This is a genomic window from Hymenobacter rigui (genome assembly GCF_003944715.1).
GTDB lineage: Bacteria > Bacteroidota > Bacteroidia > Cytophagales > Hymenobacteraceae > Hymenobacter > Hymenobacter rigui.
On record NZ_RWIT01000023.1, the window covers coordinates 1 to 54452 of the forward strand.

At 60.4% G+C, this 54452-nt stretch carries 57 protein-coding genes (1 of these 57 running past the window's edge); 31 read left to right on the forward strand and 26 right to left on the reverse strand.

Annotated features, from left to right (window positions below; translation table 11 throughout):
• Positions 1-427 precede the first annotated feature (427 nt).
• Positions 428-1270 (reverse strand): DUF4382 domain-containing protein, encoded by an 843-nt coding sequence (locus tag EI291_RS21510; RefSeq protein ID WP_170172757.1) that lies wholly within the window; start codon positions 1268-1270, stop codon positions 428-430.
• Positions 1271-1383: 113 nt separating this feature from the next.
• On the reverse strand, positions 1384-4473 hold the full coding sequence (locus tag EI291_RS21515) for an AsmA family protein (RefSeq protein WP_125424351.1): 3090 nt from the start codon (positions 4471-4473) through the stop codon (positions 1384-1386).
• A gap of 262 nt (positions 4474-4735) precedes the next feature.
• On the opposite strand from EI291_RS21515, the gene EI291_RS21520 reads away from it, so the two are divergent.
• Positions 4736-5794 carry a PorP/SprF family type IX secretion system membrane protein gene (locus tag EI291_RS21520; protein ID WP_125424352.1) on the forward strand — a complete coding sequence of 353 codons (1059 nt, stop codon included), beginning with the start codon at positions 4736-4738 and terminating at the stop codon, positions 5792-5794.
• A gap of 68 nt (positions 5795-5862) precedes the next feature.
• Positions 5863-7122 carry an SUMF1/EgtB/PvdO family nonheme iron enzyme gene (locus EI291_RS21525; RefSeq protein ID WP_205701650.1) on the forward strand — a complete coding sequence of 420 codons (1260 nt, stop codon included), beginning with the start codon at positions 5863-5865 and terminating at the stop codon, positions 7120-7122.
• A 141-nt stretch (positions 7123-7263) separates the two neighbouring features.
• Here EI291_RS21525 and EI291_RS21530 read toward each other — a convergent pair whose 3' ends face one another.
• On the reverse strand, positions 7264-7968 hold the full coding sequence (locus tag EI291_RS21530) for a ComF family protein (protein ID WP_125424353.1): 705 nt from the start codon (positions 7966-7968) through the stop codon (positions 7264-7266).
• Between the two features lie 135 nt (positions 7969-8103).
• Between EI291_RS21530 and EI291_RS21535 the strand changes: the two genes are divergently transcribed.
• The 3 genes from EI291_RS21535 to EI291_RS21545 are packed head-to-tail and all read left to right on the forward strand — an operon-like array spanning position 8104 to position 9605.
• Positions 8104-8481 (forward strand): carboxymuconolactone decarboxylase family protein, encoded by a 378-nt coding sequence (locus tag EI291_RS21535; protein ID WP_125424354.1) that lies wholly within the window; start codon positions 8104-8106, stop codon positions 8479-8481.
• Positions 8481-8834, forward strand: a complete 354-nt coding sequence (locus EI291_RS21540) for a hypothetical protein (protein WP_125424355.1) — start codon at positions 8481-8483, stop codon at positions 8832-8834. Before EI291_RS21535 ends, EI291_RS21540 begins: the two co-directional genes overlap by 1 nt.
• Complete coding sequence (locus tag EI291_RS21545) at positions 8835-9605, forward strand: exodeoxyribonuclease III (RefSeq protein WP_125424356.1); 771 nt, start codon at positions 8835-8837, stop codon at positions 9603-9605.
• 131 nt (positions 9606-9736) lie between these two features.
• On the opposite strand, the gene EI291_RS21550 is transcribed toward EI291_RS21545, so the two are convergent.
• From EI291_RS21550 to thrA, 6 genes are all read right to left on the reverse strand, one after another.
• Positions 9737-11026: a protoporphyrinogen/coproporphyrinogen oxidase gene (locus EI291_RS21550; RefSeq protein ID WP_125424357.1), complete on the reverse strand. Its 1290-nt coding sequence runs from the start codon at positions 11024-11026 to the stop codon at positions 9737-9739.
• 36 nt (positions 11027-11062) lie between these two features.
• Entirely contained in the window at positions 11063-11629 is a 567-nt protein-coding gene (locus tag EI291_RS21555; protein ID WP_125424358.1) for a hypothetical protein, read from the reverse strand.
• 6 nt (positions 11630-11635) lie between these two features.
• Complete coding sequence (locus EI291_RS21560) at positions 11636-12313, reverse strand: c-type heme family protein (protein ID WP_125424359.1); 678 nt, start codon at positions 12311-12313, stop codon at positions 11636-11638.
• 148 nt (positions 12314-12461) lie between these two features.
• On the reverse strand, positions 12462-13754 hold the full coding sequence (gene thrC, locus EI291_RS21565) for a threonine synthase (protein WP_125424360.1): 1293 nt from the start codon (positions 13752-13754) through the stop codon (positions 12462-12464).
• 135 nt (positions 13755-13889) lie between these two features.
• On the reverse strand, positions 13890-14828 hold the full coding sequence (locus EI291_RS21570) for a homoserine kinase (RefSeq protein ID WP_125424361.1): 939 nt from the start codon (positions 14826-14828) through the stop codon (positions 13890-13892).
• Between the two features lie 167 nt (positions 14829-14995).
• Positions 14996-17434, reverse strand: a complete 2439-nt coding sequence (gene thrA / locus EI291_RS21575; RefSeq protein ID WP_125424362.1) for a bifunctional aspartate kinase/homoserine dehydrogenase I — start codon at positions 17432-17434, stop codon at positions 14996-14998.
• A gap of 528 nt (positions 17435-17962) precedes the next feature.
• On the opposite strand from thrA, the gene prfA reads away from it, so the two are divergent.
• From prfA to EI291_RS21595, 4 genes are all read left to right on the forward strand, one after another.
• Positions 17963-19033: a peptide chain release factor 1 gene (prfA, locus tag EI291_RS21580; RefSeq protein WP_125424363.1), complete on the forward strand. Its 1071-nt coding sequence runs from the start codon at positions 17963-17965 to the stop codon at positions 19031-19033.
• A 130-nt stretch (positions 19034-19163) separates the two neighbouring features.
• Positions 19164-20693, forward strand: a complete 1530-nt coding sequence (locus tag EI291_RS21585) for a hypothetical protein (RefSeq protein ID WP_125424364.1) — start codon at positions 19164-19166, stop codon at positions 20691-20693.
• Positions 20694-20809: 116 nt separating this feature from the next.
• Positions 20810-21232 (forward strand): secondary thiamine-phosphate synthase enzyme YjbQ, encoded by a 423-nt coding sequence (locus EI291_RS21590; protein ID WP_125424365.1) that lies wholly within the window; start codon positions 20810-20812, stop codon positions 21230-21232.
• Between the two features lie 98 nt (positions 21233-21330).
• A complete protein-coding gene (locus EI291_RS21595; RefSeq protein WP_125424366.1) occupies positions 21331-21909 on the forward strand; it encodes a PDDEXK family nuclease in 579 nt (192 codons plus the stop codon).
• Positions 21910-21913: 4 nt separating this feature from the next.
• Here EI291_RS21595 and EI291_RS21600 read toward each other — a convergent pair whose 3' ends face one another.
• Both EI291_RS21600 and gpmI read right to left on the reverse strand, forming a co-directional pair.
• A complete protein-coding gene (locus EI291_RS21600; protein WP_125424367.1) occupies positions 21914-22495 on the reverse strand; it encodes a hypothetical protein in 582 nt (193 codons plus the stop codon).
• A complete protein-coding gene (gpmI, locus tag EI291_RS21605; protein WP_125424368.1) occupies positions 22488-24035 on the reverse strand; it encodes a 2,3-bisphosphoglycerate-independent phosphoglycerate mutase in 1548 nt (515 codons plus the stop codon). The genes EI291_RS21600 and gpmI overlap by 8 nt, the downstream gene beginning before the upstream one ends.
• 145 nt (positions 24036-24180) lie before the next feature.
• On the opposite strand from gpmI, the gene EI291_RS21610 reads away from it, so the two are divergent.
• From EI291_RS21610 to EI291_RS21640, 7 genes are all read left to right on the forward strand, one after another.
• Complete coding sequence (locus EI291_RS21610; protein ID WP_125424369.1) at positions 24181-24579, forward strand: DUF4783 domain-containing protein; 399 nt, start codon at positions 24181-24183, stop codon at positions 24577-24579.
• Between the two features lie 140 nt (positions 24580-24719).
• Entirely contained in the window at positions 24720-25580 is an 861-nt protein-coding gene (nadC, locus tag EI291_RS21615; protein ID WP_125424370.1) for a carboxylating nicotinate-nucleotide diphosphorylase, read from the forward strand.
• A gap of 109 nt (positions 25581-25689) precedes the next feature.
• Positions 25690-26295 (forward strand): hypothetical protein, encoded by a 606-nt coding sequence (locus EI291_RS21620; RefSeq protein ID WP_125424371.1) that lies wholly within the window; start codon positions 25690-25692, stop codon positions 26293-26295.
• Between the two features lie 55 nt (positions 26296-26350).
• On the forward strand, positions 26351-26707 hold the full coding sequence (locus EI291_RS21625) for a hypothetical protein (protein WP_125424372.1): 357 nt from the start codon (positions 26351-26353) through the stop codon (positions 26705-26707).
• 8 nt (positions 26708-26715) lie between these two features.
• Positions 26716-26988 (forward strand): heavy metal-binding domain-containing protein, encoded by a 273-nt coding sequence (locus tag EI291_RS21630; RefSeq protein ID WP_125424373.1) that lies wholly within the window; start codon positions 26716-26718, stop codon positions 26986-26988.
• Positions 26989-27109: 121 nt separating this feature from the next.
• Positions 27110-27850: a class I SAM-dependent methyltransferase gene (locus EI291_RS21635; protein WP_125424374.1), complete on the forward strand. Its 741-nt coding sequence runs from the start codon at positions 27110-27112 to the stop codon at positions 27848-27850.
• A gap of 116 nt (positions 27851-27966) precedes the next feature.
• Positions 27967-28698 (forward strand): ZIP family metal transporter, encoded by a 732-nt coding sequence (locus EI291_RS21640; RefSeq protein ID WP_125424375.1) that lies wholly within the window; start codon positions 27967-27969, stop codon positions 28696-28698.
• Between the two features lie 3 nt (positions 28699-28701).
• On the opposite strand, the gene EI291_RS21645 is transcribed toward EI291_RS21640, so the two are convergent.
• From EI291_RS21645 to EI291_RS21660, 4 genes are all read right to left on the reverse strand, one after another.
• The gene (locus EI291_RS21645; protein ID WP_125424376.1) at positions 28702-29778 is read right to left on the reverse strand and encodes a TlpA disulfide reductase family protein; all 1077 of its coding nucleotides are present in this window, start codon (positions 29776-29778) and stop codon (positions 28702-28704) included.
• Positions 29779-29914: 136 nt separating this feature from the next.
• The gene (locus EI291_RS23455; RefSeq protein WP_125424377.1) at positions 29915-31498 is read right to left on the reverse strand and encodes an OmpA family protein; all 1584 of its coding nucleotides are present in this window, start codon (positions 31496-31498) and stop codon (positions 29915-29917) included.
• Between the two features lie 146 nt (positions 31499-31644).
• Positions 31645-31977, reverse strand: a complete 333-nt coding sequence (locus EI291_RS21655) for a chaperone modulator CbpM (protein WP_125424378.1) — start codon at positions 31975-31977, stop codon at positions 31645-31647.
• A 129-nt stretch (positions 31978-32106) separates the two neighbouring features.
• On the reverse strand, positions 32107-33030 hold the full coding sequence (locus EI291_RS21660) for a DnaJ C-terminal domain-containing protein (RefSeq protein WP_125424379.1): 924 nt from the start codon (positions 33028-33030) through the stop codon (positions 32107-32109).
• Between the two features lie 209 nt (positions 33031-33239).
• On the opposite strand from EI291_RS21660, the gene EI291_RS21665 reads away from it, so the two are divergent.
• Positions 33240-33653 carry a DUF6799 domain-containing protein gene (locus EI291_RS21665; protein ID WP_125424380.1) on the forward strand — a complete coding sequence of 138 codons (414 nt, stop codon included), beginning with the start codon at positions 33240-33242 and terminating at the stop codon, positions 33651-33653.
• Between the two features lie 69 nt (positions 33654-33722).
• Here the strand turns inward: EI291_RS21665 and EI291_RS21670 are convergent, their stop codons facing one another.
• Genes EI291_RS21670 through EI291_RS21680 form a run of 3 tightly spaced genes read right to left on the reverse strand, consistent with a single transcriptional unit; the run spans position 33723 to position 35176 of the window.
• Entirely contained in the window at positions 33723-33920 is a 198-nt protein-coding gene (locus tag EI291_RS21670) for a hypothetical protein (protein WP_125424381.1), read from the reverse strand.
• A gap of 20 nt (positions 33921-33940) precedes the next feature.
• Positions 33941-34330: a septal ring lytic transglycosylase RlpA family protein gene (locus tag EI291_RS21675; RefSeq protein ID WP_125424382.1), complete on the reverse strand. Its 390-nt coding sequence runs from the start codon at positions 34328-34330 to the stop codon at positions 33941-33943.
• Between the two features lie 9 nt (positions 34331-34339).
• On the reverse strand, positions 34340-35176 hold the full coding sequence (locus tag EI291_RS21680; protein WP_170172758.1) for a glycoside hydrolase family 25 protein: 837 nt from the start codon (positions 35174-35176) through the stop codon (positions 34340-34342).
• Positions 35177-35309: 133 nt separating this feature from the next.
• Between EI291_RS21680 and EI291_RS21685 the strand changes: the two genes are divergently transcribed.
• Complete coding sequence (locus tag EI291_RS21685) at positions 35310-35585, forward strand: VF530 family protein (protein ID WP_125424384.1); 276 nt, start codon at positions 35310-35312, stop codon at positions 35583-35585.
• Between the two features lie 56 nt (positions 35586-35641).
• Complete coding sequence (locus tag EI291_RS21690; RefSeq protein ID WP_125424385.1) at positions 35642-35968, forward strand: hypothetical protein; 327 nt, start codon at positions 35642-35644, stop codon at positions 35966-35968.
• A gap of 86 nt (positions 35969-36054) precedes the next feature.
• Here the strand turns inward: EI291_RS21690 and EI291_RS21695 are convergent, their stop codons facing one another.
• From EI291_RS21695 to EI291_RS21705, 3 genes are all read right to left on the reverse strand, one after another.
• On the reverse strand, positions 36055-36399 hold the full coding sequence (locus tag EI291_RS21695; protein WP_170172759.1) for an Hsp20/alpha crystallin family protein: 345 nt from the start codon (positions 36397-36399) through the stop codon (positions 36055-36057).
• Between the two features lie 206 nt (positions 36400-36605).
• Positions 36606-37676: an acyltransferase family protein gene (locus EI291_RS21700; protein ID WP_125424387.1), complete on the reverse strand. Its 1071-nt coding sequence runs from the start codon at positions 37674-37676 to the stop codon at positions 36606-36608.
• A gap of 79 nt (positions 37677-37755) precedes the next feature.
• Entirely contained in the window at positions 37756-38124 is a 369-nt protein-coding gene (locus EI291_RS21705; RefSeq protein WP_125424388.1) for a VOC family protein, read from the reverse strand.
• 86 nt (positions 38125-38210) lie between these two features.
• On the opposite strand from EI291_RS21705, the gene EI291_RS21710 reads away from it, so the two are divergent.
• Positions 38211-38969 (forward strand): PPK2 family polyphosphate kinase, encoded by a 759-nt coding sequence (locus EI291_RS21710; protein ID WP_125424389.1) that lies wholly within the window; start codon positions 38211-38213, stop codon positions 38967-38969.
• Positions 38970-39073: 104 nt separating this feature from the next.
• Here the strand turns inward: EI291_RS21710 and EI291_RS21715 are convergent, their stop codons facing one another.
• Entirely contained in the window at positions 39074-39640 is a 567-nt protein-coding gene (locus EI291_RS21715; protein ID WP_125424390.1) for a GNAT family N-acetyltransferase, read from the reverse strand.
• Positions 39641-39766: 126 nt separating this feature from the next.
• Between EI291_RS21715 and EI291_RS21720 the strand changes: the two genes are divergently transcribed.
• Positions 39767-40177, forward strand: coding sequence for a hypothetical protein (locus tag EI291_RS21720; protein ID WP_125424391.1), 411 nt, complete (start codon positions 39767-39769; stop codon positions 40175-40177).
• Positions 40178-40340: 163 nt separating this feature from the next.
• Here EI291_RS21720 and EI291_RS21725 read toward each other — a convergent pair whose 3' ends face one another.
• The 3 genes from EI291_RS21725 to EI291_RS21735 all read right to left on the reverse strand — a co-directional run bounded on the left by EI291_RS21725 (position 40341) and on the right by EI291_RS21735 (position 41837).
• Entirely contained in the window at positions 40341-40595 is a 255-nt protein-coding gene (locus EI291_RS21725) for a phosphopantetheine-binding protein (RefSeq protein ID WP_125424392.1), read from the reverse strand.
• 60 nt (positions 40596-40655) lie between these two features.
• A complete protein-coding gene (locus EI291_RS21730; protein ID WP_170172760.1) occupies positions 40656-41234 on the reverse strand; it encodes an efflux RND transporter periplasmic adaptor subunit in 579 nt (192 codons plus the stop codon).
• A 153-nt stretch (positions 41235-41387) separates the two neighbouring features.
• Positions 41388-41837 (reverse strand): Rrf2 family transcriptional regulator, encoded by a 450-nt coding sequence (locus EI291_RS21735; protein WP_125424394.1) that lies wholly within the window; start codon positions 41835-41837, stop codon positions 41388-41390.
• Positions 41838-42150: 313 nt separating this feature from the next.
• Here EI291_RS21735 and EI291_RS21740 point away from each other — a divergent pair, with 313 nt between their 5' ends.
• From EI291_RS21740 to EI291_RS21785, 10 genes are all read left to right on the forward strand, one after another.
• The gene (locus EI291_RS21740; RefSeq protein WP_125424395.1) at positions 42151-43221 is read left to right on the forward strand and encodes an NADH:flavin oxidoreductase/NADH oxidase; all 1071 of its coding nucleotides are present in this window, start codon (positions 42151-42153) and stop codon (positions 43219-43221) included.
• A 67-nt stretch (positions 43222-43288) separates the two neighbouring features.
• Positions 43289-43717 carry a hypothetical protein gene (locus EI291_RS21745; RefSeq protein ID WP_125424396.1) on the forward strand — a complete coding sequence of 143 codons (429 nt, stop codon included), beginning with the start codon at positions 43289-43291 and terminating at the stop codon, positions 43715-43717.
• 133 nt (positions 43718-43850) lie between these two features.
• Positions 43851-45947: a M13 family metallopeptidase gene (locus tag EI291_RS21750; protein ID WP_125424397.1), complete on the forward strand. Its 2097-nt coding sequence runs from the start codon at positions 43851-43853 to the stop codon at positions 45945-45947.
• Positions 45948-46144: 197 nt separating this feature from the next.
• The gene (locus EI291_RS21755) at positions 46145-48274 is read left to right on the forward strand and encodes a M13 family metallopeptidase (RefSeq protein WP_125424398.1); all 2130 of its coding nucleotides are present in this window, start codon (positions 46145-46147) and stop codon (positions 48272-48274) included.
• Positions 48275-48584: 310 nt separating this feature from the next.
• Complete coding sequence (locus tag EI291_RS21760) at positions 48585-48953, forward strand: BlaI/MecI/CopY family transcriptional regulator (RefSeq protein ID WP_125424399.1); 369 nt, start codon at positions 48585-48587, stop codon at positions 48951-48953.
• Positions 48953-50356 carry a M56 family metallopeptidase gene (locus EI291_RS21765; RefSeq protein WP_125424400.1) on the forward strand — a complete coding sequence of 468 codons (1404 nt, stop codon included), beginning with the start codon at positions 48953-48955 and terminating at the stop codon, positions 50354-50356. The genes EI291_RS21760 and EI291_RS21765 overlap by 1 nt, the downstream gene beginning before the upstream one ends.
• Positions 50357-50467: 111 nt before the next feature.
• Positions 50468-50839: a TonB-dependent receptor plug domain-containing protein gene (locus EI291_RS21770; protein WP_125424401.1), complete on the forward strand. Its 372-nt coding sequence runs from the start codon at positions 50468-50470 to the stop codon at positions 50837-50839.
• A gap of 96 nt (positions 50840-50935) precedes the next feature.
• Positions 50936-51352, forward strand: a complete 417-nt coding sequence (locus EI291_RS21775; protein WP_125424402.1) for a hypothetical protein — start codon at positions 50936-50938, stop codon at positions 51350-51352.
• Positions 51353-51670: 318 nt separating this feature from the next.
• A complete protein-coding gene (locus EI291_RS21780) occupies positions 51671-51985 on the forward strand; it encodes a hypothetical protein (protein WP_125424403.1) in 315 nt (104 codons plus the stop codon).
• Between the two features lie 150 nt (positions 51986-52135).
• Positions 52136-53791: an MFS transporter gene (locus EI291_RS21785; RefSeq protein ID WP_125424404.1), complete on the forward strand. Its 1656-nt coding sequence runs from the start codon at positions 52136-52138 to the stop codon at positions 53789-53791.
• Positions 53792-53932: 141 nt separating this feature from the next.
• Here EI291_RS21785 and EI291_RS21790 read toward each other — a convergent pair whose 3' ends face one another.
• A protein-coding gene (locus EI291_RS21790; RefSeq protein ID WP_170172761.1) for a TPM domain-containing protein crosses the window boundary here: on the reverse strand, positions 53933-54452 show its 3' end. It continues 710 nt past the right edge of the window; the window shows 520 of its 1230 coding nt (coding positions 711-1230); its start codon lies beyond the right edge, outside the window; its stop codon occupies positions 53933-53935.

The window sequence follows — 54452 nt, forward strand, 5'->3', positions numbered from 1 at the left end:
ACGCCCCGCGGCGTTCCCCTCATCCGGGAATGCGCGGGGCGTGTTGCGTTTGGGGCTCTTCCCTTACCCCCCCGGTGGTACGGTCGCCGCGCGCCTGGCCGCTTGCTGTCTACGACCACCCGCGTAGTTCTTGGGGCTCTTACGCTTGAGTTGAAGGTAGCTGCAATCATTATATTTGCCACATTGCGCGGTCTTCTAACTGGTATAGGGAATGCCGGGTTAATGGGCTCATTATTGGTTAGTAGATCGAAGACAGCGCGAGAAGTACTATCCGAGGAAGTGGGAATAGCTTTAGGTAGTACCACCACAAAGCCAGTTACCAAGTGGTACCACGAAAAAGGTCCGCACTACCTAAATGTAGTGCGGACCTTTTTCGTGGTGCTGTTTTCAATACAGTCAAAGAAATACTGCTACAGCCAATACTTTTCTAATTCAATGATACCTGACCTATGTTAGTGCTTTGATCATTCACCACGGTAATTCCTGTGAGGATTTTGGGTTTGTAGACCGGCTGGCCGGTTGGGGCGGCGGTTGTAGGATAGAATTCTACGCGGTAAGTGCCGGAGGGTAGGGCATAGAGCTGAAATGCGCCGGATGCATCGGCGGTGGTACTGAATGTATCGGGTGTAGTAATGGATGAGCGAATGGCCAGCACCTGCGGTAGCGCGGCGGCCGGTGCTACTGTGCCACGTAGACCTCCTTTAATATCCTGAGCAACTACTCGTACCACGGGTTTGAGCAGATACCGCTCTTTCTTGTCATTGATGGGGTTCCAGTTGCCGCGCTCCACAATGGACTTGGCTACGTCGAAGTCCAGCAGGAGCTGATAGGTTTCCCGGTCGCGGAGCGTGGCTTTATCCAGCTTGAGCTTCACCCCTGAAGTCTGGCCACTGGGTGTTTTCAGATCATAGCGCTGACCGTCGCGGCCGATGACGTAGCTGCCGGGGCCGAGTATCAAGCGAATCTCCTTCAGGTCGCCGGCTGCGAAGTCGGTATTAACTAGCAGCGCCGACCGGCCATTGACGTACTCCATTACATTGATGGCTTGAGCCTGGAAGGGAAGCGTCTGCCAGCCGTCGGGGTTGCCCTCATCCAGCTTGTGCACTTCAATCTGACGCACGTCCAGTACCACGGACCGGAAATCACCGGGAGCATCCATCAGGCGTACTTCCAGTTTGGCGTTACCAGCAGAGTCATTGTCGTTACTACAGGCGGCCAGCCACAGTGGAGCAGATAGAAGCGCGTAAGCCAAGGGGCGAAAGACAGTCATGAGAAGAACGGTTTGGGGAAAAAAAGAACAGCTGACACCTATATGAGGCATCAGCTGTCTGGGGTAGCAAGAAGCTGGCCAAGTAGAACCACTTCAACGCGTATGCTAAAATCCTATTGCCCTGTTCCCGTACTATCGGCTTTGGTAGGTACTTTGGGCTCTTCGGTGGGTACAGGAGCCGATTTCGGGGTTTCGGCAGGTTTTGCAGCAGGCTTGGGCTTACCGAAGATGAGATTATTGAGGCCCTGCTTGGCTTTATCCTGCAGCTTGGCTTGCGCTTCGAGACGCTTCTTTTCCAGTTCCTGCTGGGCTTTGAGGGTTAACTCCTGTTGCTTGCGCTGCAGCTCCCGCTGGAGGCTGTCCTGGGCCACTTTGGCCTGGGCCTGTAGCTTAAGCTTGGCGTCATCTACCTTGGCCTGCACGATGTTCTGCACGAGGTCTTTAGCCTGGGCCTTCACGCTGCCGGTGGTGAGCTTAACCACTGGGTTTTTCATGCTGCCGCCGATGTTGAGGCCCAGCGTCACACGGTCGGTTCCTTTCAGGTTCTGCACGCCGGTTAGCTGGGTGAGCTTGCTGTTAAGCTGGTTGCCGACCTGGCCGGTGGGCACGTTTAGGGCCGTAACGTACTCGAGGTTCCCGTTCACGTTACTGGAGCCGCCCACGGTCATCTTAATCTGGCCCACAGTGAAATCAAAAGGCTTTACAATGAAGTTGCCGTTGAGCATCTCGGCGGCCACATCCTTATTTTCCACCACCAGCCGTTTCAACTCCTGAAACTGGGTGAGGCTGCTGATCTGGTTGAGGGCGGTAGAGTTGCCCACGGCGGCTCGCACCACCTCAAACAGCCCTTTACCGGTAAGGGTGCTGTACACGGGCATCATATCAGGGCCCATTTCGCCGCTCACGTTGAAGTTGGTGGAGAAGATGCCATCAACCTGCGAGGCCAGCGGCACCAGCGTCCGGATGGAGTTGAAGGCCTTAAAGGCGTTCTGGAAGTTGAGGTTTTTGATATTGAGTCCGAAGTTAAATTTCGGGTGTGCTAGGTTTTTGCTGCTGTAGCTGCCGTTGGTGGCAAACGCGCCGCCGAGGGTGTTGAAGGTCAGGTTGGAGAGCGTGGCCGTTTCGTCACGGACCGTGACGGTGCCTTTCACGTTATCCAGCTTCAGGTTATCGTACACCACCTGGCCCACGGTAGAGTTGAGGGTCAGATCCACGAACTTGGGAATCTGCAGAACGCCCTGGGCGGTGGTGGGGGCAGTGCCGCCGGTAGCAGTGGTCTGGCCGCTTACTTCATCTACCATCCACTCGTTTACATTGAAGCGGGAGCTGTTCACGGTGAGGGCGCCGCGCAACGGCTGTCCGGGTGTGAACAGGTAGCCCATGTAGTTGGACAGGGTGCCGGAGGCCGCAATATCCGACGAGCCCACCGAGCCGGTCATGTTCTGGAGGGCAATCTGGTTATTGTTGAAGGTGGCCGTAGCCTGGGTCACCTTCATGCCCTGGGGCAGGTCGGTGCTTTTGTAGGTAACGTTGCGGGCATTTACCGTGCCCGAGGCTACTACCGATTGATAGCGGCCGGCTTCGATGTCGGCCATGTTTCCCTTGGCAGCCACGTTGCCGGTGAGGCGGCCCGTTACGGTCATGCCCTGCAGCGGGAAGATGCGGGTGAGCTTGGTCAGGTCCACGGTGCCGTGCACGTCGGTATCGAAGGCCAGCTTATCCACGCCCTGGGTGGCCACGCGGCCTTCCAGCGGCTCGCCATCCAGCAGCATCCGGAACTGCGGAATGCTCACACGGGTGTCGTTCAGCTGGCCGGTGGGGTTCGTGACGGTGCCGTTGAGGGTCAGGTTCTCGATAGGGGCGGGGAACTGCTTGCTCTTCACGTAGCCGTTAGTCAGGTTCAGGCGAGCCTGCACCACGGGCATCTGGGTTTTCGAGTACACGCCCTTCGCCGTGCCATCCACGAACAGCTTACCGCGCAGCAATAGGTCCTGTACGGGATACACCTTCATCATCTCGGCCAGGTCCACGTTGGCTTTCACGCGGCCGTCCACCTTCATCGGCTCCAGTCCGTCGATGGCCACGTTACCGTCGATGGGGTTGGTGCCCAGGTCGAGGTGAAATTGCTTCACGTTCACCTTCACGTTGTTGGTAAAGCCCGAGGGGTTATCCACCACCATGTCCACGTTGATGTTGCGGGCCTGCTGGGGCAGTTGCGGGTACTTGAAGCTGCCGTTCTTCACCTGCAGGTTCACGCCGTAGCCGGGCATCTTCACGTCGTTCTGCAACCCCTTAAAGTAACCATCAAAGGCTACCTTGCCGCTGGCGTTCAGGTCTTTGAACTGCGCATTGTAGGCCCCGGGCACCAGGCTCAGCAGGGTTTTGAAGTCGGTTTCGAGGGCTTTGAAGGTGAGGTCGTAGGTGATGTCGGTGTCATTGGGCAGCCCGATGGTGCCCTGGAAGGTGGCCGGAAAGTCGTTCAGCTTCACCTTGTTGTCCTTGAACGTGAACAACATCTTGTCCAGGTTCATGGCCAGGGTCACGTCGGCGTCGAGGCGCTTGTTGGTTACGTATTCGGTGCCGTCGTACTGCATCGAGAAGCTCTCGGCGGTGGTCTGGCTGACCATATCGAAGATGTTCTGCTCGAAGTCGCCAGAGCCCGAGTGGTTCACGCCCCGCAGCTGCATGCCGAAGGGAATGCTCAGGTCCTCGTAGCGCAGGCGGCCGTTGTTGATCTGCCAGCCCTGAATAGCCAGGCTCACGGCCGTGGTATCCTGCCCCTTGGCTGCCGCCGCCGAGTCCGATACGTACACGTCCCAGTTGGCCCGGCCGCTTTTCAACACCTTAATATGCAGGTCGGGCTGCTCCAGCGTGATGTTCTTGATTTTGATCTGGCTGCCACGCACCACGCTCATCAAGTCCAGGCCCACCCGCACTTCGGGCAGGTAAGCCAGCGTATCGCGGGAAAAGGAATCCTGGCCGATGACGCGGAGCTGGTTCAGACGCAGAGCCAAGTCGGGAAAGGTGCTGAGCAGGGTCACGTCCACGTTGGCCGGATCGTACTCCACCTTGGCCCGCACCCGCTGGGCCAGCTGCTGGTCGAAAGCAGCTTTAATCTTATCCTTGAACAGTACCGGGGCCAGGGCCAGGCCTGCTACCAGCAGAACCAGGAAAATCAGCAATCCGACAAAGAATTTGCGCATAGTGGTAGGAGGAAGGGAGAAGCAGAAACCGGCGTGACGGCGGAAAAAGGTGGCAGTCAGCCGGGTAAGGTAGTTGGCAAAAGTAGAACGAAACCAGCCGGAAGCCCGGCAGGAAGAGTAAAAAACCGGGCCAGAAGTTGCTATAAACGCGGCAGCCACAGTGCTTGGTGCCGAAAATCAGGAAAGAAAATCCCACTTTAGATGCGTAGCGGCAAACCAGCGCGTACCAAAGCCTGCGGTTCACCCGTTATAGTGGCAGCTTATGAGAGGTTTACGTCAGGTTCAGCATGCTCAGCGTCAGCGCCTGCGCTTCCGGAAACGGGGGCTGCTGCTAGCTGCCTGCGTAGCCGGAGCCACCAGTGCGTCGGCCCAAGATCTCTACTTTGCCCAGCCCTACGCCAACCGCATGCAGCAAAATCCGGCGTATGCCGGCCTGCTCGATGATTACAGCATCACGCTGAGCTACCGCAATCAGTTTCCGACCCTGGCCGGCACCTTTCAAACCAGCCAACTAGCCGCCGACTACCGATTTCGGGACCAGCACAGCGCCGCTGGATTACTGGTAAACTATGACCGGACCGGCGGCGTGGGCTATACTCGTTTTCAGGCCGGAGGTGTGTACGCCTACCATCTGCGGCTGAACGAGCAGTTGAGTCTGAGTGGTGGGGCTTCGGTGAGCTATGGCCTGCAACGGGTGAGTTACGGCAACCTGGTTTTCGGCGACCAGCTTTCGGATGACGGAGTAACGCGTGACTACAGTCTGGAAGTAGCCGATTACAAGCCGGTACATTATGTCACGGCGGGCGTAGGCAGCCTGCTGTACACCGACCGATTCTGGGTGGGCGCAGCCGCGCATCATTTGAATCAGCCCGATTTAGGTTTCATTACGCAGTCCACATTACCATTGCGGCTCAACCTGCAGGGGGGCTACAAGGTGTATTTCGTACGGACTACGATAAAGCAGGAACATCGGGAAATAAGTCTGGCGCCAGTGGTGAACTATACCCGGCAGGGGGGCTCCCAACGGGCCGAGGCTGGTTTGTACTTTACGGCTACACCCCTCACCTTAGGGGCTGTGTATCGGGGAGTTCCACTGCCGGGTTCGTTGCAACCGCAGCAGCTTCTGACGGCTATTGCCGGAGTCAGCGTAGGAAGCTTTCGGTTGGGCTACAGCTATGATATGAGCCTCAGCCAGTTCAGCTCAGATTTGGGCGGCGCACACGAAATTTCCCTGGCACTCCGGGAGTTCGATTCGCTGGAAGCGGCCTGGCGCCGGCTAAAACGCCGGAATTACCCGACAATTCCTTGCCCAGCCTTCTAAAATTTTGTATTATTGCAGCCGACTTGCCTTGTCTAAACGCTTTTCTAACAGGTAGTTTCAACTTGATCATGAATTTTTCCAAGTACCTGCGCTTTGCTGTAGTGGGAGCCTGCGCACTGGCCGCTTGTAAGGGCGGACCGCCCACGGCTACCAAACCCGGTAAGTACAGCTCCACCACGGGCATTGAGTACAATACCGAGGAAGGCATGAAGGTGTCTGACTACAAAGGCATTCCGGATGGTCCCGGTCTGGTGTTTATCGAAGGTGGCCGCACGGTGTTGGGGTCAGCTGAAGAGGACATTGCCATGACCCACGACAACCTGGAGCGTACCGTAACGCTGGCATCCTTCTACATGGACGAGGCCGAGGTGGCCAACATTCACTGGCTGGAATACCTGCACTACGTGCGGAAGGACTCCTCCGAGGAGTTCTATCAGTCGGCGCTGCCCGATACGACGGTGTGGGCACGTGAGCTGTCGTTCAACGACCCTTATGTAGATTACTACCTGCGTTATCCCGGTTTCCGTTATTTCCCGGTAGTTGGCGTAAGCTGGCTGCAGGCCAACGACTATTGCACCTGGCGCACCGCCAAGGTGAACGAGCGTCTGGCTGGCGAAAGTGACGAAGGAGACAGTGGCAGCAGCAAAGGCGGTGGCCTGTTCGGCAAGAAGAAGAACAAAGGCGGCGATGCTGCTGAAGGCACTTCGGAAGGCGGCGGCGGAACCAAAATTGCCATCGAAAACGGCAATACGCTGCCGAACTACCGTCTGCCCACGGAGGCTGAGTGGGAGTATGCTGCTCAGGCCCTCATTGGTACGCAGGAAACCGGCAACGAAAACCAGGAAAATAAGCGGATCTATCCTTGGGATGGTCGTCAGGTGCGGAACCCCTATGGCAAAAACATGGGCCAGTTCCTTGCTAACTTCAAGCGTGGCCGTGGTGACTATGCCGGTATTGCCGGTTCGTTGAACGACGGTGCCATGATTACGGAGTATATCTACAACTATCCGCCCAACGACTACGGCCTGTACAACATGTCGGGCAACGTGAACGAGTGGGTGCAGGATATCTACCGTCCGCTGTCGTACGAAGATGTGGAAGACCTGAACCCCTTCCGTCGGAACGGTTTCCTGGACCCCTCGGAGAAATACGACAAGAAGGGCTACCAGTCGCTCATCGATGACCACGTGCGCGTGTACAAAGGTGGCTCGTGGCGCGATGTAGCCTACTGGCTCTCGCCCGGTACGCGTCGTTTCATGGCCGAAGACTCGGCCACGGCTACCATCGGTTTCCGGTGCGCCATGATCAACGCCGGTTCCAACAAATAAGGACCACTGATTACACGGATATTCCGCGGATTTCGCGGACGATTCTGATAAACGAAACAGGCCGCCCAATCTGGGCGGCCTGTTTCGTTTTGCTGTTTTCGGTACGGTCAATAAAGTGGAATGCATCTGTCTAGGCAATGCCTAGCGGTCGGCAGTAGCAATGGTAGCGATGCTGACCTCCAAGGCTCCGGCGGCCAGTAGCACGGCCGCACAGGCTTCAAGTGTGGCTCCGGTGGTCAATACATCATCAACCACCAGAATGCGCTGGCCGCGCACCAGTTCCGGTTTAGCCACTTCAAACACCGTTTCTACGTTTTCCCAGCGTTGCATGCGGTTTTTGCGAGTTTGGGAATTGGTGTAGGTAGTGCGCCGCAATGCCTCGGCCTTCCACACCACGCCTAGGCCGGCAGCCAAGCCCTCCGCAAAGCTGTCGGCCTGGTTGTAGCCGCGCTGGGCCAGTTTCCGGGTGTGTAGCGGTACGGGCACTATCAGGTCGAAGCTGGCGCGCAGCCCGGCCTCCGTCAGTTCCTGCCCATACCAGCGGCCCAAAATGCGGCCAACTTCCTGCTGACCCCGATATTTAAGTTGATGCAGCAGATGTTGGACCCGACCGTGCTTCTGGAAGCGCAGGTAACTGAGCGTATGTTGAACAGGGAGTTTCCCCCAGAAGCGGCGCGCCAACGGATTCTGTTCGGTGGGCAGGCGGTGGTAGTCGGTGTAAGGCAATTGCGCGCGGCAACTGGTGCAGATGTGGTCTTCGCCGCGAGCCAAGGGCTCCTGACAAGCGAGGCACACGCGCGGGAAAAGCAGTCCAACAAAATCGGATAAAACGGCGGGTAATAACATGGACGTAGGCAGAATACCGTAGGAATAGCAGGCAGGCCGTGGGGACCGGGAAACTTCTCCCTAATTTTAAGGTTTAAAGCCGACTTCCGGAATAGCCCGGAGCGTTGCCTGCCTTATACATAACCGGTTTTTCAGATGAGCCTCGTTTCAGAATTTAATGACTACCGCCAGCGGATGAATGAAAAAATCCTGGCGGCCGATAATAAGGTCATCAAGCGTTTTTTCAACCTCGATACCAACACCTACCAGGAGGGGGCCCTCAACGTCAAAACCAAGGAAATTGTGGGCCTGGCCTGCTCCATGGTGCTGCGCTGCGACGACTGCATCAAATACCATCTGGGCAAGTGCTTCGAGGAGAAGCTCACCGACGAGGAAGTGTACGAGGTGTTTGCCATTGCCAACCTCATTGGGGGCAGCATTGTAATTCCGCACTTCCGCCGGGCGGTGGAGTACTGGGAGGCTTTGAAAGAAGAGGCGGCCACGCCGGCTCCCGAGCATCTGCACGAGGCATAATGCTGGATCCGCAGGAAACCGAGGCGCAGTTTGAGCAGCGCTGGTGGGAGCTGATGAACGACATGCGAATCCGCTTCGGCAAGAAGCCCGACCTAAACGCGCTGTTGCTGCTGATTGGGGTGCAGGAGCTGGGCCAGGGGGCTGGTCCCTTCACTAAGGAGCAGAAGCAGGACCTGATGCACATTGCCACGTGCCGGCTGTTCAGCATTTCGGGCTACTACGAGCTGGAGCGCGTGGACGAGGAAGGCTGGCCCCACTACCGGCTGTTGCAGCAGCTGCCATTCAGCAACCTGAAGGAGCAGGAGCGCATGCTCAAGTGGCACATTCTGGAATACTTCGACGAGCAGGACTAAGTGAAGATCATTTCCTATAACCTCAACGGCTTCCGCTCGGCCATGGGCAAGGGACTAGCCGATTGGGTAGCCGAAACCCGGCCTGACGTGCTGTGCGTGCAGGAAATCAAAGCCGGCCGGGAACCGCTCGACGTGTCGGCGCTGACCGGGCTGGGCTACCACGCCTACCTGCACCCGGCTCAGAAGCCCGGATATAGCGGGGTGGCCACTTTCAGCCTGCAAAAACCGCTGGCGGTGGTGGAAGGCTGCGGCCAGAGCTGCTACGATGATGAAGGCCGGGTGCTGCGGCTGAATTTCGAGCACTGCTCGGTGCTGAATACCTACATGCCCTCGGGCACCAGCGGCCCCGAGCGGCAGGCGTTTAAGGTGGAGTGGCTGCACTTTTTCCGGCGCTACGTGCGTGAGCTGCAGGGGGCCGGGGTGCCCCCGTTGGTTATTGCCGGCGACTACAACTGCTGTCAGGAGGAAATTGATATTCGCAATGCCAAGACCAACCTGAACAGCCCCGGCTTCACGCCCGAGGAGCGGCAGTGGTTTCGGGACTTCCTGGCCGACGGCTTCACCGACTCGTTCCGCCACCACCACGGCCCCGTGCCCGACCGGTACTCGTGGTGGACGTTTCGGGCCGGGGCCCGCGCCCGCAACGTGGGCTGGCGCCTCGACCACCTGCTGGTGGACAACGCCCTGGTACCCCACATTCGCCACGCCGACCTGCTGCACGACGTGGTGCACTCCGACCACTGCCCAGCGGTGGTGGAGTTGGCATTTTAGCCTAGAGCCAACAAGTACGAGTACCCCGGAGCTGTGCTTCGTCCCGCGTAAGAGGAAATCTGCCTTTTACCGCGGGACGAAGCACAACTCCGGGGTACTCGTACTTACGGCATCTGGGCCGGGGTACAGGATTACCCGGCCAGAATCATCTCGGCTACTTCGCGGCCCGAGGCTAAGGCGGCATTGAGGGAGGGGTAAGCGGCGTAGTCGCCGCAGCGGAACAGGCGGTCCTCCACGCGCAGCGACTGGCGGGCAGCCTGGCCAGCTGGGTACTCGGGTAAGGCGTGCGGAATGTGGTAGGTACGCAGGTGCCGCCATTGGGCCGCTTCGGCTCCGAACCATTGCGGCAACTCGTGCTGTAGCCGGGCCGTCAGTTCTTCTTCCGGGAGGCCATGCTCGCCGTGGGTGCTCACCGATACCAGCCGCTGGCCGGCTGGAGCGTAGGCGGGGGCCACATCCGAGGGGAAAGCCACGTTGTGGGCCAGGCCCGTGGAAGCAGCATTCAGCCGCAGTAGTTTATCGGGGCGGCCCTTGGCGGCGGGGGCGGCAAAGTACGTGCAGGTGGTATGCCGCCAACGGGTAGTAGGTTGGTCGGTGGGAAGCTGGTCAGTAGCGGGGAGCAGGTGGCGGGCGGCTTCGCCATCCACGGCTACTACTACGGCCGCGCCGGTCAGGGTTTCGCCGCTTGCCAGCTGCACGCTGGTACCCTGGATGGATTGCACCCGGGTATTCAGGCGGAGGCTGCCGGTGGGCAGGCGGGCGGCCAGCTGCTCGGGAAGCTGCTGCATACCCAGGGCGGGCAGGGTAGCTTCGCCTTCCACAAACTGCTTGAACACGAACTCAAAGAAGTTGGCCGCCGTGCTCAGGGTGCGGTCTAGGAACACCCCCCCGAAGAACGGGCGGAAGAAGTTATTGATCATCTGCTCGCTCCAGCCATACTGCCGCAGAAATTCCAGCGTGGAAAGGGCGGTGGTGGAGTTGCGGCTCAAGAGCTGTTGACTGGTGAAGCGCCGCACGTGCTGCACCATGCTCACAATGCGGAGCTTATCGGGCAGGGTGCCAATGCGGGATGTAAGGGCCGAAAAGGCGGCGGTGGGCTGCTGCAACGGGTTCACCAAGGTGGTTTCCTGACCATCGGGCAACCTGATAACGGCTCCGGACCGGAATGCCTGCAGGTTGAGGGCACCGTAGTCGATGAGACGCTCGACCTCGGGGTAACGGGTGAGCAGCACCTGAAAGCCCCGGTCGAGGCGGAAGCCGTCGGGCGTTACGTCGGTGCGCACGCGCCCGCCCACGGCGTCGGCTGCTTCGAGCAGCAGTACGGGCCGGCCGGCGCGGTGCAGGTAACAAGCGCACGACAAGCCCGCTAGGCCCGCGCCGATAATAATAACTGGAAGTTGAGTAGCGTCGGCAGTGTTCATACCACAGCAAACTGCAAAACCACCGGCAAGGTTGGGCTAGCCGTACAGCGTAACGCCGTAGCGCTGCTTAAATGCCTGGATTTCTTCGTAGCTCATAGTCGGGTTGAGCAGGAAGGTGCGCTGGCCCTCATATGATTCCTTCAGCGGAATGCGCTGCTCATACCAGCAGTGCAGCAGTTGAATCAGGCGCTGTTGCTCCCGCTGGTGGCGCAGCCGAAAGGAATACGTATGCCAGGAACCAGCCTGGATATAGTTACTGGCTTGTATGCGGCTCGGAAATAGGCTGGTGTCAAGTGGGGTAACCTCCGGCTCGGCAATGGTAAGCCGAAGCGGCGTATAGCCATCCACTATCAACTGTTCAGCCTGCTCGCCTAGCTTCAGGTAAAGAGCTTCCGGCGTCAACAGCAAGCTACCTATAGCGGGCTGCTCCTGAGGGAATACGCTTTTGATACTCGATATTGAAAAGAAAGAGGTATCAGCGAGGGTAGCAAACGGCTCCAGTATGGGCAAGCCCAGCAGCAGCGTTTCGTCGGTATGAAAATACTCGCCGCGCTGAACGGCCCGATGAGCCTGGGCAAGTGTTTCGGTAGAGAGCAGCGTCATGAAGCGTTAAAACAGCGGCTTACGCTTCTTCATCACCTTGCGGGTTTTCATCGTCCAGAACTCGGCCACGCCGGGACGCTGCAGGCTCACGCGCCACACGCCCATGGCTTGGCCCAGCTGGTAGCCGGTGGCCTGATCCTGCAGAAACTGCTGTTTAATAAGTGGGTAATCGGCGGCGGCAATATCCTGGCCCACGGTGCCGTGGCAGCGCAGACACAGCTGGTCGTTCAGCACTAGAGGGCGCTGGTAGGTAAACTCCTCAGCCCCGGGGCGGGCCACTCGGCGGGTTGTGTCGGCGGGGTTCAGCTCGGCCGCAGATAGCGTGGCCTGGTTGGCAGGGTTACGGGGGCGGCTCGAGACACGGCGGAGCGTTGCCTGTAGCACCTTAGCCAGCGAATCGGTAACGGGTAACCGTTCGGGGTGACAATAGGGCAGGGCCGCGGCTACGCCACCTTCCTGCAGCTTCTGGGCCAGCACCGTGCGCAATTCCCGCTCGGCAGTGCGTGTGAGCGAGTCGCCGGCCCAGCGGGTAGCCCGCAGCAAGTCGGCGGGCATGATGCGCTTTACCTCCCAGTTCGCTGCCTCCACGGCCAGCTCCTTGGTGTTGCTGAGGTGTTCCACCTGATCGGGCCGGCAGGCCGCCAGCAGGGGTAGAAGCAGAAAGGAGCAAAGAAGTGGGCGCATGGGAGGGGGGAATAGAGAAATTACCTGTCATCCTGAGCGGCCCGAAGGACCTTATCACGTTTGGTTGACTCTCAAACAGGGCGTTCCAACGTGATAAGGTCCTTCGGGCCGCTCAGGATGACGGATATAGTAACAGCCAACAACGCATTTACTCCCACAAATATGTCCGTAAGGCGTCGTATTCTGGCTCCAGTAGGATACTTTGTTTAGGCCGGCGCATGAGGTCTGCCAGTTCGGCGGGCAGCGGCACCGGATGGCCGGTGGCGGCTTCCACTGCTTCAGGGAACTTCACCGGGTGAGCGGTTTCGAGGAACAGACCGCGCTGCGCCGGGTGGTGGCGCAGATACTCCTCCAGCGCAAAGTAAGCCACGGCCCCATGCGGATCGAGCACGTAGCCGGTTTCTTGGAACACCCGGGCAATGGTGGCCGTGGTGTCGGCGTCCGAAACGGTGTAGCCGCTCAGCAACTCACGCAGCACCGGGTACTGGTGCCCGAACAGCTCCAGAATGCGGCCGAAGTTGCTCGGGTCGCCCACGTCCATGGCGTTGGAAAGGGTAGCCACGGCCGGCTGGGCCGCGTACTGGCCCGACTGCAGGTAGCGGGGCACGGCGTCGTTCTGGTTGCAGGCGGCCACGAAGTGGGCCACCGGCAGCCCCGAGGCGTAGGCCAGCAGCCCGGCGCACAGGTTGCCGAAGTTGCCGCTGGGCACGGCCACCACCGGTGGGTGCGCGTGGGGCCACTGGGCCAGTGCCGCCACGTAGTAGACCTGCTGGGGCAGCCAGCGGGCCACGTTGATGGAGTTGGCCGAGGTGAGCTGCCGCCGCTGCCGCAACGCGTCGTCGCGGAAGGCCTGCTTCACCAGCCGCTGGCAGTCGTCGAAGTTGCCGCGCACCTCCAGGGCCCGGATGTTCTGGCCCAGCGCCGTGAGCTGCTGCTCCTGCACCGGACTCACTCGGCCCTGCGGATACAGAATCACCACCTCTACGCCCGGCACGCCCAGAAACCCGCTGGCCACGGCCCCGCCGGTGTCGCCGGAGGTAGCCACCAGCACCGTAACGGGCCGGGTTTCGTGGCGGGAGAAGTAGCCCAGGCAGCGGCTCATGAACCGCGCCCCCACGTCCTTAAACGCCAGCGTGGGCCCGTGAAACAGCTCCAGCGCGCTGATGCGGTCCGTCACGGGCACCACGGGCAGCGGGAAATCCACAGTTTCGGCGCAGATGCGGGCCAGCTCCGGCTCCGGAATGGCGCTGCCCACGTAGGGCCGCAGGACAGTCAGGGCCAGCTCGGCCGGCGTCAGGTGGGGCAGCTGAGCTAGGAAGTCGGCCGGGAAGCGCGGAATGGTTTCGGGGAAGTACAGGCCCCCGTCCGGGGCCTGTCCCGCCACGGCCGCCGTCCGAAAATCAACGGGCTCCGATTGGCGGTTGAGGCTATAGTAATGCATGGCGGTTGAGTGGTGAAGGCCGATGTAGAGACGCAACGCTTCGCGTCTGCTCGTTGCTGATGTTGTTTGGTTGGCGCAAGTTCGGGTCGTTCAATGACGAGACGCGAAGTGTCGCGTCTCTACATCAGGCAGGCATCAGGCGGGCAGAATCCGGCAGCCGGTTGTGTTGATTGTCGTTTGGTACACGTAGTAATCCAGGCCCAGCTGCTCGTAGGTCGTGCGCATCACCTCGGCCACGGCCTGGGCGGTGGCTTCGTGCTGACTGAGCATGAACAGGGAGGGGCCCGAGCCGGAAATGCCGCCGCCCAGCGCCCCGGCGGCGCGGCTGCCGCTCTTTACCTGCTCAAACCCCGGAATCAAAATGCTGCGCACGGGCTCCACAATCACGTCTTCCAGGGCCCGGCCGATGAGGGCGTAATCGTGTTTGAGCAGGCCGGCCACCAGCGCGCCCACGTTGCCCCACTGCCGCACGGCGTCGCGCAAAGGCACCTGCTGCTTCAGAATCTGGCGGGCGTCGGAGGTTTTTACTTCAATCTGGGGGTGCACCACCGTCACGAACAACGGCGGGGCATCCAGCGGCACCACGTCGGGGGCGGGCGTGGTGGAGCGGATGAGCGTGACGCCGCCGTAGATGGCTGGGGCAATGTTGTCGGCGTGGCGCACGCCGGAGGCCACTTCCTCGCCGTACATGGCAAACTCCACCAGCTCGGCCCGGGTGAATCGGTTGCCCAGCAGGTGGTTCAGCCCCACCACGGCCCCCGCCGCGCTGGCCGCGCTGCTCCCGATGCCGCTGCCCGGCCTGATGTGCTTGCGAATGCGCACCTCCACGCCTGTTACCTCGGGCACGGCCCGCAGCATGGCCAGCAGCGCTGCCCCCGCTACGTTGCGGGCGGGTTCAGTAGGCAGGCCAAAGTCATCCTCATTCAGAATGCGCACCCCCGGCTCGTCGGTCAGGCGCAGGTGCATTTCGTCGTTGGGCTCGTGCAGGGCAAACCCCAGCACGTCAAATCCGCACACCACGTTGGCCACGGTAGCCGGGGCAAGGAGAGAGACGGTGTTAGTGGAAAGCGGCATGTTGATAGGTAAGAACTAATGGAAGGAAGCAGTGTCAACGAGGACCCCATCCTCGGCCTACTCTGCTTGATGCGCAGAATCCTCCTGGAGAGGGGTGCCAGACGCGAGTTAAACTCCTGATTTGTTGCACGCACCCCTCTCCCGGAGGGGAGGGGCCGGGGGTGGGGTCAATGTGCGGCCCGCAACACATCGGCAAATACCCCGGAGGCAGTTACTTCGGCCCCGGCGCCGGCGCCTTTAATGACCAGGGGTTGCTCTACGTAGCGGTTGGTGAAGAACAGCACGGCGTTGTCCTTGCCCTGCAGGCTGTATAGGTCGTGGCCGGGGGCTACCTGCTGAAGGCCCACCCGGGCCCGGCCTTCTTCAAAGCTCGCCACGAAGCGGAGCTTGCAGCCTTGGGCGGCGGCTTCGTCGTAGAGGCGGCGGAAGTGCGACTCGTGGGCGGCCAGCTGCTCGTAGAAGGCCGGCACGTCGCCTTCCAGGCAGGCGGCGGGCAGGAAGGAGTCGTTCTGCACGTCGGGCATTTCCAGCGGGTGGCCGGCTTCCCGGGCCAGAATCAGGATTTTGCGGGCCACGTCCACGCCGGTCAGGTCGAGGCGGGGGTCGGGCTCGGTGTAGCCTTCCTGCTGGGCCTGGCGCACCACCTCAGCAAAGGGCCGGGTGCCGTCGTAGTTATTGAACACAAAGTTGAGCGTGCCCGACAGTACCGCCTGCATGCGCTGCACCTCGTCGCCGCTGCGCAGCAGGTCGCCCAGCGTACCGATGATGGGCAGGCCCGCGCCCACGTTGGTTTCAAACAGAAACTGGGTGTTGAACTCCTGGGCCAGGCTTTTGAGGCGGGCGTACCGCGCGTATTCGGCCGAGGCCGCTACCTTGTTGCAGGCCACCACCGCCACCGAGCGGGCCAGCAGCTGCTCGTACACCTGGGCCACGTCGGCGCTGGCCGTCACGTCCACGAACACCGTGTTGCGCAGGTTCAGGGCCAGCAGCTCGTCGGTAAGGCGGGGCAGGTCCAGGGTCGGGCCGGCGGCCAGGGCCGCTTCCCAGTTGGCCAGGTCGAGGCCGTCCTCATCCAGCACAAACTGCCGGCTGTTGGCCAAGCCCACCACCCGCAGGTGCAGGCGCAGCTTCTCGCGCAGCCAGGGCTGCTGGCGCTGCAGCTGCTCCAGCAGCTTGCGGCCCACGTTGCCCACGCCCGCCACCACCACGTTCACCTGCCGGGTAGTGGCCTCGAAGAAGGTTTCGTGCAGCACGTTGATGGCCTTGCGCACGTCCTGCTGGCGGATAACGGTAGAAATATTCTTCTCTGATGAGCCCTGGGCAATGGCCCGGATGTTCACCCCGTTCTGGCCCAGCGCCCCAAACAGCCGTCCGCTGATGCCGGGGTGGTTTTTCATCTGCTCGCCCACCAGCGCCACCACGGCCAGCTCATCCTCCCGGTCGAGCGGGTCGAGCAGGCCGCGGCCGATTTCGGCGGCAAACTCCTGGTCGGCAGCCTGCTGGGCCCGGTCGGCATCGGGGGTGCTCACGGCTACGCAGATGGAGTGCTCGGAGGAGCTTTGGGTGATGAGCACCACGTTGACCTGCTCCTGGGCCAGGGCCGCAAACAACCGCCTGGAAAAGCCCGGCACGCCCACCATGCCGCTGCCTTCCAGCCGCAGCAAGGAAATGGGCCCGATGCTGGAAATACCCCGCACAAATTCCTGGTTGGCCGGCGGGGCAACTTCCACCAGCGTACCCGCGTCGGTGGGGGCGAAGGTGTTCTTGATCCAGAGCGGAATACCGGCCCGCATGACCGGCTGAATGGTGGGCGGGTACAGCACCTTGGCCCCGAAGTGCGAGAGTTCCATGGCCTCCTGGTAGCTGATGCGCGGGATGGGCCGGGCCGCGCGCACTAGGCGCGGGTCGGCCGTCATCATGCCGCTCACGTCGGTCCAGATTTCCAGCGTGGACGCGCCCAGCGCCCCGGCAAAGATGGCCGCCGTGTAGTCGGAGCCGCCGCGGCCCAGGGTGGTGGTGCTGCCGTCGGGGGCGGCGGCCACAAAACCGGGGGCCACGTACAGCGGCACCTCGCCCGTCGCGGCCGCCTGAATGAGCGGGTTGGTGCGGGCAAAATCTACGGCGGCGTGACCGTAGCGGGCATCGGTGCGGATGAGCTGGCGGCTGTCCAGCCACTGGTGGGCCGCTCCCCGGGCCGCCAGCCCTGCCGCCACCAGCCGCGACGACAGCAGCTCGCCGTAGCTCACCAGCTTATCCAGGGTGCGGGCCGACAGCTCGCCCAGGGCAAAAATTCCGTCGCAGAGGCTTTCCAGCTCGTTGCAGCTGGTTTTTACCTGGCTCAGCACGGCGCTCTGGCCGGCAATGGGCAGCAGGCCGCGGGCTGCCTCCAGGTGGCGCTGCTCCAGCTCGCGCAGCAGGGGGCGGTAGGAGTCGTCGTGGGCGGCGGCGCGGCGGCCGGCCGCAATCAGCTGGTCGGTAACGCCGCCCAGGGCCGATACCACCACCACGGTGGGAGCCTGGCGGGCGGCGGCCTGGGCCAGGTCGAGTACCCGCTGCATGTTGTCGGCCGTGGCGACGGAGGAGCCGCCGAATTTCAGTATCTGCATAGTAGGTCGTTGCGTGATGGGCGTAAAAAAACCCGCTTTCGGCCCGGGGCCTCCTGGGCGGGAGGCGTACCGGCGAAGCGGGCGGCGAATCAGAAGGGTAAGGAGTTCCGCAGCCCGCTCTAGCGGGTTGTGGTAATAGTTGTGCCGGTACCCATCAGAGTGAGGGGCGAAGCGGGGTAAAAAGCAGGAGCAGCACCGGGCCGGACCATATACCTGAGGAGATTAACGCTGGCCAAAGTAGGAATTATTCCAAACGGCCCGCATTTCCGGAACAGAATTATTTACGATTTCTACCGAATGATACGAACCGCAGAATTGGTGTAGAGACGCGACACTTCGCGTCTCAGGATTGCCAATGTTGTTTGATAGGTATGGGGTTGGTCGTTCACCGAGAAGACGCGAAGTGTCGCGTCTCTACACCAGTTCTAGCGGTTCCGCCCGCATCGGCGCCGTCGGATACTTCCTGCTTATTTACCAACGACTTCGTTTCCGTACCTTTGCACTCCCCATACATTTTCTGAAGGCAAGATGCTAGATAAACTGGAGGCCATCCAACAGCGCTTTGAGGACGTGAGCGAGCAGCTCACCCAACCCGAAGCCATGAGCGACATGAAACGCTTCAAGGCCCTCAATAAGGAATACAAGGACCTCGGCAAAATCGTGACCGAGTACAAGGCCTACCAGAACGTGCTGGCCAACATCGAAGGCGCCAAGGAGGTCATTGCCAACGAAAAGGACGAGGACTTCCGCCAGATGGCCAAGGACGAGCTGGAAACGCTCTACCCCGAGCAGGAGCGCCTGGAAGCCGTTATCAAAGAGCTGCTTATCCCCAAAGACCCCAACGACAGCAAGGACATCATCATGGAAATCCGGGCCGGGGCCGGGGGGGATGAGGCGGCTATTTTTGCCGGCGACCTGCAGCGTATGTACATGCGCTTCGCCGAAAAGCAGAACTGGAAAATGGAATTGGTAGACGCCACCGAGGGCACGTCGGGCGGCTACAAGGAAATTATCCTGGCCGTGAAGGGCGAGGACGTGTACGGCAAGCTCAAGTTCGAATCGGGGGTGCACCGCGTGCAGCGCGTGCCAGCCACCGAAACCCAGGGTCGCATTCACACCTCGGTAGCTTCTATTGTAGTAATGCCCGAGGCCGAGGAGCTGGACGTGCAGATTGATATGAACGAGGTGCGCAAAGACCTGTTCATGTCGTCGGGCCCCGGCGGGCAGTCGGTAAACACCACCTACTCGGCCGTGCGCCTCACCCACTTGCCCACCGGCATCGTGGCTCAGTGCCAGGATCAGAAGTCGCAGCTCAAGAACTTTGATAAGGCCCTGCAGGTACTTCGCTCGCGCCTCTACGAAATTGAGCTGGCCAAAAAGAACGAAGCCGAAGGTGCGGCCCGCAAGAGCATGATTGGCGGCGGCGACCGGTCGGACAAAATCCGCACCTACAACTACCCCCAAGGTCGCGTAACCGACCACCGCATCGGCCTCACGGTGTACAACCTGTCGTCGGTAATGGACGGCAACATCGACGAGTTTGTGGAGCAGCTGCGTATTGCCGAAAGCGCCGAGCGCCTGCAGGAAGGCGTAGGATAAGCGTAGAACTGTAGAACAAGCTGTAGCTTGTTTCCGGAACTGCCCCGCCTGATGCAATCCGGGTGGGGCAGTTTGCGTTTGAAGTTGTTGTATTCACCGCCGTAGCTACCCAATCGGCGCAAGCTAAAGCATGCGTTACTACCTACTTCCGCTTGTCCTGCTGCTCTCGTTCCTGGTGGTGCTGCTGCCCGGCTGCGAGCCCAAGGAGGACATCATCACCACCGACAGCAGCGCCCGGCTGGAGTTTACCCAGGACACGGTGAAGTTTGACACGGTATTCACCTCGGTGGGCACTGTGAGCAAGCGGCTGTGGGTGTACAACCGCAACGCCCGTGCCGTGCGGGTGTCGGAAATCAGCCTGCAGAATCGGCCCGGCGTAACGTACAGCCTGCTGGTGAACGGGGAGCCCACGCTCACAGCCCGCGACGTAGAAATCCGGGGCAAGGACAGCCTGCTGGTACTGGTGCGCGCCACCATCGACCCCACGCCCTCCGACCTCAAGCCGTTTCTGGTGGTGGATGACCTGAAATTCCGCACCAATGGCAACGAGCAGGTGGTAAAAGTGCTCAGCTACGGCCAGAACGCCTACTTCCACAATCAGGAAGAAATCCGCCGCAATACCATCTGGAAGGCCGATAAGCCCCACGTCATTTTCGACTACGCCTTCGTGGATTCGCTCGTGACGCTGACCATTGAGCCGGGCACCCGCATCTATAGCCACGCCGGCGCGGCCCTGCTGGTGGGTGGCACCCTGCGCTGCAATGCCGACTTCCGGCCCACCGCCGAGCTGAAACCCACGGACCGCAACTTCGTGCGTTTCCAAGCCGACCGGCGCGAGGAGCAGTACCAGGATACGCCGGGCCAGTGGGGCGGCATCTGGTTCCTGTCGAGCAGCCGCGACAACGTGGTTCGCTTTACTGAAATCAAGAACAGTGCCTTTGGGCTGCTGGTGCTCAACCCCAAAATATTGCGCCCGTTTCCGAGCGTGACGGTAGAAAACTCAGTCATTCAGAACATCAGCAGCGCCAAACAGGCCTTCACCAACGCCGGCGTACAAATTGCGCTGGACGGAGCGGCACTACTGGCCCTATCGGGTAACTTCACGGCCCGTAACGTACTGATGGCCAATTGTGAGCAATATGCCGTGGAAGGGCTGTTGGGAAGCAGTCTGCAGCTGGATTACTGCACCATTGCCAACTACACCACGCTGGCTAATCGGCTGACTCCGTCGGTCATTTTGGCCTCCTCCCTCAAAATCAACAACCAGGTAAAAACGGCGGCTCCCAGCCTGACGATGCGCAACTCCATCGTGTGGGGCTCGATGCGGGAAGGGGAGGAGCTGGAGTTTGTGGATGGGGAACAGTACGCGGGCAATATCAGCATCAGTAGCAGCGTACTGAAAACCAAGAAGTACGACAACACGGCTACGCTGGGCCAGCGCAAAAACGGCAATATTCTGAACCCCACCGAAGGCCCGGGCTACCTGTTCAAGAGTACCCCGCTGCGGTTCCGGGGCAAAACCCTGGATTTCCAGCTCGACACCCTCTCGCCTGCCAGCAACAAAGCCGTGCCCCTGCCCGGCCTGACCCGCGACTTGCTGAACCGCTCCCGCAACTCTACCACCCCGGATATTGGAGCCTACGAGCGTGTGAATCCGTAGGGGCGTAGTGAGTAGAAAGTACGGAGTAATGAGACGTTTATTCTACTGATCTTTTCTTTGGCTGTCGGGCGAATGTCTCATTACTCCTTACTTTTTACTCACTACCACACTAACCCATGCACTTCATCCAGAAACGCCTGCGGCTGCCGGCCGTAAGCCGGGGCTTTCATCTGATTACCGATCTGCTGGTGGCCGAGCTGCCGGAACTGGAGCAGATTCAGGTGGGCACGGCGCAGTTTTTTATTCAGCATACCTCCGCCAGCCTGAGCATCAACGAAAACGCCGACCCCACCGTGCGGCACGATTTCGAGCAGTTTTTCAACCGCTTGGCACCCGAAAATGCACCCTATTTTCGGCATACCATGGAAGGGCCTGATGATATGCCGGCCCACCTCAAGGCCAGTCTGCTGGGGCACGCGGTGCAGGTGCCTATTATGCGCGGAGAGCTGGCCCTGGGCACCTGGCAGGGTATTTATCTGGGGGAGCACCGTAACCACGGCGGCCGCCGCTGGGTGCTGGCTACGCTGATGGGGCAATAGGCCGGATTGGGCCGGCAACCGCCACAGGCTGAGCGAAATATTCCGCTGAGAACAAGCCGCTGGCCTGACTTTCGCGTATAGGGTTGAAAAAAGCCAGAATGCCTGTCGTCCTCCTGATTTCTGCCGTAAAAGCTGCCACTGCTGCGTCGTTGTACGTGGCGCTGTGGCTGGGTGTGCCCGGTTCAGGACCGGAAACCGGCAAAGCAGCCAGCCGCAAGCCTGCTGCCCAGGTTACGCGTGCTACCCGGCCCGCCGCACCGCCTTTGGCTACGCGGCAAGTCCGGCTTACCAATGATTCGTTGGCCGGGCAGCCATTTGGCGAGGAGCCGACGGTGCAGGAATTACTCCGCAATGGTGGCCGAATAGTAGCGCGCAAACCGTACCGCAACCTCTATGAGGCCGGCCAGGTGGATACCATTCTGCTGGTGCGGCATCAAGGAAACATCTTCGAGTTTTACCGGGCGCCGGAAAAGGACCTGCTGCGCGATGCCGTCGTAGTGAATTTCGAGCCGGTGTACGGCCGCCGCCTGCGTACCCGCCTGGCTAAAGCCCACCGCCCCGCCGCCACTACCATCGATAAAGTGCGCATCGGTGACTCAGAGCGGACCAATTACGTGTCGGTCGTGTACCAGAGTGGCCGCCTTAGCACGGTACACGTGGAGCCGTACGTGGATTAGCGGTTTATAGCACCCGTCCCCGCACCGCGTACCGCACGGAGTCAAACAGAATCAGCTTCTGCACGCCGTTCACCGAATAGCTAACCAGCCGGCCGTTCTGGCAATGCAGCTCCAGGGCTTTGGCTGAATACACCAGTGGATTGTCCTGGGCTACCATAGCGGTAACATCCTGTACCATAGAATCCCGGCTAATCACGGTGAGTTTTTCCACCGGGTGGTCGGTGCCGGATTGGCGGCGGTACGTGCGCTGGAGCAGGCCGGAAGGCAGGGTCATAGAGTCGACGGCATACAGGCCGCGCAGGGCGGGCTTGTTGATATCGGCCTGCTGAAAAATCTGTAGCTCCTTGGCCCAGTCGGTTTTTGGGACGCGGGTGGTTTCCTGCTTGCCGTCGCGCAGCAGTACCTGCTTTTCCACGGCTGGCTGCTGCTGGTTCAACTGCTGGCTTTGCTGTTCCAGGAAGCCAGGCAAATCAAAGTAAGCCGGCTTGTGGTTGGCCGGATTCGGGCGTACGGTGGCCGTGTCGCCGGAGCCGCATGCCGCCAGCCCCAGCAACCCGCCCAGCAGTACCGGCGTGTACTTATGCATTCGGAGTAGTTTCCGGGCGGAGCAGGCTTTGGCCGCTCATAGCCTCGGGTTGCGGAATACCCATCAGCTCCAGCACGGTGGGAGCAATGTCGCCCAGCTTGCCATCGGCTACGGCTCCGGTGTAGTCATTGCTGGCCAGAATGCAGGGCACCAGGTTGGTAGTATGGGCCGTGTTGGGCGAGCCATCGGGGTTAATCATCATGTCGGCGTTGCCGTGGTCGGCAATGATGATGCAGGCATAATCGGAGGCCAGCGCGGCCTCAATTACCCCTTTGGCGCACTCATCCACGGCCTCGGCAGCCTTCACGGCAGCCTCAAACACGCCGGTGTGGCCCACCATATCGGTGTTGGCGAAGTTGAGCACCACAAAATCCGTGGTTTTGGCCTGCAGCTCCGGCACCAGGGCGTCGCGCAGCTCGTAGGCACTCATTTCGGGCTGCAGATCGTAAGTGGCTACTTTGGGCGAGTTGCGCATAATGCGCTTCTCCCCGCCAAACTCCACCTCCCGGCCCCCCGAGAAGAAGAACGTCACGTGTGGGTACTTCTCGGTTTCAGCAATACGGATCTGGGTTTTGCCGTGCGCGGCCAGCACCTCGCCCAGGGTTTCTTCCAAGTTATCCTTCTCGAAGATGGGCGTGACGCCGGTAAAGGTGGCGTCGTAGTTGGTCATGGTGAGGTAGTGCAGGTTCAGGCGGTGCATCTCGAAGGCGTGGAAATCCTGCTGGGTAAGCGCCTGCGTGATTTCCCGGCCCCGGTCGGTGCGGAAGTTGAAGCACAGCACCACGTCGCCTTCCTGAATGGTGGTCAGCGGCTGGCCGTCGGCTCCGGTTTTCACAATCGGCTTCAAAAACTCATCCGTCACGCCTTCCTTGTACGAGTCCAGCATGCTCTGAATCAGGTTCTGCGAAGGCGCACCCTTGCCGTTCACCAGCAGGTCGTAGGCCAGCTTCACCCGCTCCCAGCGGTTGTCACGGTCCATGGCGTAGTAGCGGCCCACAATGGAGGCAATCCGGCCGCTGGCCCCGCGCTGCAGGTGCTGCTCCAGGTCGTTCACGTAGCTCACGCCACCCTTGGGGTCGGTGTCGCGGCCATCGGTGAAGGCATGAATGAACACGTTGTGCACGTCCTGGTCGTGGGCAATGGTGCACAGGGCTTTCAGGTGTTCGATATGGGAGTGGACGCCCCCATCGGAGAGCAGGCCCATCAGGTGCACCGGCTTGTTGTTGAGGCGGGCATACTCGAAAGCCTTCATCAGCGCGGGCATACCGGCCAGCTTCCGCTCCCGGATAGCCTTATTGATGCGCACCAGATCCTGGTACACTACGCGGCCGGCCCCAATGTTCATGTGGCCCACCTCGGAGTTGCCCATCTGCCCGTCAGGCAGGCCTACGGCCTCACCGGATGCCTGGAGTTTGCTGTGCGGGAAGCGCTGAAACAGCGAATCGACAAATGGCGTACGAGCCTGGTCAATAGCCGAAACCTCTTTATTCTGCGCCAGCCCCCAGCCGTCCAGAATTACCAGCAATACCTGTTTGTTCATGAGGGCAAAGATAGGCCGGCTACAGCGAAACGCCCACGTTTTACCTAACTTGGTGGCGCAGAATTACCCATTCGGCGAAGCCGCCGGCCCTGCCATCAGCTTGGCATCATTTTAGCACCCTGCATGACGAACCTTTACCGCTAGCATGAAACGTACATTCCTTTTGGCCCTTACGCTGGTGTGGAGCTTATTGCTGACCGCCGGCCCCCTGGCCCAGGGCGAAGCTTTCGGGCCCGTGCGCACTGCTATCCGGAGCTCTTCTTCCCGTGATCTGGCGCAGTATTTTGCCCCTACCGTGGAGCTGAGCTTCGATGGCGACAAGCAGAGCTACAGCGCCACGCAGGCGGAGTTTGTGATGAAGGACTTCTTCGCCAAACACTCGCCTGCCTCCTTTGACTTTATTCACTATGGCGGAAGTAACGAGGGCACGCCCTATGCCGTGGGCAAATACGCCGGAAAAGACGGGGCGTACCGCATGTTTGTGAAAATGAAACAGGCGGGAGGTGGTCTGAAAATTGCCACCATCGACTTTACCAAAGAGTAACCAACCCCGTAGCGGCAACTGCCGTTGAAGAAAAGCGCCGTGGCAACCAGCTACGGCGCTTTTTTTATGCCTTCCACTTCCCTGGGCCGGGTTTGCGGAGCCAGGGCAATGGAACGGCCCCTTTTTGCTATTTTTGCACCGTGCAAACGCCCCCCTACCTCACCCCGGAAGCTCTCGACACCTTTATCCGCACCGCGCTGGCCGAAGACATCGGCGACGGTGACCATTCGGCTCTGTCAGCTATTCCGGCGGAGGCGCAGAACCGCGCCCACCTGCTGATCAAGGATGAAGGCGTATTGGCCGGGGTAGCGCTGGCGCACCTCATTTTCCGGGCTGTGGATGCTGATCTGCGTATTGAGCAGCGGCTGGAGGACGGGGCCCGCGTGAAGCACGGGGATGTGGCATTTATCGTGGAAGGCCGGGCCCAGAGTATTCTGACGGCGGAGCGGCTGGTGCTCAACTGCATGCAGCGCATGAGCGGCATTGCGACCCGCACGGCGTACCTGAACAGCCTGCTGGCCGGCACCAACGCCAAGCTGCTGGATACCCGCAAAACCACCCCCAACTTCCGCCTCTGCGAGAAATGGGCCGTGCTGATTGGTGGCGGTGTAAATCACCGCTACGGCCTGTTCGATATGATTATCCTCAAGGATAACCACGTGGACTACGCCGGCGGTATCCGGCAGGCTATTGCAGCTTCCCAGTCCTATCTGGCCCGCACCGGCCGCCAGCTACCCATTGAAGTGGAGACCCGCAACCTGAGTGAGGTGCAGCAGGTGTTGGATGCCGGCGGCGTTACCCGGATTATGCTGGACAACATGAGCCCCGCCCAACTGCGCGAAGCCGTGGCACTGGTAGCCGGCCGTTACCCGCTGGAAGCCAGTGGCGGTATTACGGAGGAAACCATTGCCGAGGTAGCCGCCACCGGCGTCGATTACATTTCGGTGGGGGCCCTTACCCATTCCATCCGCAGCCTCGATATGAGCCTGAAAGCGTTTTAATGAGTTATTCGCTAACCGTTGTCAGTTGTTCGTTGTCAGTACGCTCTTATCTGATAACTGACAACGAACAACTGACAACGGTTAGCGAATAACTGCCAACTAACATACAATGCAACTCCCCAACCAACGCGGTGGCTACCGGCAACAGCAGCAGCAACAGGCTGCTTCACCACTGGCCATCCGCACCAAGAAACACCAGCTCGATACCGACACCTATACCAAACTGGCTATGGCCCGGGTGTGGCGGCGTGAGTGGTGGTATGCCCTTATTCCGTTTGCGGTGGGTTTGCTGCCGGCACTCATCTGGCCCTCGTGGTGGTGGCTGAGCGGCGCGCTGCTGCTCACGCTGCTGTACGTACTGTTCCGCTCGGCTCAGGTAACGGGCGTAACGCAGGTAGAGCAAACCAAGCCGCTGTTTGAAAAGCTCAGCTATGAGTTCGATAACAAGCAAGTGGTGCTGCGCCGCAACGACAAGGAAGGCATGCGCCTGACTTGGGATATGATTGGCAATGTAAAGCGCGAAGCCGACGGGTATCTGTTGTCGTTGAAAGCGCCGGAGATGCCTCAGGACCTGAAGGGCTGGCGGTTGTGGATGGCCAAAACCTTCGACACGCCTATTTTCATTCAGGTACCGGACCGGATTTTCAACTCGCCCAACGACCAGAAGCTGTTTGATGCTATGTTGCGGCGCAAAAACCTACTGCCCGGCGGCTAGTACTACGCCTGGCTCTTTCTCTGACTAACGAACCGTAGAATACAGAATCCTTCTCATGACCAAGCAACTCGTACTTTCCGCCCTGGCCGTAGCCACTCTGGCCCTGAACGCCTGCAGCAGCGAACCATCGGACTGGCGTCCGGATAAAAAAGTATCGGTAGATACGGTAGAGCCCGGCAGCCGCTCCTCGGACAACTTCGACCAGCACACGGCGGAATCGGCCAGCCAGCACAAAGGGGGCGCTATTGAAGAGCCCATCAGCTCCGGCGTAACCCTGGACGAGCCCAACCAGACCAAGCGCACCAGCGCCGAAGAAGTCCGGACGGCTGACGCGGCAGATGCTGCTGAAACCAACAGCAAAGAGGCTATCCAGAGCGTGCGCAAAACGGACTCAACCAGCACCAAGAAGTAAGTATGCTGATGCGTACCCTCTGGAAACGGGCCGCCCTGGTAGTGTGGCTGGCTCCGGCCATGTGCCTGATCAGTTGCGAATCCAAGCCGGCCACGCAGGAAGCTGCCATCACTACGCCCGCGGCGGCTCCTGCTGATTCGGCCGCTACACCGGTCGTAAATGCTGCCTACCTCTGCCCCATGGGCTGCGAGGGTAGCGCCAGCAGTAAGCCCGGCAAATGCCCCGTGTGTGGTATGGACCTGGAGCCGAACCCGGCAGCGAAACCGGCCGCTCAGCTTTGATTTGACCTCGCGGGGCTTCATCTTTGCAACATCATTGCAAGTATGGAGCCCCTATTTGCTTTCCTGAAACAGAAAAAGGGCGCTGTTGTGCCCTTTTTCTGTTTCGTTGCATTCCCCGCCTATGCTTCCTGACGCCGCCGAATGGTTCAGTACCTGGTTCGATTCGCCGTATTATCACCGCCTTTACCAGAACCGTAACTACGCGGAAGCCCGGGAGTTTCTGAGCCGTTTGCTGGCTCATTTGCACCCTAAGCCAGCGGCTCATCTGCTGGATCTGGCCTGTGGAAAAGGCCGGCATTCCCGCTATTTGAGTGAGCAGGGTTTTGATGTGACAGGCGTTGATTTATCGGCCCGGAGTATTGCGGCCGCCCGGCAGTTTGCCCACGCGCAGCTGCACTTCCACGTGCATGATATGCGCGACCCGCTTCCGTACGGCCCTTTCGATTTCGTGCTGAATCTGTTCACCAGCTTTGGCTATTTCGAGCATGAAGCGGAGAATGTGGTGGCACTGCGTAACGCCGCTGCGGCGTTACGGCCGGGCGGTAAGCTGGTTATTGACTTTCTGAACACAGAACTGGCCATCGAAACGCTGGTGCCTTATGAAGCCAAGACAGTAGATGATACTGAATTTCAGCTACACCGGCATTTTCACAACGATTTTATCGTGAAGGAAATCCGTTTCCGCGACGAGGCTGGCCAGGAGCAATACTTCGAGGAGCGGGTGCGGGCCCTCAGTCGGGAGCGGTTTGAAGAATACTTCCGCATGGCCGGGCTGCGGTTGGCTGAGGTGCTGGGCGACTACCAACTCGGCAGCTTCGACCCGGCCACCAGCCCCCGAATGATTTTTGTGTTAAAGAAGTGAAACGGTGAGCCGGTAACTGATAACAGGAATGCAAAGTGCCAGAGCTGTGGCTGACGGCTTTGGGCTGTCCATTATCACTTACTGCCTCACCCGATTCTACACCATTACCTGTTGCTATGTGGTTTGCTGTTGCTGGCTTATTTCTGACGGTGCTGGGGGCTGGTTGGCTTACCCGCCTGCTGCCCACGGCCCGCACTACCTGGATGAAGCCGCTGCTGGCTTTCAGCGGGGCCTACCTGTTCACGCTGACCGTCACCCACCTGCTCCCGGAGGCCCTGCAGATGCGGCCGGGGCACGAGGTGGGATACTTTGTGCTGGCAGGTTTTTTCGGGCAGATGCTGTTGGAGGTGTTTTCGCAGGGCGTGGAGCACGGGCATGTACACCACCACACCGAGCATGCCGGGCGGGTACCGTTTCTGCTGCTGTTCTCCCTGGTGCTGCACTCATTTCTGGAAGGCAGCATTCTGGTTAAAACCCCGGAGGCCGGCGACGTAAGCCAGAATTTCTACGCTATTCTGGCGGGGGTAGCATTGCACCACATTCCGGCCGCTTTTGCCCTGATGGCCGCTTTACTGCTGCGTCTGGGCTCATTCCGGCGGGCCGTGCCCTACCTGCTGCTGTTCGCGGTGGCGGGGCCGGCGGGCATTGTGGTCAGCAATTTTGTGGTGCTGGAGCAGCTTCTGACCGGTGGTTTCTACGCGGCTCTGCTGGGGTTGGTAGCCGGCAACTTTCTGCACGTTTCCACCACCATCCTTTTCGAAACCAGCCCCGACCACAGCCTGAACGTGCGCAAGCTGGTGGCCACGCTGGCGGGGCTGCTGCTGGCCCTGGCCGTGGATCTGGTGTAATACTTACGGCTTAGGCAGACTCGCCAACGCCTTTTCCAGCTGCTCCACATCGGAGGTGCGCTCCACCACCACGCCCTGCGGATTCAGCAGCAGGTAGGTAGGAAACGCCGAAATATTGTACGTGGTAAGCACGGGGCTTTCGTCGCCGGCCAACTCCGAAAGCTGAGTCCAGCCGGCGTGGTGTTTCCGGATGGCCTGGAGCCAGAGCTGCTTATCCTGGGCACTTTCGGCGGCTATTCCCACAAAGGCTACCTGCGGCCCGTACTGCTGGTGCAGGGCGCTGAGCTGGGGTATCACCCGGATGCAGGGTCCGCACCAGTGCCCCCAGAAATCAAGCACCACGTAGCGGCCCCGAAAACTGGCCAGGGAGGTGGCCACACCGGCGGTGTCCGGCATGGTGAAGTCAGCTGCCACCTTGCCTACCACCGGCATATTGCGCAGAATGGTAAGCCGTTGGGCAATTGCCCGGCCCTGCACGGAGGTCTGCCGGGCTTTGGGCATGCGGGCCAGAAGGCGGCCGTAGGCTTCCGCCTGCGTATCATCGTAGTGGGTCTGCCACAATAGAATATCGGTGCTGGCCTGAGAAGAGAGGTGCTGCTCCACAAACTGCAGCGACTCGCGCACCCGTTGCTGCCGCAGCGGTAGTGTGGATTCTTTCGCGGCCATGGCCTTTCGCACGTTGGCGTAATAGGGCCACTCAATCTGTCGGCGGTACTTCGTGAGCACCTCGTTGCTGGGCGTGCCGGTAAACGTGAGCTGGTAGGGGGCGCTGATGGAGCCGCTCACCTGCACCTTGCCGGGCTCATACCAGAACGACGTCCATTGGCTGCGGTCAATAATCAGGTCGATGGTACCGTCGTCGGAGGGGTGAGCGGTGTAGCGGAACTGGTCGTGGGTGGCGCGGACAGTATCAGTGTGCTCCTGGCCGTGGTAGCGGTATTGAAAAAGAATAGGCTGCCTGCCAATGCCTTTAATGGTGCCTGTCAACTGACAGGAGGGTATGGCCGGAGCCGTGGTTGCTGAGGAAGCAAGCGTAGTTGCCAGATAGCCGGCCATTACCAGAAAGCTGGTATAAAGCATAGGGAATGAGAGAAGAGTAATGAAAAATCAGATGCAATACGGTAAGCGGATCAGATAGAAGCGGATGGCCAAACTACAAAAAAAGCGGCCTGCTCAATTGAGCAGGCCGCTTTTTTTGTACGAACTCTGGAATTAGTTATTTCCGGCGTACGGGTGCCTTACGAACCGGTGCTTTTTTCACTGGGGCCTTTTTTACGGGCGCAGCTTTCACCGGAGCAGCCGGAATTTCGGGAGCCGGACCGTACTTGGTTTCGGCGGGGTTCGGGTCGCCGGGCAGGTACACGTCAAACTCTACGCGGCGGTTGAGGGCGCGGCCCGCCTCGGTAGCATTGGTGGCAATGGGCTTGGTTTCGCCGTAGCCATGCGACACGATACGGTCTTCGGGAATGCCTTTGCGCAGCATGTACGCACGGGCCGAAGCAGCACGCTCATCCGACAGACGCAGGTTGTAGGCATCATCACCCTTATTATCGGCGTGGGCCGAAATACCGAGGAAGTAATCCGGGTAATCGTTCAGGATTTTCACCAAGCCATCGAGGGTCGGGAACGAAATGGGCTTCAGCGTAGCCTTATCGAACTCAAACTGGATGTACTTGGTAGCTTCCTGCAGGCGCTTCTTCTCCTCAACTTTCATCTCGGGGCAGCCTTTGTTCGAGGCCGGACCGGGACGGTTGGGGCAGCGGTCCTGATAGTCGGGCACACCGTCACCGTCTTTGTCGAGGGGGCAGCCGTTGGCATCTACCGAAACACCGCCGGGGGTATTGGGGCACTTGTCGTTCTGGTCAATTACACCGTCGTTATCCGAATCGGGGCAGCCTTGCAGTTCGGCTTTACCGGGGGTGTCGGGGCATTTGTCGTCGCCGTCACGCACACCGTCGCCGTCCCGGTCAGGGCAGCCTTCCAGCGTAGCCAGGCCCTTCTCGGTGGGGCATTTATCCTGGTAATCCGGCACGCCGTCACCGTCGCCATCGAGGGGGCAGCCGTTCATGTCCACGGCTACACCGGCCGGGGTGCCGGGGCATTTGTCTTTTTTATCAGAAACGCCGTCGTTGTCTTCGTCCTTGGCTTTGCCCAGGGCTACGTTCAGGCCCACGGTATGCTGCAGGAACCGGTCGTCAAACTTGTCACCATCGCGCACCGGCTCACCATCCAGGTTGGCGTTGAGCGGAATGTGCTGTCCGGTCTGCACGAACAGGGTTACGGCGTCGCCCAGGCGGAAGTCGATACCAGCCGCGCCAAACAGGTCGAAGTAGCTCTTATCCTCATCGGTGCGCAGGGACTGGCCATTGCGGTTGATAGTGCCCTCGCGGCTGGTGTAGGTCCAGCCCGGCGCGGCCAGCAGATAGGGCCGAATGGGTGAGTCGTCGTTGAAGAGCTTGAATTTCAGGCCCAGGTTCACGTTCACCACGTTGGTGGCGAAGTTGCTGCCGAAGTAGGGGGCGCTGTTGGGAGCCGTCTTCTTGAACTCTACGTAGTTGCCGCTCAGCTGCAGATCCAGCCCTTTAGTGAGGTACTGGCTGAAGGTGATACCCGGCGCGTACTTGTTTTCGCCCCATTTCCAGAAGTCGGAACCGAAGCTGCCCTTGTACTGCATGGCGCTTACGTTCAGGCCAATAGCCGTTTTGCGGTCAGCTGTCTGGGCGTTGGTAAGGTGGGGCGCTAAGGCACAGGCCGAGAGGCCCAACATCAGCACCTTCGGGAGAGGAATGCGTGGAGGCATATACAGGTGAAAAAGGTGGCTTTAAGGAAAAGAGTCCGCCGAGCGGAATGGGCTTTTATACCTCAACTATCGAGAAAGGTTGTGCTTGTTATCCAACTCCACCTTTGCAGGATGCAGAGTTCTGTATCCTTAGCCTGCTGCCCGAGCTACCGTCCGGTTATGTCCAGCAATGGGCCGGAACCGCTCAAAAACACCTCCAATTGCCGTACCCGGGCCCGTTGCTGACGCAGCTCCTGCTGCAACTGCTCCAGGCGCTGGCGCATGGCCAGCACCACTTCCAGGCTGTCCTTGCTCAGACCCAGGTCGTGGTAGAGGCGGGACAGGCGGGCTACGTGCAGAGGTTCTTCTCGCAGGGCATTGGGCGTATCCGGTGCGGCCTGCAGCAGGCCCAGCTCCACAAACTCCCGCACATCTGCCTCGTTGAGGCCATACTGAGCGGCACACTCATGAAAAGTGATGGTGATGATGTGCGTTTCCATTGTGTTGAAAAGAAGGCTGAATAAACAGGTAAATAGTAGGGCGTCTGAATGATTGAATTATGATAAAAGGGTTGGGCTAACCGGTTGAGTCCGCTTTCTGCTCACGCTCCCTTTTTTATGTTCCCTCACTTACTTCCGCAAATCGGCCAGTTGCCGGAACAGGGTTTTTTCCTGCTCCGTGAGGCCAGTTGGCAACGTGAGGCTCAGGCGCAGGTACAGGTCGCCGAACTGGCCTGCCTGCCGGTACACCGGAAACCCTTTGCCGCGTAGCCGCAGCCGGGTACCATTCTGGGTTTCGGGCTTGATGTTGATTTTTACGGGGCCGGAAAGGGTTTCCACGGTTTGTTCGCCACCCAGCAAAGCTGTGTACAGGTTTACCGGCACGTCCATTGTCAGGTCGTTGCCGGTGCGCGAAAAGCGGGCATCGGGCCGAATGCGGAGCGTGATGTACAGGGAGCCACTGGGCCCACCGTTACGGCCGGGGCCGCCCTGGTCGCGCAGCCGGATAACCTGCCCGTCCTCTACGCCCGGCTGAATGGTAATGCGCAGGTTTTTGCCGTTTACGGTGAGCGTGCGCGGGCCGCCGTGGTAGGCATCTTCCAGCGTCAGCTCCAGCTCGGCCTGATAATCCTGTCCGGCGCGGGGCCGACTGCCGCCGCCCCCTCCACCGCCCATGCCGCCGAACATAGAGCTGAAAAAATCCGAAAAATCAGCACCGCCAAACGGGTCGTCGGTGCCGCCACCAAAGCCACCACCCTGCGCGTACTGGCTCCAGTCGAAGCCCCCGCCGGCCTGCTGGCCACCCCGGCCGCCGCCTGCCTGCTGGTAACGCTGCCAGTCGGCTCCCAGCTGGTCGTACTTCTGGCGTTTCTCGTCGTCGCTGAGCACCTCATTGGCCTCATTGATTTCCTTGAACTTGCGCTCCGCCTCCGCGTCGTTGGGGTTTACATCGGGGTGGTATTGCCGGGCCAGTTTGCGGTAGGCCTTCTTGATCTGGTCCTTGCTGGCCGTTTTCTCAACACCCAGCGTTTTGTAATAGTCTTTGTAATCCACGGAGAGTTATCTGGAGAGAGAACAGAAGGAGAGAGGTGCGGGTGAAAACGGCTAAAAAAAGCCGCCACGCCGACTATTTTGAAACGAAATCAATGGGCAAGGGGTTACCGGCCCAACTAAGTAGCCAAACCGGCAACAGTTGCGTAGTTTAGAAGGCGCCGCCGGGCGTTTTATTCTCCAACCCCTTTCATTCCCACAATCCCACTCGTATGAAATGGTATCCTACTCTCTCCGCCGCGCTCCTGCTTACGGGGCTGGCTACTCTCACGGCTGAAGCGCAAACAACCGCGCCGCCGCGTCGTTCGGTTCAGCCCCGGCCCCGGGCTGCGGCGCCCGTTGGCATGACGATGAAGGACGGTTTTGTGGTGAAGGACGGTAAGGTGATGGTGACGCGCGACGCGCACACCGAAACGCTGGCCACGGAAACCAGCGTAGTAAACGGCACCAAAATCAGCCCAGCCGGCGTGGTTACCATGCCCGATGGCACTTCCACTACCCTTAAGGAAGGCGACTATATGTCCCTGACCGGCCGCCTCACTACTATGGCCATGAAAGCCGAGCAGGATAGCCTGATGGCCCTGGCCAAAAATGGTAAGGGTAAAATGAAAATGAAAAAGAAATAAGCAGTAAAATACCCTGCTGTACAGCCACATCGGCTGCTCTGGCGCACCAGTCGGGGCAGTCGATGTGCGTTATCGGCGGGCCGTGTAGTCCTGGAAAATGAGCAGCACTTCGGCCTCGTCGCGGGCTTCTACTATCTCATCCATCACAAACTGAATTTCAGCTTCGCTCCAGCCCTGGGTTTCGGCGGCTTTCACGAAGGCTCCCAGCTGGGTAAACCGGTCCGCCTCGGCGGGAAGGGTCCATTGTACTTTCTTGCGGATACGCATCGGAGAAGGGAAAAAAGAACTTAATGCGCCTTGCGCACCACCTTTAGCTGCACGGGGGCCACGCCGGCATCTACAATCCCAATCTTGCGGGCGGCCTTTTTCGACAGGTCGATGATGCGGCCTTTGGCGTGGGGGCCCCGGTCGGTAACGGTAACTTTCACAGAGCGGTGGTTGCGGGGGTTGGTCACGCGCACCACGGTTCCGAAGGGCAGTGTATTGTGGGCGGCAGTGCGTTTGCCGGGGCGGTAAATGGTGCCGCTGGCGGTTTCGCGGCCGTTGAACTTATCGGCGTAGTAAGAGGCCTGTCCACTTTGGGTGAAAGTTCCGGTGCTACCGGCGCAGCTACTCAGCGCCTGCCCCGCAGCCAGTAGCAACAGTACGCGCCCAACGGTGAAAACAGAAACAGGCATAGATAAAAGTTAGTTAGGAACCGCACCCCGGCCGCGTGCCGGAATACGCATGGCCAGCAACCGCTGAAAATTTCCCTGGAATACGTTGAAATCCACGGTGCCCCGGATACCGGGGACGTAGGCCTCGTCGGAGTGCTGCCAGATAATCCATTTTTCGCGGGGGAGGCTGGGCTGACTTACCTCGTAGTGGGCCAGCCACAAGGGGTAATTATCGAAATGACCAGCCAAATGACGCTTGTAAAAACTGTAGTTGGAGTACAGAATGGGCCGCACCCCGTAGTGCCGCTCTACCAGCCGCAGCCAGGTGGCCACGCCGCGTCGCATCTGGGCCACATCATGGAATTCCGCGTGCTCTACATCCAGTACCGGGGGCAGGTCGCCGGGAGCCAGCGGCACGGTGCGCGTGAACAGGTTGGCCTGTTTGGTCGCATCGTAATTAGGCTGGAAATAATGGTAGGCACCCCGGTAAATACCGGCCGCCCTGGCTCCCCGCCAATTGCGCTGGAACCGGTTGTCGCGGAGGGTAACGCCTTCCGTAGCTTTAATGAAAGCAAAGCGCACCCGATGATTCGCTACCAGCGGCCAGTCGATGCGCCCCTGGTAAGCCGAAACGTCAATGCCATGCACCGAATAGCCTTCCAGTAACGGGGTTTTCTCGTGGCCGGTAAGGTAGCGGCTGATGAGGGTGGCGTACACCCGGCGGGCGTAACGGTTTACCTGCCGCTGATGCCGGCCGTACCACACCAAACCGGCCATTAGCAGTAGCAGCAGTGCCAGCGGCAGCATCCGCCGCCAGTAGGGGCGGGGGGCAGCAGCAGAGCGACGGGTGCGGGCAGAAGCAGGCATACGCAGGGCGGTAGTTGCCAAAGGTAACGTAACAAGGCGCTTTTCTGGTGCCCCAACCGCCCGAAAAGGCGGCAGGTTTCCACTGGAAGCCCCGGCCTTTTTTGCACTTTTGCAGCTGTATTTCCTTCTACTTATGCCAACTGAATCACATTCATCTGAAGATGCCCGCGACGAGTCGGGGCACCTGATCCGGGAGCTACACGGCATAACGCTGGCCCAGATTCTGGAATATCTGGTAGCTGCGTACGGCTGGCCGGAGCTGGACCGCCGCATCCGCATCAATTGCTTTGCCGTGAATCCCAGCATCAAATCCAGCCTCACGTTTCTGCGCCGCACGCCCTGGGCCCGCACGAAGGTAGAGGAGCTCTACATCCAGACCCGCACGGCGGAGGTGTTGAGGCGAAAGTAGTCCGGCGGCGCTTTTCATTTTTCCTGTACCCCTATTACAGCAAATAACTACATCACATGGCCGACGTGAAGGAAAAAAACGGGCCTCTAGCCTTGCTGGCCGGAGCCGCGCTGTTCGTGGTGTTTGAGGTAGTTACTTACTACGTGCTGAAGTTTGCCACCTCCGGGATGGGCATGGCCGACCAGATGCAGCCCGAAAATACGATTGTGAGCAACTGGGTGAAGGCCGTGGTGTTTCTGCTGCTGTACTTGGCAATAGTGGTGGTGGCCGTGCTGGTGCTCAGCAACCGCCTGCCCCGGCGCTACCGGGGCCAGATTATGGGCTGGTTTTACGTGTCGTTGGTGTTGGCCTTTGTACTGCTGTGGCCGCTGTTCAACCCCTAGCGGCCATAAAAAAGCCACTGCGGCTGGCAGTGGCTGGTGAAACCATGGGCCGGTCGGTCCCGGCGTTATAGGCAGCTACACAAAGGTTAGCGCTGCTTGATGTTGATTTCGCGTGGCTCGGCGTTCGACTGATACGGAATGCGCACCTGCAGCTCGTGGCCCTCAAATACCGCATCAATGCGGGTGAGGTCGAGGCCGGCGGGTAGCTGCAGCACCCGGCTGAACAGCGGGGCGGCCAACTCGTCCTCGGGCGTGTGCCGGAACTCGGCGTACACCGTCAGGACGTTCTCATTCAGTACCACGTGGAATTTCTCAGAGCTAACGGATGGAGCGGCAATTCGCACAACTACACCCTTTTCACGCTTGTCGATCCGCATAGCCGCCTGCGCAACCCCACCGCCAATGGTGTTCATCAGGTCGAGGTGAGGCATGAGGCTACGGATGAAATCCTTGCTGATTAAGTTCATGAGGAGGTTCCTTTCTATTGTACCGGGAGTATTTCCAAATCCCGTACCAATCTGGAAAGTATCCGACAGAGCTTGTGTAACCGCCAAAAAGTCCGCTTTATGCGCTTTTAGCTTATTCAAGCATGGCAATATGGCCGGACGGTTGCTCGCGAAACAAGCCTGCCCACGCCTCAGTCGTAGCGCAAATGCCGCTTCATCCGGTCGAGCGGCCCTTCGATAAAGTGCCAGGAAGCGGCGCTAAGGCCAATAAGCAAGGGGGTGAGGACCAGCAAAGTCGGTAGCGGCCCCAGCAGAATAGTGCGCCATTCGGAGCCGGCCGGCCAGAGCGTGTACACGGCCCGTTGCCAGAATACCGGCAGCAGCAAATGATACAGATACACCCCGAAGCTGCGCTGTCCCATCCAGACCAGCGCCGGGTGCAGCAGGCTACTGCGGCGGGCGGCCGCCGGGTTGCGCAACAGCCAGGCTAGGGTAAGAAATGCCGCCACGGCCCCCACCGCCGGGAACAGCACAAGCCAGATATTGCCGCCCTGTACGGGGTGCAGCCAGGCCCACAGCGTCCACCACCCCCCCCAGGCCAGCAGCACATACCGGCCCCGTGCCCACTGCTTCAGCGCCGCCGAGTTTTCCAGTAGCCGCAACAGAGTGCCGGCGGCAAATAAATCCAGGGATGCGGGCAGCAGCAGCAGCACAAAGCCCGGCGTGACCAGCAGACTCCAACCCACGCGGAAGAGCAATCCGCAGGCTCCTATCAATACCAGCCACCGCACCCGTCGGCCAACCACAGCCAGCAGTGCCGGCCATAGCAGATAAAACTGCTCGTCCACGGCCAGCGTCCAGAGGTGGCCACAACCCTCGCCCCAGCGCTGCAGGTGGTAGAACAGCTGATTGGCCGCCGGCAGCAGAAACCACAAGGGGTACTCGCGGACGGTAGTTAGGGGCAACAGCGCACTCAGGGCCAGGGCGCAGTAATAAGGCGGAATAATGCGCAGCAGCCGCCGCAGGTAAAATGTGCCCAGCCGGCGGCGCCAGGGGCCTGGAGCACCGGGGTAGACCTGCTGCTTCCACACGATGCCCGAAATCAGGTAGCCACTCAGCACGAAAAATACCAGCCGGCCCATTTCGCCCATCATGATAGGCGGCGCGGCCCAGTGCTGGACCACTACCAGCCACACGGCAATAGCGCGCACTCCGTTCAGCTCGGGACGGTAAGCGAGGGGTGCGCCGGGAGGCGTGGTCATAAGCAGGAATCGGGATGAGATACGCTGCAAATTACCACCCTGGCGCCGCTAGAGTTGCAACAGATTGGCCACAGCGACGCTAGGGTGCAACAGGCAGCTGAAAATGTGGATTCTGGATGATGCCGAACAGATTCCCGAACGGGTCCTGTACCGTGCCCAGCCGGATGCCGCCACCCACATCGTGCACGGGCTCGTGGGGGTGGGCACCGAGCTCTACCAGGCGCGCAAAGGCACTGTCGGCATCCGAAACACCCCAGTATGTTACGGGGCCGCACTGTCCGGCTACGGGGCCGTCGGGGTCAAGCCCCAACTCATAGCCGCCCACGTTGAAACCCACGTAAAAAGGCTCGTCGAAATAGGGCGCTTGCTCCAGTACCTGGCTGTACCAGGCTTTGGCTTTCGCCAGGTTGCCCACGGGATATACAATGGTGCGCAGTCCTTGCAGCATAAGGGTAACGGGTAAGTGAGCAGAGCATTATCAGCAAAGCAAAACTGCCATATTTTCTTCCAATTACAACCTATCGTCAGCTAGCCATGCCCACCACCAGCCTCACCAAACTGCCAACCCGCGCTCCGGCCGACTACCACAAAACCACTACCCTGCGGGAGCTGAAAAAGCTGCGTCAGGAGCTCATAGGCCTGCAGGACCGCCTCTATGCTGAAAACCGCCACAGCGTGCTGGTCGTTCTGCAGGGCATGGATGCCAGCGGCAAAGACGGCCTGATTCGCCGGGTTTTTAGTGGTATCAATCCGCAGGGCGTGCGGGTGCAGGCCTTCAAGGAACCGACGAAAGAGGAGCTGGCCCACGACTTTCTCTGGCGCATTCATCAACAGACGCCCGCCCGGGGCATGATACAGGTATTTAACCGCTCCCACTACGAGGATGTGCTGATTACGCGGGTAGAAGGGCTGATAACCACGGAAGAAGCCCGGCGCCGCTTCACGGCCATTAATGCCTTCGAGAAACTACTGCAGCAGGCCGGCACCACGGTGCTGAAGTTTTACCTGCATGTATCCGAAAAAGAACAGCAGGAGCGCCTGCAGGAACGCCTCACCGACCCCACCAAACAGTGGAAATACGAGGCCGCCGACAAGCAGAAGGCAAACCAGTGGCCGCAGTACCAGGTAGTGTACGAAGATGTGTTTCAGCACTGCAGCCCCACTACCTGCCCCTGGCATATCGTGCCCGCCGACCAGAACTGGTATAAGGCCTACGTGGTGGCCCTTGCCCTGCGCGACGCGCTGGTAAAGCTCAATCCGCAGTACCCGGAAAACCCCAAAACAGGTTCTTAGTGCCTGCCAGGCAGTAGTTGATAATGAGAAACGGATAAAAGAACAGGCTCCACCGTAACCCGATGGAGCCTGTTGCATACAGTCTAAGCTTTAAGCTCTAAGCTCTAAGCTTTTGGCGGTGTTTTATCGGCTTCCGTCAGGTCGCGGCCGTAAAGTTGGCGGCCCTCAGCGTCCAGCGCATCCGAAATGCGTTTAAAGCCGTTGGCTTCCAGCGTACGGCGGGCGGCATCATTAGCAGGAGGGGTGCGGGCAGTGAGGTAACGTACCATTCCTGTATCGGCCGCGTGGCGGACCAAGCCGGCTACCAGCTCCTTGCCTATGCCGCGGCCCTGCCAATCATCGGCCACCGAAAATCCGATTTCGGCCGTGGCATCAATAGGCGGACCGTGGAAGCCGCCGGCTCCGACTATTGTGTTCTTCGGAGCCTCCGTTCCAGCCCGCAGAATGGCGTACCAGCCGTACCAGCCCGCGGCGTCGCGGCCCCCGGCTGTGAGTTGGTCCAGAAAAAACTGTTGAGCGTCCCTGTCATATTCGCCGGGGGGCCAGTGGGCGGGTAGCTCCGCTCCCAACAGGATGGGGAAGTAGTGGGGTTTCGAAATTTCGGCCGTAAGCAGGGCGCGGCTGGCGGCTATCAGGGTGAGGCGGGGAGTGTAGGCAATCAGCGGAATCATACGCAACTATACGAAGTCGGCCGCATTTCTGTCGAAAGCCGGATGTGCTGTATATATATGATTAATCGAATACTGAGCGCAGCAGCTACCTTTGTGCCTTTCTCCCGCCTTAGTTGAATAGTGCCAATGCCGTTGCCCACCCCTGATTACCTGAACGCACTATACCGCCCTGACCTGAACGTACTGGTGGTGCGGTGGATGCGGCTGGTAACGCTGGCCGAAATGCAGCAGGGGTACCTGTATCTGCTGGAGGTAGCTGCGCAGCACCAGTGCCGCTTTTGGCTGCTGGATGCCCGCCGCCGCTTCAACACCGACCGGGAAGGGGCCGCCTGGATGGTAACGACGTTTCTGCCTACGCTGGCAGCCCGGCTGGGGGGGCGCACCTATCTGGCATATTTGCTGATGCCTGTAATTATGCGGGACGCGGAAGCCGATGCCGCTTTTCCGCCAGCCCACTTTTTCGAAGACAAGCCATTTATGAGTGAACGGTTTGTAGATGAGCAGCAAGCAATGGCTTGGCTGCAGGCGGCGCAATAGCCTGTTTGCCTGCCGGTGATGAGTTGAGTTGCGTAGAACGCAACGGCTCCGGCTTTGCGCACAGACCCGGCCTGCCAACGGCACCCATAACCATCAACGGGTGCCCGGTACAAGCCAGACCGTGCGCAAAACCGGAGCCGTTGCGCGGGTATGCGCCGTGATACTAGTCGATTATAAGGTTGCTCAGGTGCAGATCCACGCAGTCCAGTACATCCTGTACGGTACGCATCTGCTCCATTTCTGCATCCTTAATTTCGATGTGGAAGCGGTGTTCCAGATTAATGGCCAGTTCAACCAAGTCAATGGAATCGAGGCCGATATCTTCCTGCAGACGGGAAGTAGCGGTAAGCGAAAGGGCCGGGTTACGACGCTTGCGGCGGAGCATACGCTCTACCTGATGACGAATGAGCTGTTCCATAAGAAACGGTGCGGCAGCAAAAACAAGGGAAAAAGCAGACGAAGAGCCTCCGTAAGGAAACTACTCAACGCTGGTAAGGAGCAATGTGGTATCTGCGGGAAGCGGCTGAGTGAGCGTAGCCACCGGAGTATGCGTCGATAGAGCATCGCCGGGGGCGGCCGTCGGGCGGGTAATAATGCCGTCGGCAGGAGCGGTTACGTACACGAAGCTGAACATCGGAACGCAGTGCGCCAGCTGCCGGCGTGTGTCGGCCAGTTGCTGGCGGGCCGCCAGCAACTGCGCCGCCGGGGTACGGCCTTCCAGCGCGCTCAGCGCCTGCTGCTGGCGTTGCAGCCGGGCCTGCAGCTGTTGCTGCTGCACACTGGGCAGACGTTCCAGCACCTTCAGCAGCACCTGGCCCTGCCGGACGTGCTGGCCTTCGTGGAAGTACACCTCGTGTACACGGCCCACTTTGCCGGCCGTAATTAATTGCCCGGATAGTGAGTCGGTGTTGATGGGCCGATGGGCAACTGCCAGAAAGCGGGTGGTTTCGGCTGGTACTATTTCAGCCTGGGTGTCGGTGGGCGTGAGCCACAGCGGGAAGACGGAGCTGCCCGCTGCAACAAAGAAAATCAGCCCCATGCCAACTATCTTTTTCATGGAATACATGCCGGGTTGTCCGGCTGAGGCCATTTGCCGCGGAAAGCTGCAAACGACCGGGAAAAACCCGCAACCTGCCGAAACAAGCCGCGGAAGTGCGTGAAAAACAGATAGTAACCGATTTGGTTACATTTCCTGAGAAATAAAAAATGCTCAGCCCGAAGCGCCGGGGCAGCCCTGCGGCAAATGCTTGCCCAGTTCCTGCTTTACCTGCGCCACCGACACGGCCGCCAGGGCGGTCCGCATGGCTTCAATGGCGGGCCCGAACAGGCCTTCCAGGGTTTCCTGCATTACCCGGCCCAGGTCGCAGTGGGTGTTGGGGTTGGTGCTGTTCACCTGAAACAGGTCGGGCTCGGTTTCCTGCACGGCCCGGAACACATCCAGCAACGAAATATCCGTGGCTGGGCGGGCCAGTACCGTGCCGCCGCCGGCGCCCCGCTGGCTTTGCACCAAGCCGGCCTCGCGGAGCGTGCTCACCAGCCGCCGTACCACCACCGGGTGCGTGCCGGCACTGCTGGCCAGCACCTCCGAGGAAACCGGTTGGCCCTCGGCGTGCGCCAGATACGCCAGAATATGCGTTGCCACGGCGAAACGGGTGTTCATACTGGAATACGTAACAAATTCGGTTACAAATATACGACACTAATTGATTGGACACAATCAATTGTTGAAAAATTGCGGGTCGGGGTGCTGCCATACGTTACCAGAGCTGGAAAAAGCAGCTCCGCACTGGCAGACGCAGTCGGGTCCCTAACTACTTTAAGCTCAGTCGATATTTTCAGTGAATGACAGCGGGGCGAGGAGCACGCCTGCGAACCGATATCGGTTGGCCGGCCTCGGTCCGAAACTTTCACGTCAGCTCCGGGTATGCATACGCACCCGGCAACTGACATCCGGTAACTCGCACCTCAACCCTATGGCTCAACTATTCACGCCGCTTACCCAGCGCGGTATCACGCTCAAAAACCGCCTTATCATCTCGCCGATGTGCCAGTACAGCGCCCAGGACGGGTTCAGCAACGATTGGCACTTGGTGCACCTCGGCTCCCGGGCCGTGGGCGGGGCCGGCCTGATTCTGCTGGAAGCCACGGCCGTGGTACCCGAGGGCCGCATCACCCCCGACGATCTGGGCATCTGGCACGATGACCACCTGCCCGGCCTGGCCCGCATTGCCGCGTTTCTCAAAAGCCAGGGCTGCGTGCCAGGTATTCAGCTAGCCCACGCCGGCCGCAAAGCCAGCCACGCCAGCCCCTGGAAAGGCGGGCAACAGCTTGGTCCTGAGGCTGGGGGCTGGCTTACGGTAGCTCCGTCGGCTGTGGCTTTTACGTCCGGGGAAACGGCCCCCGCCGCCCTGGACGCTGCCGGTATTGAACAAGTAATTGACGCCTTCCGCCTGGGGGGCCGACGGGCGGTGGAGGTTGGCTTTGAGGTACTGGAGATTCATGCCGCCCACGGCTACCTGCTGCACCAGTTTCTATCACCGCTCAGCAACCAGCGCACCGATGCCTACGGTGGGTCCTTTGAAAACCGCATCCGGCTGCTGCTGGAAGTAGTGGCCGCCACCCGCGCCGAAATGCCGGAAAATCTGCCTCTGTGGGTGCGCGTATCGGCCACCGACTGGACCGCGGGCGGCTGGACGGCTGAGGATACCGTGCAGCTGGCGGCCATTCTGAAAGATAACGGCGTGGACCTGCTCGACTGCTCTACCGGCGGCAACGTGCCCCAGGCCGATATTCCGGTGGGCCCCGGCTACCAAGTACCCTTTGCCGAGCAGGTGCGCCGCGAAACCGGCCTGCCCACCGGCGCCGTGGGCTTGATTACCGAAGCCCAACAGGCCGAGGACATCCTTGCCCAGGGCCAGGCCGACGTGGTGCTGCTGGCCCGGGAATCGTTGCGCGATGCCTATTTCCCGCTGCACGCGGCCCACGAGCTGGGGGCCGAGGTGGCTTGGCCGCCCCAGTACGAGCGGGCCAAACCGCGCCACTAAGCTCAACCAGACTGAACCCCGGGCCCGGGTGCCGCGTTACAAAACCAGACGCGCGTACTTTTGCCAGATGAATGCCTTTTCAACCCCTGATTTCCCTATTGTGTACCGCCCCGATCTGCAGATTCTGGTGGGCCGGTGGATGGTGGAAATCAGCCGGTCGGAACAGGTGAAGCAAAACTACGTGCAACTGTTTGGGGCTGCCGCCGCGGCCGATAACTGCCGGTTCTGGCTGCTGGATGCCCGCCGTCGGTTTCGCACTACCCACGAAATCACGGGCTGGGTAAACCAGCACGTACCGCAGTTGGCCCTCGAGCAGCTGGGCGCGGAAATTCGGGTGGCATTTCTGCTGGCCCCTCACCAACTACTGGTTTCCACCGAATCGCCCCCGTTTCCAGAACTGATACACCCCATTACCGGAGAGCCGCTGTCGGTGCAGTTTACTGATGAGGGCGAGGCCATTGCCTGGCTCCGGGAGCAGCAGCTGCAGCTGGCGTAATGCTGAACCAGTTACTTCTTCCACGGCCCGTAATGCACCCTGCGTTACGGGCCGTGCTGCGTTGGAGTACGGTGGCGGCAACCTTTCCCGGCGGGGTGCGACCTTAGGCGAAGCCTATCCTGTATTTCGCTGAATGAAACACCTTTCTGCTCCGCACACGGCTGGGGCGGCGGCCCTGCTGCTGGCGCTGGCCGGCTGCGCCGCCACCCAGCCCACCACAACTAGCACGCCCGCCGCGCCGACGGCCGTGGCCGCCACCACCGGCGGCCGCAGCATCAACCCCCAGGACGTGGACCGCTCGGTGTCGCCGTGCGAGGACTTCTATCAGTTTTCGGGCGGCAACTGGCTGCGCAACAACCCCGTGCCGGCCTACGCCAGCAGCTGGGGCCCGCGCAACCTGCTCGGCGACCGGACCCAGGCCACCCTGCGCCGCATTCTGGAAGATGCCGCCGCCGACCGCGCCGCTACCCCTGGCTCGAACCGCCAGAAAGTGGGCGACTTTTACGCTACCGGCATGGACTCGGTGGGGCTGGAAAAAGCCGGCCTCACCTACCTGAAGCCCGAGCTGGCCCGCATTGCCGCCGTGAAAGACCGGCCCGGCCTGCTTGCCGAAATTGCCCGCCAGCAGACGTTGGGTACCGGCGCGTTCTTCCGGGCCGGCGTGAGCCCCGACCGCAAAAACAGCGCGGTATACGCCGTGAACATGAGCCAGGGCGGCCTGGGCATGCCCGATCGGGACTATTATCTGAAGGACGACGCCCGATCCAAAACCGTGCGCACCGCTTATGTTACCTACCTCACCAACACCTTTACGCTGCTGGGTGACCCCGAGCCGACGGCCGCCGCCAAAGCCGCCACGGTGCTGCGCGTGGAAACCCGCCTGGCCCGCGCCAGCAAAGACCGGGTTTCGCTGCGTGACCCCTACGCCAGCTACAACAAGATGACGGTGGCCGAGGCCGACAAGCAGTTTCCGAACCTGCAGCCCTCGGCTTTGCTGAAGCGCAACGGCCTGGGCGCGGCCCAGGAGGTGATTGTGGGCCAGCCGGAGTTCTTCAAGGAGGTCAGCGCGGTGCTGAAAGAGGAGCCGCTGCAGGACCTGAAAACCTACCTGAGCTGGCAGCTGGTATCGTCGGTGCCCTCGGCGCTGCCGAAGGCGTTCAGCGACGAGGCCTTCCGATTTGCGCAGGTGCAGAGCGGGGCCAAGCAGCAGCCCACCCGCTGGAAGCGCATGCAGGCCGCCACCGATGGTACGCTGGGCGAGGCCTTCGGGCAGCTGTACGTGGATCAGGCGTTTTCGCCCGCCGCCAAGCAGAAAGCCCTGGATATGCTGGCCAACATCCGCGAGTCGATGGCCGAGCACATCCAGACCAACACCTGGATGAGTGCCGCCACCAAGCAGGAAGCCCTCAAGAAGCTCAGCGCCCTGCGCGTGAAAATCGGCTACCCCGACCAGTGGAAGGACTACTCGCAGCTGAACATTACGCGCGAGTCGTACCTGAAAAACGTGCTGGCCGCCCGCCAGTGGGCCTACCAACAGAACGTGAAGAAGTTTGGCGGGCCCATTGACCGCACCGAGTGGAGCATGACGCCGCCCACCATCAACGCCTACTACAGCCCGCCGATGAACGAAATCGTGTTTCCGGCCGGCTACCTGCAGCCCCCGTTCTTCGACCCCGAAGCCGACGACGCGGTGAATTACGGCGCCATTGGCGGGGTAATGGGTCACGAAATGACCCACGGCTTCGACGACTCCGGCCGGCAGTACGACTCTGAAGGCAACCTGCGCGACTGGTGGACGCCCGCCGACGCGGCCGAATTTACGAAGCGCGCCGCCGTGGTGGGCACCCAATACTCGGCCTTCTCACCCCTGGACTCAGTGCACGTGAACGGCAAGCTGACCATGGGCGAAAACCTGGCCGATTTCGCCGGCCTCACCATCGTGTACGCCGCCCTCCAGAAGCAGCTCGACAAGCAGTACGGCAAAGGCAACCGCCCGCTCATCGACGGCTTCACGCCCGAGCAGCGCTTCTTCCTTAGCTGGGCCCAGCTGCGCCGCCAGAACATCCGCCCCGAAGCCCTGCGCCAGCAAATCCTCACCGACCCGCACTCACCCGGCCAGTACCGCACCATCGGCCCGCTCATGAACATGCCCGAGTTCTACCAGGCCTTCGGCTGCACGCCCGGCCAGAAAATGGTCCGCCCCGACGCCGAGCGGGCGGTGATTTGGTAGCCAAAGCTAAAGACTAGTTCCCCTCCTTGGAAAGGAGGGGCTAGGGGTGGTTGATACCCGTTGAACATCATCTAGAGCTAGTTCTAAAACCCGTTCTAACGGCCATCAACCACCCCTAGCCCCTCCTTTCCAAGGAGGGGAACTAGCTCTAATTCGTAACGTCTTCAACTTCTTCCACAACCTCCAATCTTCCACCAATGACCCCACAACGCACCTTCCTGCTCTCCCTGGGCACGGCAGCCGGTATGGCCCTGGCCGGCTGCGCGGCTAGCACGCCCGCTACTACCGCCACCACGCCGCCCGCCGCTACTCCGGCTACCACCGATGCTGCGGCTACGGCCCAGCTCGGCCCCGTGCTGCCCGGCGTCGGCATTGATCCGGCCAACATTGACAAGTCGGTGAGTCCCTGCGACGACTTTTTCCAGTACGCTTCGGGCACTTGGCTGAAGAACAACCCGATTCCGGCCGCCGAGTCGCGCTGGAGCTCCTGGAACGGGCTCATCAACCAGAATGAGGCCGTGATGCGCCAGATTCTGGAAACCTCGGCCGCCAACAAAACCGCCGCCAAGGGCACCAACCTGCAGAAAGTTGGCGACTACTACGCCACGGCCATGGACTCCATGGCCATCGACAAAGCCGGCCTGAAGTACCTGCAGCCGGAACTGGCCCGCATCAACGCGGTGAAGGACCTGCGTGGCCTGCAGACCGAGCTGGTGCGCGCCCAGCGCCTGCAAACCCGCTCGGTATTCGGGCTGGGCGTGAACCAGGACCGCAAAAAGAGCGACGAGTACGCCCTCTACCTCAGCCAGGGCGGCCTCAGCCTGCCCGACCGGGACTACTACCTGAAGGACGACGCCCGCTCGAAAGCCATCCGCACGGCCTACACCACCTACCTCACCAACACCTTCAAGATGCTGGGTGAAAGCCCGGCCGTGGCCGCCAAAAGTGCCGCCACGGTGCTGCGCCTCGAAACCCGACTCGCCAAAGCCAGCAAGGACCGAGTAGCTCTGCGCGACCCGTACGCCAATTACAACAAGATGACGGTGGCCGAGGCCGCTCAGAAATACCCCAACCTGGGTCTGCCCGTGATGCTGCCCGCGTTGGGCCTCAGCTCGGCCAAAGAGGTGATTGTGGGCCAGCCCGAGTTCCTGCAGGAAGCCAGCACGGCCCTGAAGCAGGAGCCGCTTGGCGACTGGAAAACCTACCTGCGCTGGCACCTCACCTCGTCGGTGATGTCGGCCCTGCCGCAGTCGTTTGGCGATGAGTCGTTCCGGTTTCAGCAGGTGCTGAGCGGGGCCAAGCAGCAGCAGCCCCGCTGGAAGCGCATGCTCCGCGCTACCGACGGCGCGCTGGGTGAAGCCTTCGGTCAGCTCTATGTGGACAAGGCCTTCTCGCCCGAAACCAAAGTGAAGGCCCAGCAGATGGTGGCCAACATCAAGGAAGCCATGGGCGAGCATATCCGCGGGCTGGAGTGGATGAGCGCCGCCACCAAGGAGGAAGCCCTCAAGAAGCTCAACGCCTTCACCGTCAAAATCGGCTACCCCGACAAGTGGAAGGACTATTCGGCCCTCTCGATGAGCCGCGAATCGTACCTGAAAAACGTACTGGCCGCCCGCGAGTGGGAGTCGAAGGACAACCTGAGCCGCTACGGCAAGCCGATTGACCGTGAAGTGTGGGGCATGACTCCTCCCACGGTGAATGCCTATTACAACTCCTCGCTCAACGAAATCGTGTTTCCGGCCGGTATCATGCAGCCCCCGTTCTTCGACCCCAAGGCCGATGACGCGGTAAACTACGGCGGCATGGGCGCAGTAATCGGCCACGAAATCACCCACGGCTTCGACGACCGGGGCCGGCAGTCGGACGCCCAGGGCAACCTGCGTGACTGGTGGACCAAGGAAGACGCCGCCGAATTCACGAAGCGTGCCGACATGGTGGGCGCCCAGTATTCGGCCTTCCAGCCCCTGGATTCGGTGTTTGTGAACGGCAAGCTGACTATGGGCGAAAACCTGGCCGACTTCGGCGGCCTGGCCTTGGCCTACTCGGCCCTGCAAAAGGAGCTGCAGAAGAAATACGGCAGCAACCCGCGCCCCCGCTACGACGGCTTCACGCCCGAGCAGCGCTTCTTCCTGGGTTGGGCCCAGGTGTGGCGCACCAACGCCCGCCCCGAGTACATCCGCCAGCAGGTCCTCACCGACCCGCACTCCCCGGCCCAGTACCGCACCAACGGCCCCTTGATGAACATGCCCGAGTTCTATGAAGCCTTTGGCTGCAAAGACCAGGGCAAAATGGTGCGCACCCAAACCGAACGAGCCCGCATCTGGTAGCCTGAAACGCCCCAACCCGGCCGCTATAGTGGCGGCCGGGCCATGGGCTTAGGAACTATGTAGAGACGCGACACTTCGCGTCTCGTCGTTGCTGAAGTTGTTTGCCGGGGCAGTTACGGTTGTTCAACGACGAGACGTGGAGTGTCGCGTCGCTACCCCGTTCACCTATCAAACCAGAACCATAAAAGGCCGTCTGCGCTGTGCAGGCGGCCTTTCTGTTTTCCTGTTGAAAAATTTATTTTGACTGATAACCAATGAGTATGATTTATTCGTAGAATTACGAAATATTCGTAATAAGAAACGTAACCTTATGGAACGATTAACTCAACCCGAGGAAGACGCCATGCGCGGCTTCTGGCAGCTGGGGGGCGGCTTCATCAAAGAAGTGCTGGAGCTGCTGCCCGAGCCCCGTCCGCCCTACACCACGCTGGCCTCCACGGTGCGCAACCTGGAGCGCAAGGGCTACCTCACCAGCCGTAAGCTGGGCAACACGTTCCGGTACGTGCCCAGCGTGTCGGCTGAGGAGTACCGGCGGCGCTTTCTGGGGTCGTTCGTGGGCAACTATTTCCGCAACTCCTATAAAGAGCTGGTGTCGTTTTTTGCGCAGGAGCAGAAAATCAGCCCCGAGGAGCTGCAGGATATCATCGACATGATTGAAAACCGCAAATCCCGGCCCTGATGTCTGTGCTGCTGTACCTACTGAAAACCCAGGTGGCCCTGCTACTGCTGCTGGGCGTGTACTACGGCTTGCTGCGACGGCTTACGTTTCATCAGCTTAACCGGGCCTATCTGCTGGGAAGTTTGCTGCTGGCTGGCCTGTACCCGGCGCTTGACTGGAGCCGCCTGCGCCCGGCCACAGTCCCAACCGTTCCACTCCTGGCGGAAGTGCCCGTGTGGACCAGCGCATCCGGCGCGGTTATTCCAACCAATTCCGGCCCCGATTATGGCGTGTGGCTGCTGGCTGCTTACGGCTTGGGCGTGGGCGCATTGCTATTGCTCCTGCTGGTGCAGGGCACCGCGCTGTGGCGGCTGCACCGGGCGTCCCGGCCGGCTGAGGCCGATGGGATGAAGTTTCGGGCCGTGGCGGGGAAGGTGAGTCCGTTCTCGTTCGGGCGGGCCATCTACCTCAACCCGGCCCACCACGCCCCGGCCGAGCTGCCGGTGGTGTTGCTGCACGAGCTGGTGCACGTGCGCCAGGCCCACACCTTGGATGTGCTGCTTGGCCACCTGCACCGGGCCATGGCCTGGGCCAGCCCCGCCGCGTGGCTGTGGTTGCGGGCCACCCAGGAAAACCTGGAATTCATTGCCGATGCCGCCGTGCTGCGCGAAAGTCAGCTGGCCCCGAAACAGTATCAATACAGCCTGGTGCGGCTGAGTACGCTGGCCGCGGGGCCGGCGCTGGTTACACCTTTCTCCTTTATCACCCTTAAAAACCGTATTCGTATGATGAATTCCCAGCCCTCCACTCGTCGGCAGCTGCTGCGCTACGCCGCCGGCTTTACCCTGCTGGGTTTGGTGGCGGTGGGGTGCGCCACGCCCAAGATAGCCGAAATGCCCCAGCCCGAGGCTTCCGTTGAACAACAGGCTCGAACAACGGCTGATCAAGCACTGTACTTTATTGATGGTACTCCTTCCTCACAGGCCGCCGCCCACCAAGTGGACCCCTCCGCTCTGAAGAGTATGCACGTTATCAAAGGGCGCAAGTTCATGCCGGGCTTTAATGAAGCGGCATTTCGCCAGGATTTTGGTGCAATGGATGACAAAGGCGTGATATTGCTTGTCACCAAGCAGGGAGAAAACTCTGAAGCGTTGCAGGCTTTCACTACCAAGTATAACATTACGTTTCAGGAGCAAAACCCAAACGAGAAGGCTATAACGGACGCGCTGGTGGCGGGCAGAACGATTTCGCCGGCTGAGTTGCAGGGGCGGATTCTGCTCGTGAATGGGGTAGAAACGGCTGTAGAAAATTTCTCCGTGCCCGCTGGTAATATGAAGAGCGTGTATGTGCTTGATGCAAAGCGTGCCACCGAAAAATTCGGGGCAAAAGGTCAGAATGGCGCAGTAGTGGTTATGACCAAATAATTGTGGACGTATCATTTGGCTCGTGCCGCGGTAACCAAGGAATTCGACTAAATACCAGTCGTTCGAATTTTATGGCTGCTTGCGGCACTGCTTTTGCGGGGCGTGGGGCCTATGCGTATTCTTACCGCCTTCCGCTCTACCGCCTTCGGCACCGGCCTGCTGCTGATGCTGGGCCTTGCTGCCCCCACTGCCAACGCTCAAACGGCCCCCTCCGCGCCGGCCCAGGCCACCGGCCCCAGCCTGTACTTTCTGGATGGGCAGCCCTCCACCCAACAAGCTATTAACCAGCTCAACCGCCGCACCATTGCCAGCGTGAACGTAGTGAAAGGCCCCGATGCTACCCGCATATTTGGGGCGGAAGCTGCCGATGGGGTCATGATTGTGGTAACCAAGCGCAACATAGGCTCCGAGGCCGTGGCCGAGTTCAACCGCCGCTACGATATCCGGCCCACGGAAACGCCGGTGCCGTCGGCCCGGCCGTAACGCTGAAACTGCCGGGAAGCTCCGCCGTACCAACGCAACGGCCCGCCGGCCCGTATCGGGTACTCCTTTCCCTATGTGCCACGTAGCGTTGCTTGCATGACTTCTACTTCGCTTGCCGATTTTCTGCAGCTCACCCACAGGCCTGATCTGGGCATTGTAACCGCCCGCTGGACTCGGCCCACTCAATCCGGTGAGCTGCGCGCCGGTTACCAGGAACTGCTGCGCTATGCCACCTCCTGCGACACCTGCTGCCGCTGGCTGATTGATGCCCGCCGCCGCGTGCAGGTAGATACCCGGGATGTGCACTGGCTCACTACCGATTTTTACCCCACCCTCCGCCAGCACCTGGGTGGCCACGTGTACCTGGCGTTTCTGATTGCGCCCTATCAGGCCGATGATGTGCGCGACGAAAGCCTGCCTACGTTACCTTATACCCACGGCAACTACTGCTCCCTGAATCAGTTCACAGATGAAGGCGAGGCCGTGCGCTGGCTCTGCTCCCGAGTGGTATAGCCTGTGCTGCTACCAGCCGTCTACAAAAAAACCTTCGCTCAAACGGGCGAAGGTTTTTTTGTAGACGGCCTGAGCCGGGAGTGGTACTGAGAAAATAAAGTATTTGATAAAGAGTATATATTATCAGTAGCTACATTTTATTATATGAGATAAATACAATTATTTATTTGGAATATTTGATGTGCAAAATATTCATGAAAATATGAATTTTTATAGCGTAATAGTTTACTATATCTTCACTTTTAGTAAGATGGATGGGTTGTTTGCTGTCTTACTTGAGTCTGCTGAGTTTTCTGTTTCACCTCTGTTTTCTGTCTTATGTTCAAAACACTACTCTTGTTGCTTTTGGCTTTTGTGATGCTGCTGGAACCAGAGGTGGTTCTGGCCCGCCCAGCCACTGTTGCCAGTCCTGCCGGGATTGAAATGGTGAGCGGCACATCCTTATTCCGCAAATCGTACAAGCGGGGCCGCCCCAACTACAAGCCGTACCGGGGCAATAGCCGCCACAAAATGAAGAAGCTGGGCGTGTATAAGCGGTGGCGCCTGCGGGTGAAAGCCCAGAAGAAAAAGCGCAACCGCGTGCTGAGCCCCAGCGTGAAGGTGGGCGCACCAGTACGTACCCTGAAAAAGTAAGCCAGCACTTTCCTGGAGTTTCCTGATAACTAGCCAGACAGCCGCTTCCTGCACCAGGGGGCGGCTGTTTTTTGTGGTTGCTGGCGGCAGCTATGCAGGCTGTAACCCGGCGTTGCTTCCGGCGGTTATGTAGTGGACTTACTGCCCGCCATGTCTGCTTCCTCTGTTGCGCCGGTATCAGCCGCACCTTCGCTGCGTACCCCATTTTTGTATCCGGTGTTCCGGGCCATCTGGGTGGCATCGGTGGTATCCAACATTGGTACCTGGATGCAGAACGTGGCGGGCGTATGGCTGGTCACCACGCTGACTACCTCGGCCCTGCTGGTGGCCCTGATGCAAACGGCTACCAGCCTCCCTGCCTTCATGCTCAGTCTGCCCGCCGGGGCCCTCGGCGACCTGGTGGACCGCCGTCGGCTGCTGCTGTTTACGCAGGGCTTTATGGCCGTGGTGGCGCTGGTGCTGGGCGGGCTTACGCTGGCCGGGCAGGTATCGGCGCCGAGTGTGCTGGGACTCACGTTTCTGCTGGGCATTGGGGCGGCAGTGAACATGCCCATCTGGCAAACCGTGACGGTGGAACTGGTGCCCCGCCCGGCGCTGCCTTTCGCCATTACCCTGAACGGCGTCAGCAACAACATTGCCCGGGCCATTGGGCCGGCGCTGGGCGGCCTCATCATTGCACACTACTCGCCGGGGTATGTGTTCCTGCTCAACGGCGTTTCCTTCATCGGTACGTGGTGGGTGGTGCGCAACTGGCAGCGCCGCCCCGATGAAAGCCGGGGGCCAGCCGAAGATTTTGCGGGTGCCCTGCGCACCGGCCTCCGCTACGTGCAGTATTCGCCGGCCATTTACGCGGTACTGGTGCGCACTTTTGCGTTTGCCTTCGGGGCCAGTGCCATGTGGGCCCTGTTGTCGGTGGTGGCGGCCCGGCGGCTGCATTTGAGCTCCGGGTCCTACGGCGTGCTGCTGTCGTGGCTGGGGGCGGGAGCCATTACGGGGGCGTTTCTGATGGGGCGGGCCGGCCACCGGCTCACCTATAACCAGCGCGTGCTGCTGGGTTCCGGCGTATTTGTAGGCACCAACCTGGGACTGGCGCTGCTGCCCACGGAGGTGGCTCTGTTTCCGGTGATGTTCCTTTCGGGGGTGGCGTGGCTGATGGTGATGACCAGCTTCAGCACCACCGTGCAGCTGCACGTGCCCCGGTGGGTGCAGGCGCGGGTAGTGAGCATCTATATGCTGGTATTTCAGGCGGGGCTGGCCCTGGGCAGCGTCGTGTGGGGTGAGCTGGCCGACCGCGCTACGCTGCTGACGGCGTTGCTGGGCGCGGCCCTCTGGATGCTGCTGAGCCTGGCGCTGGCTTGGCCCTTCCCCATGCGCTCCGCCGAAGGTCTCAACCTGGACCCCGCCGATGTTGGTCCGGCCCCGGCAGTGCCCGGCGTCATCGAAACCGATGATGGGCCGGTGGTGGTAATGGTGGAGTATCAGGTGCTGGTGGCTGATCAGCCGGCCTTCCGGGAAGCTGTGGCACCCCTTACCCGCCTGCGGCTGCGCAACGGGGCCTTGCGGGCCGGGGTGTTTACCGATGTCACCCGGCCGGAACGCATTACGGAGTTCTACTACGTGGCTACCTGGGGTGAGTATGAGCGGCAGCACCACCGCTTCACGCGCGAGGACCAGGCCGTGCAGGAGCAGGTACTGCAGTTTCATGCCGGGCCGGAGCCACCCTGCGTAACCCGATTCCTGGCCTTCCCACAAACGCCCAACGTGGAGCTGCCCGCGCCTGCGGAGAGTCTGGAAAGCCAGCGGTAAGCTGCCGCCGGAGCGGCGGGGGCAGTAAATAAAAAGCCCGTCATGCCTTACATGACGGGCTATACTGGCAGCAAAAGTTCTTGTTACCCATCGGCTTCGGCGTAAACCGAGCCTCTGCAGGCTTAGGCTATGCAGGCGTATCTACCAGGAGCCGCTGTTGTCACTGGTATCATCGAAGCCGCCACCGCCGGTGTCGCCGGAGGAGGAGTCATCGTAGGAAGAAGTATCGCTCGATGAAAAGTAGTCCGGCTCACTGCCGGAGTTGTCGGGCGCGAAATAATCCGGGGCATTATCCGTCTCCGAGGTGCTGCCGCCCAGAAACGGGAAAGCACCGCTGCCATCCGCAGTGTCGTTAGCGGGCGTATCGAGGGGCCGGGCCGGGGCATCGGGGGAGAGGTGGGTGGTGGAATCATCGTTGCGGTCGGCCATCCGGTTGCCCAAGTAGGCTCCGGCGGCGGCGGCGGCACCCGTGAGCAGTACGTTGCCCATGCCGCTACCCCCGCTGCTGCCCCGGTTCGGCAGAAAATCGGGGCCGGGCTGCCCGCTGTAGCCGGCGCGGCCGTAGTTACCGGCCGGGGCATTGGGCTGGTTGGGTAGGAAGTCGGGCGTGCCACCCGTAGCAGCCGGGTTGTTGCGCCGCCGGAACAGCTTCGATACCAGC

What these genes read in the sequence shown, in the direction of transcription:
- EI291_RS21510 (WP_170172757.1), bottom strand. Translation starts at nt 1,270, where the DNA reads ATGACTGTCTTTCGCCCCTTGGCTTACGCGCTTCTATCTGCTCCACTG.
- EI291_RS21515 (WP_125424351.1), bottom strand. Translation starts at nt 4,473, where the DNA reads ATGCGCAAATTCTTTGTCGGATTGCTGATTTTCCTGGTTCTGCTGGTA.
- EI291_RS21520 (WP_125424352.1), top strand. Translation starts at nt 4,736, where the DNA reads ATGAGAGGTTTACGTCAGGTTCAGCATGCTCAGCGTCAGCGCCTGCGC.
- EI291_RS21525 (WP_205701650.1), top strand. Translation starts at nt 5,863, where the DNA reads ATGAATTTTTCCAAGTACCTGCGCTTTGCTGTAGTGGGAGCCTGCGCA.
- EI291_RS21530 (WP_125424353.1), bottom strand. Translation starts at nt 7,968, where the DNA reads ATGTTATTACCCGCCGTTTTATCCGATTTTGTTGGACTGCTTTTCCCG.
- EI291_RS21535 (WP_125424354.1), top strand. Translation starts at nt 8,104, where the DNA reads ATGAGCCTCGTTTCAGAATTTAATGACTACCGCCAGCGGATGAATGAA.
- EI291_RS21540 (WP_125424355.1), top strand. Translation starts at nt 8,481, where the DNA reads ATGCTGGATCCGCAGGAAACCGAGGCGCAGTTTGAGCAGCGCTGGTGG.
- EI291_RS21550 (WP_125424357.1), bottom strand. Translation starts at nt 11,026, where the DNA reads ATGAACACTGCCGACGCTACTCAACTTCCAGTTATTATTATCGGCGCG.
- EI291_RS21555 (WP_125424358.1), bottom strand. Translation starts at nt 11,629, where the DNA reads ATGACGCTGCTCTCTACCGAAACACTTGCCCAGGCTCATCGGGCCGTT.
- EI291_RS21560 (WP_125424359.1), bottom strand. Translation starts at nt 12,313, where the DNA reads ATGCGCCCACTTCTTTGCTCCTTTCTGCTTCTACCCCTGCTGGCGGCC.
- thrC (WP_125424360.1), bottom strand. Translation starts at nt 13,754, where the DNA reads ATGCATTACTATAGCCTCAACCGCCAATCGGAGCCCGTTGATTTTCGG.
- EI291_RS21570 (WP_125424361.1), bottom strand. Translation starts at nt 14,828, where the DNA reads ATGCCGCTTTCCACTAACACCGTCTCTCTCCTTGCCCCGGCTACCGTG.
- thrA (WP_125424362.1), bottom strand. Translation starts at nt 17,434, where the DNA reads ATGCAGATACTGAAATTCGGCGGCTCCTCCGTCGCCACGGCCGACAAC.
- prfA (WP_125424363.1), top strand. Translation starts at nt 17,963, where the DNA reads ATGCTAGATAAACTGGAGGCCATCCAACAGCGCTTTGAGGACGTGAGC.
- EI291_RS21585 (WP_125424364.1), top strand. Translation starts at nt 19,164, where the DNA reads ATGCGTTACTACCTACTTCCGCTTGTCCTGCTGCTCTCGTTCCTGGTG.
- EI291_RS21590 (WP_125424365.1), top strand. Translation starts at nt 20,810, where the DNA reads ATGCACTTCATCCAGAAACGCCTGCGGCTGCCGGCCGTAAGCCGGGGC.
- EI291_RS21595 (WP_125424366.1), top strand. Translation starts at nt 21,331, where the DNA reads ATGCCTGTCGTCCTCCTGATTTCTGCCGTAAAAGCTGCCACTGCTGCG.
- EI291_RS21600 (WP_125424367.1), bottom strand. Translation starts at nt 22,495, where the DNA reads ATGCATAAGTACACGCCGGTACTGCTGGGCGGGTTGCTGGGGCTGGCG.
- gpmI (WP_125424368.1), bottom strand. Translation starts at nt 24,035, where the DNA reads ATGAACAAACAGGTATTGCTGGTAATTCTGGACGGCTGGGGGCTGGCG.
- EI291_RS21610 (WP_125424369.1), top strand. Translation starts at nt 24,181, where the DNA reads ATGAAACGTACATTCCTTTTGGCCCTTACGCTGGTGTGGAGCTTATTG.
- EI291_RS21620 (WP_125424371.1), top strand. Translation starts at nt 25,690, where the DNA reads ATGCAACTCCCCAACCAACGCGGTGGCTACCGGCAACAGCAGCAGCAA.
- EI291_RS21625 (WP_125424372.1), top strand. Translation starts at nt 26,351, where the DNA reads ATGACCAAGCAACTCGTACTTTCCGCCCTGGCCGTAGCCACTCTGGCC.
- EI291_RS21630 (WP_125424373.1), top strand. Translation starts at nt 26,716, where the DNA reads ATGCGTACCCTCTGGAAACGGGCCGCCCTGGTAGTGTGGCTGGCTCCG.
- EI291_RS21635 (WP_125424374.1), top strand. Translation starts at nt 27,110, where the DNA reads ATGCTTCCTGACGCCGCCGAATGGTTCAGTACCTGGTTCGATTCGCCG.
- EI291_RS21640 (WP_125424375.1), top strand. Translation starts at nt 27,967, where the DNA reads ATGTGGTTTGCTGTTGCTGGCTTATTTCTGACGGTGCTGGGGGCTGGT.
- EI291_RS21645 (WP_125424376.1), bottom strand. Translation starts at nt 29,778, where the DNA reads ATGCTTTATACCAGCTTTCTGGTAATGGCCGGCTATCTGGCAACTACG.
- EI291_RS23455 (WP_125424377.1), bottom strand. Translation starts at nt 31,498, where the DNA reads ATGCCTCCACGCATTCCTCTCCCGAAGGTGCTGATGTTGGGCCTCTCG.
- EI291_RS21655 (WP_125424378.1), bottom strand. Translation starts at nt 31,977, where the DNA reads ATGGAAACGCACATCATCACCATCACTTTTCATGAGTGTGCCGCTCAG.
- EI291_RS21665 (WP_125424380.1), top strand. Translation starts at nt 33,240, where the DNA reads ATGAAATGGTATCCTACTCTCTCCGCCGCGCTCCTGCTTACGGGGCTG.
- EI291_RS21670 (WP_125424381.1), bottom strand. Translation starts at nt 33,920, where the DNA reads ATGCGTATCCGCAAGAAAGTACAATGGACCCTTCCCGCCGAGGCGGAC.
- EI291_RS21675 (WP_125424382.1), bottom strand. Translation starts at nt 34,330, where the DNA reads ATGCCTGTTTCTGTTTTCACCGTTGGGCGCGTACTGTTGCTACTGGCT.
- EI291_RS21680 (WP_170172758.1), bottom strand. Translation starts at nt 35,176, where the DNA reads ATGCCTGCTTCTGCCCGCACCCGTCGCTCTGCTGCTGCCCCCCGCCCC.
- EI291_RS21685 (WP_125424384.1), top strand. Translation starts at nt 35,310, where the DNA reads ATGCCAACTGAATCACATTCATCTGAAGATGCCCGCGACGAGTCGGGG.
- EI291_RS21690 (WP_125424385.1), top strand. Translation starts at nt 35,642, where the DNA reads ATGGCCGACGTGAAGGAAAAAAACGGGCCTCTAGCCTTGCTGGCCGGA.
- EI291_RS21695 (WP_170172759.1), bottom strand. Translation starts at nt 36,399, where the DNA reads ATGCCTCACCTCGACCTGATGAACACCATTGGCGGTGGGGTTGCGCAG.
- EI291_RS21700 (WP_125424387.1), bottom strand. Translation starts at nt 37,676, where the DNA reads ATGACCACGCCTCCCGGCGCACCCCTCGCTTACCGTCCCGAGCTGAAC.
- EI291_RS21705 (WP_125424388.1), bottom strand. Translation starts at nt 38,124, where the DNA reads ATGCTGCAAGGACTGCGCACCATTGTATATCCCGTGGGCAACCTGGCG.
- EI291_RS21710 (WP_125424389.1), top strand. Translation starts at nt 38,211, where the DNA reads ATGCCCACCACCAGCCTCACCAAACTGCCAACCCGCGCTCCGGCCGAC.
- EI291_RS21715 (WP_125424390.1), bottom strand. Translation starts at nt 39,640, where the DNA reads ATGATTCCGCTGATTGCCTACACTCCCCGCCTCACCCTGATAGCCGCC.
- EI291_RS21720 (WP_125424391.1), top strand. Translation starts at nt 39,767, where the DNA reads ATGCCGTTGCCCACCCCTGATTACCTGAACGCACTATACCGCCCTGAC.
- EI291_RS21725 (WP_125424392.1), bottom strand. Translation starts at nt 40,595, where the DNA reads ATGGAACAGCTCATTCGTCATCAGGTAGAGCGTATGCTCCGCCGCAAG.
- EI291_RS21730 (WP_170172760.1), bottom strand. Translation starts at nt 41,234, where the DNA reads ATGAAAAAGATAGTTGGCATGGGGCTGATTTTCTTTGTTGCAGCGGGC.
- EI291_RS21735 (WP_125424394.1), bottom strand. Translation starts at nt 41,837, where the DNA reads ATGAACACCCGTTTCGCCGTGGCAACGCATATTCTGGCGTATCTGGCG.
- EI291_RS21740 (WP_125424395.1), top strand. Translation starts at nt 42,151, where the DNA reads ATGGCTCAACTATTCACGCCGCTTACCCAGCGCGGTATCACGCTCAAA.
- EI291_RS21745 (WP_125424396.1), top strand. Translation starts at nt 43,289, where the DNA reads ATGAATGCCTTTTCAACCCCTGATTTCCCTATTGTGTACCGCCCCGAT.
- EI291_RS21750 (WP_125424397.1), top strand. Translation starts at nt 43,851, where the DNA reads ATGAAACACCTTTCTGCTCCGCACACGGCTGGGGCGGCGGCCCTGCTG.
- EI291_RS21755 (WP_125424398.1), top strand. Translation starts at nt 46,145, where the DNA reads ATGACCCCACAACGCACCTTCCTGCTCTCCCTGGGCACGGCAGCCGGT.
- EI291_RS21760 (WP_125424399.1), top strand. Translation starts at nt 48,585, where the DNA reads ATGGAACGATTAACTCAACCCGAGGAAGACGCCATGCGCGGCTTCTGG.
- EI291_RS21765 (WP_125424400.1), top strand. Translation starts at nt 48,953, where the DNA reads ATGTCTGTGCTGCTGTACCTACTGAAAACCCAGGTGGCCCTGCTACTG.
- EI291_RS21770 (WP_125424401.1), top strand. Translation starts at nt 50,468, where the DNA reads ATGCGTATTCTTACCGCCTTCCGCTCTACCGCCTTCGGCACCGGCCTG.
- EI291_RS21775 (WP_125424402.1), top strand. Translation starts at nt 50,936, where the DNA reads ATGACTTCTACTTCGCTTGCCGATTTTCTGCAGCTCACCCACAGGCCT.
- EI291_RS21780 (WP_125424403.1), top strand. Translation starts at nt 51,671, where the DNA reads ATGTTCAAAACACTACTCTTGTTGCTTTTGGCTTTTGTGATGCTGCTG.
- EI291_RS21785 (WP_125424404.1), top strand. Translation starts at nt 52,136, where the DNA reads ATGTCTGCTTCCTCTGTTGCGCCGGTATCAGCCGCACCTTCGCTGCGT.